Raw genomic sequence first — 57,531 nt, forward strand, 5'->3', positions numbered from 1 at the left:
CGACGCTAAGGAACTGCGGGGGCTAAGAGCGGCTTTGCAGACGTAGCAGAGCCAGCGCTCTCCAGCCATCGGCAAGGAACGGCATGGCTGAGAGCGCCAGCAGCTCTTCAGACGTACCGCCGTCGCTAAAGACGATGGCCTGCACCCGGCTAAGCGGCCAGCCCTCCGCCGGCCGATCGAGCAGCACAAAGCTGTCGCTGCAGCCGGCCTCGCCGGGGGTGAGTACCCGGTAAAACCAGCCGTTGCGCGACTGCTGGTGCATCAGCTCCGGGGCGTGAGGGTCCCGTAGCCGCTCGGCCATAGTCTGACAGGCCACGCGTCCCCAGGAGATCTGGATTTCAGCGTTGCCGAGGCGAAAAACATCCCCCGGACAGACGTTGGCTTCCGTCATCCCCCGGGTGGAAAAGTTCTCACCGAACAGTCCGATATGCAGCTGCTGCCCCGCCAACGCCGGATAGCGTTCGCGCCAGTAGTCGTAATGCTCCCGCGCGTAGTGCATCAGCGCGCAGTCGGGATCGGCAAAATGCTCCTCAATACCGTTTTCTGCCTGCAGACCGTGGGTGTTGAGAAAGACGCGTCCGCTTAACGCCGTTTTACGCAGGGAACCGTCCGCCTGGCGCTGGTTGCCGAGAATGCTGCGCAGCATTACCGGAAAATCTGCAATCATGATGTCCTCCTTTTCTCCGCCGCGGCGGAGAAGGTCTCAGAATTTATATTCCACGCCGGCCCAGAAGTTACGCCCTTCCTCAATAAATCCTTCGCCGTAGTAGTAGCGGGTATCGAAGAGGTTATTGACCGAGGCGTTGACGCTAAAACCGTGGCCGATGGCGTAATCGGTCCGCAGATGGGTGATGGCAAATCCCGGCGCTTTTTGCGATCCGTCGCTATTGCTATAGCTGGAGGTGCGCGCCTCTTCAGAGAGCGTGATTTGCAGCGGCTCGACGGGCTTGAGCGTCAGCCAGGCGGTCAGCGTCTGCACCGGCAGGTCGGTGACCTTGCCCGCCTCTTCGCGTTTGGCATCAGCATGAATCAGACCGTAGCTTAGCCCGACGTCGAGCAGGTCGAACGGCGAGCCTTTGATCCCCACATCCAGGCCGGTATAGTCAACCCGGCCGCTGTTTTGGTTCTGCACCGTATCGGCATCGATATTGATCGCCAGGATGGCGTCGCTGACCCGGTTATAGTAGGTGCTTATCTCGTAGGCCCAGCGGTCGTTGAGGTGTCCATTCCAGGTCAAATCGACGCCGCGGGCGCGCTCGGGCTTGAGCTGCGGATTGACCAGCGCAATCTGGTCTTTCGCCGGTTTCGAGGTGGTATAGCGCTCTTTGAGCGTCGGGAAGCGGGTGCGATCGGACCAGGAGAGCGACAGGGTATCTTCGTTGCGAAAGCGGTAGCGAGCCATCGTTTCCCAGTTAAACGCGCTCTGCCGGTTGTCGTCGTAATGGGTCACGCTGCCGTTCTTTTCGTGCTTCATTCCCTGAAGACTGTTGCGCCAGTCATAGCTCATCCCGGCGACGAGGTCGAGATTATCCGCCGCCGCCCACTGGTATTCGCTGGCGACGGACCAGGTGCGATCCTTATAGCGATCGTAAGGACCGTTGACGGCGCTCTTCTCCCGATGAACATCATCTTTCCAGTTAACGGCAAAAGAGAGCTGGTCGTTCTGGCGGACGTCGGCGGCGAGCTGCAGCCCCGCGCCGGTGCTGTAGTCGCTATAGTGGCTGTAGCTGCCGTTTTTATTGTGCAGGTCCGCCAGCGAGTTATACATCAGCAGGGTGTTTTTGAAGGTGTCGTGATAGAGGCGGCTTTTCAGGGTGAAGCTGTCGCCGAGGTGCGTCGTGCCCTGGTAGTAATAGCTCTCCTTATCGTACTCCGGCCACTGCCAGTAGCGGGATTTCTGGCTGCTGGTTCCGGCGTAAGGCGGGTTCTGCTTCTCGCCATCCTGCTTGATATAGGTCAGGGCGTACTCGTCGTTAGCGCGCGGCGTGAAGCCGAGCTTAATAATGCCGCGCTTATCATCGCTTGCTGAGTTGACCAGCTTGCCGTCTTCCCCGGCGACGGGGTTATTCGTTCCGTGAGGCAGGCCGAGGAAATCCTGCTTCAGGCGGCTGCCGCTGAGCTGGATGTAGCCCAGATCGCCGCTGGCCCCAAGGGAGGCATGGGTGTCATAGGCATTAGTTTCGCTGCGGCTCCAGCCCTGACGATAGCCGATGCTGGCTTCCAGCGGTTTACTGGGGCGCGGGGTGGTGATGTTGATCGCCCCGCCCATTTGGTTCGGGCCCTGCAGCAGGGAAGAGTAGCCTTTTGATACCTCCACCGAGGCGATATCGGAAGTGAGAAACCGGCCCAGGTCGAGGTTGCCGTCGTAGGGGACGTAGATCGGCACGCCGTCAAAAAAAACCGGGACCTGACGGCCATCGAAGCCGCGGACTTTTACCTGCAGCTCGTTGCGGCTGCCTGACTTTTGTAACACCACGCCGGGGACCACCGATAGCGCGTGCGCGACATCCTGCTTATCCAGACTCTTGATGGTCTCCTGTCCGAGGATATTGGTGGTCGCCGCCGGGACGGGGCTTGACCAGACGGTCATGGACTCCTCCGCCGGGTCTGCCCAGGCGGTCTGACCTAAGCTGAGGCTAATCAATGTGCAAAGATAGCGCTTCCTGATTCTCATTTTTATTGTTCCTGTTTTCGTTTTTTTATCTTGAACTGTCCGGCTCCAGGCGAACCTGAATATCCGCCGGCGGCGCATACCACGGCGCCGAAGTAATAAACAATTCAATCCCACAATCGAGGTAGTTGGTTAAGGTGGTTAAGGTAATTCCGCCCGTCAGCGCCAGCGTGCAGCGCGGGGCAATACGCTGCGCCAGGTCAGCAACCTGGCGCGCCTGCTGCGGGGTAAATTTATCCAGCTGCAGGATGTCGGGTTCCGCCTGCAGCGAGGCCAGCGCTTCTTCGAGCGTGTCGGCCTCAACGGCAACCTTTTTCTCCGGCGCTGACTGGCGCAGGAGCTGAACGGCGTGTCGCCAGTCGCCGTCGTCGGCGAGGAACCGGCGATGATTGGCGAACAGCAGCAGGGTTTCCGCGCAGCCGGCCCGGTGGATCAGCCCGCCGGCGGCGACGATGGCCTGGGTACCGAGCAGCCGGGTGCCGGGAATGGCTTTGCGGGTACAGGCGATGTGCGCTGCGGGATGGCGGGCGCGCAGCAGCGTCAGCATTTCCGCGACATAAGCCGATACGCCGCAGCTCCACTCCAGCACGTTCTGCGCCGCTTTCCAGCCCTGATGCAGCGCCTCAGCGCTGCCGGTCGCACGCAGCAGCGGCGCATCGGGCGGGACGCGCGCGCCCTCTTCCTGTAGCGCGGTTACGCTTAATCCCAGGCTTTTCAGCATCTGTCCAGCCGGAGAGATACCGCTGACGCAGCCGCCCTGACGGTGGCTGAAGGTCATGACGCCGGGGCGCGCGCCAATCGCCAGCGCACGGGTGGTCAGGTCGCCGCCCTGAATATCCTCCATCAGCCACGCGTCGGTCAGCGCCTGGGGGAAGTAGATCATACGTTTTCCCCACACTCCCAGGAGATAAGCGCCCAGTCGCGGTTGGTTGGCGCGATGGCCTGCGGGTCCTGCCGCTGATACCAGTGACGAAGCCGCGCGCGATCCTCTTCGTTGAGTACGCCAAGCGTCCATTTGACGTTCTCTTCAAAACGTTCAAAGGTGGCGTTATCCCGTTGGCAGCTGGGGCCACGGATAAAATCGACCCGCGCGTGAATGCCCATTTGATACAGGACGTTCAGCGCGTAGATATAGTTCGGTAGTTCGATCACTTCGCGTCCCAGCGCGCGCTGGATTGCCGGCGGCATAAACGTTGGCTGAACGAGGTGGGTAGTATAGACGCGCAGCCGCGCCTGGCGGTTGAGCTTATCCATCGCCTGGCGCATATTGCCGACCAGCGTTGAGCGTGAGGCCACGGCAATATCGCAGCGCGGAATATCGTGCCACGACTCCTCCCACGCCCGGAGATGCCAGCAGGCGTTGGCGATGCGCATCTGCGCCGCACGCTTTTCGGCTACCTCCAGCATTCCCTGGCTGTAATCGACGCCGTGTACCGCAGTGAGTTTATCCGCCAGCGCCAGGGCGACGGTTCCCGGCCCGCAGCCCATATCAAACAGGCTTTGTGCCCCGGTTAAGTCTATTTTTGCCAGTAGCTGCAGCAGGTAGCCGTCCGTAGGCTGCGCGCAGCTGTCGGCCATTTTCTCCGCCCGCGCGTCCCAGTGGGCGGGCGATTTCTCGGTGCGTCCGGCGAGCCTGAGCTGCTGTTGGTAAAGCCCGGCAAAATCAATATCGTCAATGAGCATAATTATTCCTGAAAGTGGGGGTGGCCAAGATGGTGGCGGATCTGGGCGGGCGTCACGCCGTACAGGGTGGCGAGGTTGCCCGGTGAGAGCTGCTGCTCCGCCGTTCCCTGAGTGACGAGGCCGTTTGGTTCGACCGCGATCACGCTATCGGCGATGGCGAGGGCGTGCAGCGGATGGTGGGTGGCCATAAACAGCGTCATCCCGGTTTGCCGCAGCTGGCGCAGGGTGTCGAGCAGGCGGATCTGGTGGCCGAAGTCGAGGCTTGAGGCCGGCTCATCCAGCAGCAGCAGACGCGGGCGCTGGACCAGCGCGCGGGCAATTAAGGTCAGTTGGCGCTCGCCGCCGCTCAGCGTGGCCCAGTTCCGCTCGGCGAGATGAGCGATACCCAGCGCCTCCAGCTGGGCGTAGGCGATACTGCGTTCGCTTCTGGCGGGCTGGGTGAAGGTACCGATATAGGGGCTAAGGCCCATCAGCACCATATCGAGGACGCTGAAGGCGAAGGCCCCGTCGTGCGCCTGCGGCACCCAGGCGATCGCGCGGGCGCGATCGCGGGAGCACAGCTGGGTTACCGGCAGACCGTCGATCAGGATCTGGCCGTCGCGCAGAGGAAGGAGGCCGAGTATGCTGCGCATCAGCGTGGTTTTCCCGCTGCCGTTGGCGCCGAGCAGGCAGCACAGCGTGCCAGGCTGCAGCGAAAACGACACGTCGCGCAAAACGGCGCGTTTGGGATAGCCAATTTCGGCATGGCGTACCGTCAGTAGCGTCATGGTCGGCTCCTGCGCAGCAGCAGCGCCAGAAAGAAGGGCGCGCCGATAAAAGAGGTCAGGATCCCGAGCGGGATTTCGCTGGCGCTCAGTCCGCGCGCCAGGGTGTCGGTGAGCAGCAGCAGCACGGCGCCAAGCCCCATCGCCACCGGCAGGAGGCGCTGATGATTGCTGCCGGTCAGCAGCCGCCCGATATGGGGGACGATCAGCCCGACCCAGCCGATAATGCCGGCAATAGCGACCGCGCTGGCGGTCGCGAGGGTCGCGCAGGCGACCACAATTAGCCGCAGGCGAGCGACGTTGATCCCCAGCGATCGCGCTTCGTCATCGGACAGGGTCAGCAGATTGATGCGCCAGCGCAGCAGCCACAGCGGCAGGCAGCCGACGAGCATCAGCGGAGCGGCGACGGTCAGATCGCCGGGGGTAATATCGGAGAGCCCGCCCATCAGCCAGAAGGTGATCGAGGGCAGCTGGGTGTAGGGGTTGGCGAGGATTTTGATCAGCGAAATCCCGGCCCCGCACAGCGTGCCGAGGCAGATCCCCACCAGCACCAGCGTCAGCGCCGGATCGTGGCGGACGATGGCGCGGGAGACGACGCCGACGCCGGCGACCACCAGCAGGCCGCCGCAGAAGGCGAATAGCTGGATATAGAGCGTCGACATTCCGCACACCAGCGCCAGGCAGGCGCCGAGACCGGCGCCGCCGGCGACGCCAAGGATATCCGGCGAGACCAGCGGATTGCGAAACATTCCCTGGTAGGCGGCTCCGGCGGCGGAGAGCGACGCGCCGATGGCCAGCGCGGCGCCGATGCGCGGCAGGCGTATCTGCCAGAATACGATGCCGGCCTGCGGAGGAAGCGAGGCGCTGTGCGGATCGAACAGCAGATCGAACAGCCGCCCGAGGGTCAGGTTCCACGGGCCGGTCAGCAGGGCTGCCGAGAGGACCAGCAGGGCGGCAAGCAGCAGCGCGGCGCTCAAAGTTGCAGGCTTCATGGACGATTCACCAGCCTCGTATAGCGCTCGGGCGTTAACGCCGCGTGCCAGAATAGCGTGCTGTAGCGGGTCAGATCCTGCTGCAGCGTGGCGCGGATTCGCGGATCGAGCCAGGCGTGCAGGCGGCGCATCCCGGCGAGGCGGTTGATCCCCGGCGGCGCGTCCAGCCAGCCAAAAGGCAGGCCGTCAAGCAGCAGAACCCGCCCCTGCGCCACGGCGGCGACGCCCTGCCAGGCGGGGTCGCGTAAAATCGCGTCCCGCGTCGTGGCCTGCTGGGTGAGGATGATATCCGGCTGCCATTCCAGCAGATTTTCCAGCGAGACCTGGGCCAGCCCGCTGCGTCCGCTCACCCGCGCGACGTTCTCTAATCCCAGCAGCTCCGCCGCCTCCGTGTGCAGTGAACCGGCGAGGCCCGTTTCCAGCCCTCGGGCGCCCCGGGCGGCGTAAAAACGCGTGCGCGCCCCGGCGCCGGAGGAGAAGGCGAGCGCCTCGGCGATAAACGTTTGCGCCAGCGCCGCCTGCCGCCGGGTGCGTTCGACGGTGCCGACGATATCGCCGATCGTCAGCAGCTGCTGCGCCGAGGAGGCCAGGGTGCCGGTAATCAGCACCCACGGAATATGGCTGCGGGCGTGAACCCGGCGCGCCTGCGAGATCCAGGTATCATCCGCACTCCCGCAGTCCACCACCAGATCGGGCTCAAGGGCCAGCAGCCCCTCCAGCGACAGGGTGCTGGCGCGTCCGGCAAGACGGCCCGTTTTCGGCAGCCGGGCGATGCTATCGGGCAGCGGAGCGTCCGGGAAGAGGGCAAAATCAAATGAGGAAAACCCCAGCAGCTTTTCCGGCGCGGCGGCCAGCAGCAGCATATCGGCGGGCCCGCCCGCGCTGACAATCCGCCGGATAGCCGCCGGCGCAGGGCGTTCGCCAATGCTCAGGGCCAAAGGCGTGGCGGCGCGACTCTTCTGGCCGGGAAAGCACAGCATGAGGCTTAAAGCCTGCAGGAACGTACGGCGCGAAAAAGGCATATGTTTCTATCCTGAAACAAAGTGATGAAAAAACCGCTATATATTTACATATATAACGTTGATGAAGTTGCCAGAGATCAAAAATCGACACATTAGTTTCCGCCTTACTCCATAAGGGTAAGGTGAAGTCGAAAGGCCATTCGGGAGGGGAAAACGCCCGGCATGGCTGAGCCGCCGGGCGTAAGTCGGGAGCGGTGAGGGGTTAATGCGCGGCGGCAGGCGCCGCCTTATCCGTTCCGCCGGCGCTATCGTTTGCCGCCGGACGCGCGGCAGGCGCCGCCTTATCCGTTCCACCGGCGCTATCGTTTGCCGCCGGACGTGCGGCCGGGAGCGAATCGCAGGGTTTCTCTTTCGGGCACACCAGGTCGAGCATTTTCAAGGTCACGCCGTTGGTCCAGCCGAAGCCGTCCTGCAGCGGATACTCACCGCCTCCGCCGCCGGTGCCGGTTGAGCTGACGTCATACTTTTCCACCAGCTTCTGCTGGCTGTCATAGGTATGCTGCACGTTGCTGAGGAAGCGCCAGCTGACCTCCATCGCGATTTTCTGCTGGCCGTAGTTTTGCAGCCCTTCGGCGGCCACCCACTGCAGCGGCGCCCAGCCGTTCGGCGCATCCCACTGCTGACCGCTGTTGACGGTAGTGGTGGTTAAACCGCCCGGTTTTAGCAGACGAGACTGCGTCGCGGCGGCAACTTTGGCCGCGCGTTCGCTGGAGGCGGCGTTGACGTACAGCGGGAACAGGGCCGCGGCGGTGAGCTGATTGCGCACCTTGTGGCTTTTGAGATCGTAATCGGCGTACCAGCCCTCTTTGTCATTCCACAGGTATTTCTCCAGCGCCTTCTGGCGGGCGTTAGCCAGCGAGTCGTACTGCGCCGCCTTCGCGCTATCGCCGGCAGCTTTGCTGGCGCGGGCGAGGGTTTTCTCCATGCGGAACATCAGCGAGTTAAGATCGACCGGAATGATGCTGGTGGTGCGAATGGTGCCCAGCTGCTGCGGGTTATCCATCCAGCGGGAGCTGAAGTCCCAGCCGGAGGCCGCGGCGGAGCGCAGATCGCGGTAGATCTCGGTCGCCGGACGGTTGGGGTTGTTTTTGGCGGTGGTCACATCATCGAGCCAGGACTCCGGGCGCGGCGTATCGTTGTCATCCCAGTAGCGGTTCAGCAGCGCGCCGTCCTCCATGCGCACCACGCGCTGATTCGCTTTACCCGGCTCCAGCGCATCGGCGCCCGCCATCCAGTAGCGGTACTCTTTCTCCATCTCAGGCAGCCAGGTTTTCAGCGCCTGGTCTCCGTCGTGGGTCGCCAGCAGCTCCACCATAAACGGGAAGAACGGCGGCTGCGAACGGCTCAGGTAGTAACTGCGGTTGCCGTTGGGGATATGTCCCCAGGTATCGATCTCGTGGCCGAAGTTGGCCACCATATCGGCCACTTTATCCCAGTGCCCGCTTTCGGCGAGGCCCAGCATGGTGAAGTAGCTATCCCAGTAGTAGACCTCGCGAAAGCGGCCGCCCGGGACGACGTAAGGCCTGGGCAGCGGCAGCAGCGAATCCCATTTCTCGACCTCAACGGTACTGCGGGTCAGCACCGGCCACAGACCGTCAATATGCTGGCGCAGGGTCTGGCCCTTGGGCGGTACGTACGTATCGTTATCTTTCGGTAGCGTAAAGTTGAGCCCGACGAAGTGGCGCAGGTCGAAGCTGGCCTGATTTTTCTGCATGCGATAATCGGCGAGGATCATCAGCGGATCGCCGTTCGGCACCGCATCGGCGAAGGTTTTCTGATCGGGGAAGAGTTTGGCGCTTTGCACATCGTTGAACAGCGGGCCTAGCAGAATATCCGGCGACTGCGGCGGGGCGGGCTTTGTCTCATCGGCCTGGGCTGCCAGCGCCGACAGCGCAAAGAGGGCGCCTCCCAGCGCCAGACGCAAAGCGTAGGGCAGCGTTGCCGGGCGACGTGAAACGGATCTCGTCATGGGTAGTTCTCCTTATCATTACAGACGATTTTGCCACTGCGATTGACCATCAGAAAACCTTAGACGAATATCCGCCGCTACGCGTGTCGCAGCTAACATTTTGCGTGAAAACAGATAATTTACCTGCATTTTGCGCCGCCGCCGGGCGGATAAGGGCGCCATGCGGGTGGCCGCTTTCTGCTAAAATCGCGCTACCGTAACAACGAGCTAAAAGCCCACCGGGAGCGAGCCGTGAACCGACGTCATTTTCTACTGTTTAGCGCCGCGGCGCTGCTGGCGGCCAACCGCGCCAGCGCCCGCGATCCTCAGCAGGAAACCCTGTGGCTGTGGCCCGGCGACGCGCCGGGCGGCGGCGGGCCGCAGGGCGCGAGCCGGCTGTCGGCCCGCGGCGCCCTCAGCCATATCGCGCGGCCGCAGCTGTCGGTGTGGCAGCCGGCGGCGCCTCGCGGACACGGCGTGCTGGTCGCCGCCGGCGGTGGCTACCGGCGGATTGAAATGGCGAAGGAGGCGTGGCCCGCCGCCCGCTGGCTAACGGCCCGCGGCTATACCGCCTATGTGCTGAGCTACCGTCTTCCCGGCGAAGGCTGGGCGGCGGGTGGCCTGGCGCCGCTGCAGGATGCCCAGCGCGCGCTGCGTCTGATTCGCCAGCGCGAGCAAAAGGTCAGCCTGCTGGGCTTTTCCGCCGGCGGCCACCTGCTGGGAATGACCGCCTGCCGGGCCGATTTTGCCTCTTATCCGCGGGTCGACGCGAGGGATGCGCTGTCCGCCCGCGCCGACGGAGCGGCGCTGATCTATCCGATTATTTCGCTGGAGCCGCCCTATAGCCATACCGCGACCCACCGGGTCCTCGCCGGACCTCACGCCTCACCGGCCGTTGACCGCGCCTGGTCGGTGCAGACCTACGTGAACCGGCGCACGCCGCCCTGCTTTTTAACCCAGGCGCAGGACGATCCGGTGTCCGATCCGCACAATACGCTGATTATGGCCGACGCCTGCCGCCAGCATCAGGTGGCGGTCAGCCTGTATCGCTACGCCAGCGGCGGTCACGGCTTTGGGATGGGACGCCCGGGCACGCCAACCGTCGCCTGGCCGGAGCGCTATGCGCGCTGGCTGGAGACGCTCTCGCCGTAATGGCGCAAAGCGGCTTTCCGTGCCTCATCGTGGTGCAGCCCGGGTGAAATATAAGAAAAATGACGGGTTGTTTTTTGCACAGTTAAGCGGCGCGAGGCTGCGGGCTTGCACAGCCAGGTTACCGGCCGTGACCTGGCATAATTAATGCTTATCTCTTCCCGGGGTTACCCCAAAGTGAGTACAACCGGAGGAGACGGCCATGATAAAAATAACGCTTCCTGACGGGCATTATTATGACGAGATGCTTACCGTCGAGGGACAGCAGCGCCAGCACTATAACGCCTGGTGGCAATGGTTTCACAACACCGATCAATTCTCTATCCGGCAAAAAAAAGAGCAGGCGGAGCTGCTTTTTCACCGTATTGGCATCACCTTTAACGTGTATGGCGAAGGCGAGGGGACCGAACGGCTGATCCCGTTTGATAGCGTACCGCGCATTATCCCCGCCGCCGAGTGGCGGCGCATCGATCGCGGCATCCGCCAGCGGGTGAAGGCGCTGAACGCCTTCCTTTACGATATCTACCACGAGCAGAATATCCTGCGCGCCGGGATTATTCCGGCGGAACAGGTGCTGGCGAACGATCAATACCAGCCCTGCATGCAGGGGATTAATCTACCCAATAATATCTACGCCCATATCACCGGGGTCGATATGGTGCGCAACAGCGACGGCCAGTACTACGTGCTGGAGGACAATCTGCGCACGCCTTCGGGCGTCTCCTATATGCTCGAAAACCGCAAAATGATGATGCGTCTCTATCCCGAGATGTTTGAACAGCATCATATTGCGCCGGTGGAGCGCTATCCGGGCTATTTGCTGCAAACCCTGCGTGAAAGCTCCCCCGTGGACGATCCCTGCGTGGTGGTGATGACGCCGGGCCGCTTTAACAGCGCCTATTTTGAACACAGCTTTCTTGCCCAGCAGATGGGGGTTGAGCTGGTGGAGAGCGCCGATCTGTTTATTAAAGCGGACGCGGTCTATATGCGCACCACCGAGGGGCCGCGGCGGGTCGACGTGATCTACCGCCGCGTCGACGACGCCTATCTTGACCCGCTGGCCTTCCGCGCCGATTCGATGCTTGGCGTGCCCGGCCTGCTGTCGGTGTACCGCGCGGGAGGCGTAGTGCTGGCGAACGCGATTGGCACCGGCGTGGCCGACGATAAATCGATCTACCCCTTTGTGCCGGAGATGATCCGCTTCTATCTCGGCGAACAGCCGATCCTCAACAATATCCCGACCTGGCAGTGCCGCAAGCCGGAAGACCTGCTGTACGTGCTTAACAACCTCGATCGGATGGTGGTTAAGGAAGTGCACGGCGCCGGAGGCTACGGCATGCTGGTCGGCCCGCGTTCGACGAAAGAAGAGCGTGAAGCGTTCCGCCAGCGCCTGCTGGCAAACCCGGCCAACTACATCGGCCAGGATACCCTGGCGCTCTCGACCTGCCCGACCTTCGTCGAAGACGGCCTGTCGCCCCGGCATATCGATCTCCGTCCTTTCGTGCTTTCCGGCCAGGAGATCCGCCTGGTGCCCGGCGGCCTGACGCGGGTGGCGCTGACGGAAGGCTCGCTGGTGGTGAACTCATCGCAGGGCGGCGGCACCAAAGATACCTGGGTGATGGAGGATGACGAATCATGCTAAGTCGTACAGCGAGTGAACTGTTCTGGATGGCGCGTTATCTGGAGCGCGCGGAAAGCTACGCCCGGGTGCTCGACGTAACCTGGAAACTCTCGATGATCCCCCGTCATAGCCAGCAGGCGCGGGATCTGGCCCTACCGCTGAACCTGTCGCAGACCCACGAGCTGTTTCAGGAGCGCCACGCGCGCTTCTCGATGGGCAATCTGTTTAACTTCTTTGCCCTCGACGGCAACAACCCCGGCAGCATCTACAGCTGCGTCGAGATGGCGTGGAATAACGCCCACGCGGTGCGCGGCAGCCTCTCCGCAGAGGTATGGGAGTGCATTAACGCGACGCGGATTGAGCTGCGCAGGCTACGCCAGCAGGGGATTAGCGAGCTCGGCAGCGACGGTTTCCTTGAGTGGGTAAAAGAGCGGGTGCACCTGTTTCGCGGCGCGGTGCTGGGCACGCTGCTGCGCAACGACGCCCTCAGCTTTATCGGCATCGGCACGCTGATTGAACGGGCCTACGCGACCACCCAGCTGCTGCTGATCAAGGACCAGCAGCTGAGCAGCGACCCGGATCCGGTGCGCGAGTACTACCGGCTGGACACGCTGCTGAACGCGGTCAGCGCGCGCGAAGCCTACAACAGTATTTATCGCCAGCCGGTGAGCCGGGAGACGGTTATGGAGCTGCTAATTTTGCGCAACGACGTCCCGCGCTCGCTCCGGGCCTCAATTTCCGATCTGATCGGCCAGCTGGAGCATATCGCCAACGATCGCTCCCATCTGCCGCTGCGCCTGGCGCATCAGCTGAACGTCGACCTGCGCTTCAGCACCCGGGAAGACCTGGCCAGCGCCGACCTGCAGAGTTACCTCAACGGACTGCTGGCGCGGATCAACGCCCTGTCCGACAGCATCAGACAAACCTATCTGGAGGCGCTATGAAACTGGTTATCGACCACCTGACCCGCTATGGCTACGATGAAGAAGTCAAGTTTTCGACTCAGTATCTGCGCCTGACGCCGCGCAGCTCCGGCCGGCAAAAAATCAGCTCCTGGACGCTGACGCTGCCGGACGGGGCGAGCATTACGACCACCGATGCGTGGGGCAACGTGCTGCACGTATTGACGCTGGATAACCCGCATAAAGAGATCTCGATTCGCGCCAGCGGGGTGGTCGATATCGCGCAGGAGGATGAGGAGTGCGGGGTAGACGAAGAGGAGCTGCTCTCGCCGCTGGTCTTTTTACGCTGTACGCCGCTGACCCGCCCCGACGAGCGGATCCGCGAGTTTGCCCGGAACCTGTACCACGCCGATGAGCCGGAGGCGAGCCTCAATCAGCTGATGGCGGAACTGCTGGTAAAAATGCCATACTCGCCGGGAGCCACCCAGGTGCAGGACTCCGCCGCCGACGCTTTCGCGCGATCTAAGGGCGTGTGCCAGGATCATACCCACGTTTTCCTCGCCTGCTGTCGGGCGATGGAGATCCCGGCGCGCTACGTTAGCGGCTATGTTTATAGCGATAACGCGCAGCACGTGGCGATGCACGCCTGGGCCGAGGTGTGGCTCAACGGGCGCTGGAAATCGTTTGATATTACCAATAATACCCGTAACCTGAATCAGCACCTGCGGCTGGCGACCGGGCTGGACTATCTTGACGCTTGTCCGGTGCGCGGTACCCGACTGGGCGGCGGCGGGGAAATTATGTTAACCAACGCTGAAGTGCGCGAGCATTCGCAACAGGCGCAGCAGCAATAAAGGCAGGAACGGAGAACGATGACCTACTGTGTGGCCATGTGTTTAGCGGATGGGCTGGTATTCGCCTCAGATTCGCGCACCAATGCGGGCGTGGATCATATTGCGACTTTCAAAAAGCTTCATGTTTTTCAGCAGGAGGCTGAACGGGTGCTGGTGCTGCAGTCCGCCGGCAATCTGGCTACGACCCAAAGCGTGATTAGCCTGCTGAGCGCGCGAATTCGCACCCAGCAGGAGCCTAACCTGATGCAGGTAAGCTCCATGTATGACGCGGCGATGCTGGTGGGTAAAACGCTGCAGGAGGTTATTCAGCGCGACAGCAGCAACCAGCAAAACTGCGGCAATACCAACTTTAACTGTAACCTGCTGCTGGGCGGCCAGCTGGCGGGGGAGACGCACCGCCTGTTCCATATCTACCCGGAAGGTAATTTTATTGAGGCCACTCGCGATACGCCCTATTTCCAGATTGGCGAAAGCAAGTACGGCAAACCGATTATCGACCGGGTGCTGACTATAGACACGCCGCTGGAGCAGGCGATGTGCTGCGCGCTGATCTCCATAGATTCGACGCTGCGCAGCAACCTCTCCGTCGGCCTGCCCCTTGATACGCTGCTCTACCGCAGCGGCAGCCTGAGCGGCGCGGAGCAGCATCGGATAACCGAAAGCGATCCTTACTTCAACACCATCCGCAGGGCGTGGTCCGAAGGGCTGCAGAATACGTTCCAGAAGCTGCCGCCGTTTGCGCCGGAGCGCGAGCGTTAAATCACGGTCGATGATGAAAGATAGCGCCCCGGCGTCATCCCCGTCATGGTGCGGAAAAAGTAGATAAAGGCGCTGTCGCTGGCGAAATCCAGCGCCTGCGCGGCATCGGTAATGCGTTTCCCCGTCGCCAGCAGCTCCACCGCCTTCATCAATCGCCACTGCTGCCGCCACTGCTGCCAGGACATCCCGGTGTCGCGGCGCAAAATACGGCTGATGGTCTTTTCACTGGCTCCGCACTCTGCGGCGAGCGCCCGTAGCGTCGGCGGCAGCGCGTGGCCGCCCAGCGCGGCGAGGCGCTTATCCTGCGGCAGGGCGAGCATCATCGGCTCATGGGCCGCCGCGCTAATCTCCGCCGCGCACAGGGCGGCAAGGTGCCAGCCGGTACCGCTCTCCCAGTCGCTTTCCCACGGGCTCGCCGCCACCCGCTCCAGCAGCTCGCGCAGCAGCGGGCCGACGTTGAGGATCGCCGGGCGTTGGGGGAGAGCAGGAAAGCAGGGGGGCTCAAACCACACCGAGCGATAGTCGACGATGCTTTTCATCTCCGCGCGATGGCGTATGCCCGCCGGGATCCACGCCGCCCGGGTGGGAGGGAGCAGGCACAGCAGCGCGCCGTCGTTAAGCGTCAGGCTCACGCAGCCCTGACGGGTAAAAAGGATCTGCGCCATGTCGTGCCGGTGGCTGCCGGAGTCATGGTTACCCAGCGCCGACCGGACGCCAACCACCGTTTTGTTCAGCGCATCCGGGTTGAATGCCGCCTGCGCATCGAGCCACGCCATAATGTCCGATTTCCGATATATATAGTCACTATGTTTATAATGTCCGATCCGCGGCCTGCCTACAATAGCGCCTCTTATTATCAGGAGGTGGATATGTTCGGGCGTTCGGCCATAGTGCTGGTTACCGCATTACTGATGTTTCCGCAGATTGTGGAAACCATTTACAGCCCGGCGCTGACCGATATCAGCGTCCGTTTTGCCGTCAGCGCGCAGCAGGCGGCGCAAACCCTGGCGGTTTACTTTATCGGCTTTGCTCTCGGGGTTCTTTTTTGGGGGCGGGCGAGCGATCTGTACGGTCGGCGTCCGGCGCTGCTGGCGGGGATCGCGACGTACGCCCTCGGCTGCGCGATGGCGCTGGCGGTAACGGATTTCACCCTGCTGCTGCTGGCGCGGATCGTAGCGGCATTTGGCGCGGCGAGCGGATCGGTTGTCAGCCAGACGATACTGCGGGACCGTTTTAGCGGCCGCCGGCTCGCCGGCCTGTTTTCGCTTATCGGCCTGGCGCTGGCGGTGAGTCCGGCGGCAGGCGTCTGGATCGGCGGTTTACTTGCCGCCGGCTGGGGAGTGCGCGGCGTTTTCTTCGCCCTGGCGCTGCTGGCCGGCGTCTTGCTGCTGCTGTGCCATTGGCTGCTGCCGGAGACGCGGCCGGCGCAGAGCGCGAAGACCGCGTTTGTGCCGGTGCTGCGCCGGATGGCGACGGACGGGCAGATTGGCCTGGCGGCCATCCTGATCGCGGCGTTCAACGTCAGCCTGTTCAGCTATTACAGCCTGGCGCCGTTTATCTTCGCGCAGCTGCGCCTGCCGGTCGCCGCGTTTGGCTACAGCGGTATTGCGCTGGCCAGCGGCTCCCTGGCCGGGGCGTTGCTGAATCGCCGACTGCTACGCAGGGGCGTGACTCAGGGACGGATGCTGCTGCTCGCCTGCTGGCTCCATCTTATCGGCGGCGCGGCGGTGTACCTCTGGCGCGACTCGCTTTGGTTCCTGCTGCCGATGGCCGGCATCGCGCTGGCTTTCGCTATGGCGATCCCGCTGGTGCTCGGTTCGGCGCTCGGCGCCTACAGCGATTGTCGCGGCACCGCCGGGGCCATTTTCGGTCTCGCCTACTATCTGCTGATTGGCCTCGGGCTGGCGCTGGTCGGCTGGGGGCAATCGCTGGGAATGTCGCTGATGATCTGCGCCGCGGCTGGCGTCATCGCCGGTATCCGCTATTTACCCTGTTTCGCCGAAAACAGCGCGGGCGCCGCCCAGGGCACCCGCGTCGGCTAGTCCTCCTCCGCCAGCCGCTCGCCGCTGGCGGCATCGAAGAGGTGGATTTTCTCGCGTCGGGCGGCGAGATTCAGCGGCTGCTGGAGCCGGGCGTCGATACGTCCGGCAACCTGCACGTGCACCGGGAACCCCTGCCAGTCGAGATGCAGCAGGGTGGATTCCCCGGTAACCTCCATAATATTAACCGTCCCGGGCAGGCCGTCAGCGGCCGGCTGGATATCCTGCGGACGCAGGCCGACGGTGACCGGCGCGCTTCCCTGCTGAGCCGACGCCCGCTGCCAGCGTTCCGGCAGCGCCAGCCACAGCTCGCCGCAGCGCACGCCGGGAACCCCGTCGCGGCTGACGATCTCTCCCGCCAGCAGGTTCATCGGCGGCGAGCCGATAAAGCGGGCCACAAAGGTGTTGCAGGGGCGATCGTAAATCTCCAGCGGCGGCCCCTGCTGGACGATAAGGCCCTCGCGCATGACCACGATTTGGTCGGCCAGAGTCATAGCTTCAACCTGATCGTGGGTGACGTAAATCATGGTGGTTTTAAAGCGCTGGTGCAGCGATTTGATCTCCGCCCGCAGCTCCATGCGCAGCTGGGCGTCAAGGTTGGAGAGCGGTTCATCAAACAGGAAAACCTGCGGGTTGCGTACCATCGCCCGGCCCATCGCCACGCGCTGGCGCTGGCCGCCGGAAAGCGCGCGCGGGTAGCGGGCCAGCAGCTTATCGATCCCCAGCAGGCTGGCGATATGCTGGACTTTGCTTTTCTGCGTCTCTTTATCGACCTTTTTGACCTGCATATGGAAGGCGAGGTTTTCGGCCACCGTCAGGTGCGGGTAGAGGGCGTAGCTCTGAAAGACCATCGCCACGTCGCGGTCGGCGGGATCGAGATCGCCGATCGGCTGGCGGTTCATCAAAATTTGACCGGCGGAGAGGGCCTCAAGTCCGGCCAGCAGCCGCAGCAGGGTCGATTTCCCGCAGCCGGACGGCCCGACCAGCACCGTGAAGCTGCCGTCAGGAATGGTCAAATCCAGCGGCTGAAGCACCGTCTGTTTGCCGTAATGTTTGGCGACTTTTATCAGCTCAACGCTGGCCATCGGCGGTCTCCTCAATATGGTGTTGCAGGGTTCGCCAGTCGGGATAGTGGCGGGGAGAGGTGCTAATGGCGTGCGCGGCGACGGCGTTGCCCCAGCGCAGCGCCTGTGATGCCGGCTGGCCGTTTAACAACCCGGCGAGAAAGCCGGCGTTAAAGCTGTCGCCCGCGCCGATGGTGTCAATCACCTCGACCGGCTTCACCGGCGCGCGGTCGCCGCGCTCCGCGGTCCACCACCAGGCTCCCTCCGCGCCGCATTTGACGATGCAGCCGCCCCGGCCGCTGAGGCGAGACGCCAGGCTGCGGGCCGCCTGCGGCAGCTCGCTCATCGCGGCGAGGCCGAGGGTTTCGACTTCATTGAGCAGCAGCCAGTCGCAATCGGCCAGCCACTGGTGCGCCGCCTCGCGCAGCGCCGGGTCCCAGCTTTGCGGCGGCCATCCGGTATCCACGGCGACCTGAAAACCGCGCTGACGCAGCGCCCGCAGCAGCGCCGGATAGTGCGGCAGCAGGGCGGTGCACAAAAATGTCCCGCAGAGCAGCACGATATCGCCGGCCGTCGCCTGGTCGGGAAGCTGGGCGAGAACGTCGTCGGCGGAGAGGCGGGTAATATGCCCGTAGTTGCTGAGGAAAGAGCGCTCTTTATCGGGATGTGTTACCGCCACCGTCAGCGAGGTTTCGCAGGCGTACTGCGGCCAGCGCTCGGCGCTGCCCGGAAACTGGGCCGCCAGCCAGGCGGTAAAGGCGTCATCGCCCTGGCAGCCGATGGTGCGATGCGGGATCTGCATGGCGGCCAGCGCCAGGGCGCAGTTGCCCGCCGAGCCGCCGGGGCGCAGGGCGCTATGCTCCAGCATCACCTCCGTCCCCGGCAGAGGCCACTGCGCGAGGGTGCCCATAATCAAATCAATATTGTAATTGCCCGCGATATAGAGCACGGGCGCGGCGAGCTTGTGCATAGTTATCCTTTACTTCCACCGTTAGTGAGGCCGCTGACCAGCGTTTTTTGTAACCAGATAGCGATAAACAGAGGCGGGACCGAGGCGAGAATACCGACGGCGGCCACCAGACCATCGTCGGTGGCGCGACCGGCGGTAAACCCGGCGATGGTGACCGGCAGCGTCTGGGCCGCGATATTGCTGGTAAACAGCAGCGAATAGAAAAACTCATCCCACGCCAGCAGCCAGCCAAACAGCGCCGAAGCGCCGAGCATCGGTTTCGCCAGCGGTATGGTGATGCGCAGCAGCACCTGCCACACCCGCAGCCCGTCGAGGCGCGCGGCCTGCTCAATATCCTGCGGCAGCGCGTCAAACTGGTTTTTCACCATCCAGGTGAGGAACGGCATAATCAGCGAGCAGTAGACCAGCACCAGCCCGCTGCGGGTATTGAGCAGGCCGAAATGTTCGAGAATAAAATACAGCGGCAGGACGAAGGCCACCGGCGGCACCATATAAATACCCAGACCGGCGTACAGCCAGCCGTCGCGGCCCGGATAGCGCGAGAAGCTAAAGGCGGCGGGCACCGCCAGCGCCAGCGAGACCAGCGTCGCCCCGGCGGTGACCAGCAGGCTGTTGCGCAGCGCGGGCAAAAATAGCGCCCCCGGCTCGCCGGGCTGCAGGGAGAGCAGGCGGCCGTAGCGGCTAAAGTCCCACTGCCGCGGTAGCCACTCCAGCGGGACGCGGGTCAGATCGGCGGGGGTGCTGACGCTCATCAAAAATAGCCACAGCATCGGCGCCAGAATCGACAGGGCGACCAGCGCCGCCGCCAGATAGCGCAGGAGAGTACGGACTTTACGCTTCATATTCAGTGCTCCGGCGGCGCTGGCGCAGCAGCATAAACAGATACAGGGCGATCAGCAGAGCGCACATCAGGGTCATCAGAATGGCGTAGGCCGCGCCGTTGCCCGCCCGCAGATAGCTGAAGGACTCCTGATAGACGAAAAAGCTGAGGGTTTTGGTGCTGTCGAGCGGGCCGCCGCGGGTCATCACGTAGATGATATCGAACACCTTGAAGGCGTCGATGGTCCGCAGCACCAGCGCCACGCCCAGCGGGGCGGCGATGGCCGGGAAGGTGATGGCGCGAAAGCGCCGCCACGATCCGGCTCCGTCGAGGCGCGCCGCCTCGTACAGATCCTCAGGAATGGACTGCAGCGCTGCCAGCACCAGCAGCGTGACCAGCGGATAGTTTTTCCAGATATCCGCCAGCATCACCGCATTCAGCGCCGAGTCCGGCGACCCCAGCCAGCTGCGATAGCCGTCGATAATCCCCAGCTGGCTGAGCAGCGCGTTAATGCTGCCGTAGTCCGGGTTAAAGTTAAGCCGCCACATCATCGCGTTGACGATGGTCGGCAGCGCCCAGGGCAGTATCACCAGCACCCGCAGGATATTGCGTCCGACAAAGCGCTGATTGAGCAACAGCGCGACCAGCACGCCGATAACGCCTTCAATGGCGACGGAGACCACGGTAAAATAGAGCGTACGGGCAAAGGCGGCGCGAAAATCCGGGTCGGTCAGGGCATAGAGATAGTTCTCCAGCCAGACGTAGTTCGTCGCCTCACCGTTTCCCACCAGCGCGGTATCGGTAAAACTTAGCCACAGGGTGCGCGCCAGCGGCCAGGCCGTCAGCAGGAACATCGCCACCAGCATGGGCGCCAGCAGCACCCATGCCTGACGACGCTCGCGTTGTTGCAAACTCAGCATCAAAAGTCCTTAACGCAGGCGGGCCGCGCTTTTATCCACGGTCTGCATGGCGACTTCCGGGGTTTCTTTACCCTGAAGCACCGCCTGAAGCTGCTGCTGCAGGTTGTTGGAGAGCCGCGAATAGTCGGCGGTTTCCGGGCGCGACAGCATGACGTTCAGCGATTTGTCCGCGGCGACGATCAGGCTCTCCTGGCCCTGGGCGACCGCCGGGTCGTGGTAGGAGGATTTCCACACCGGCAGGCTGAGTTTGGCGTATTTATCCTGCACCGGCTGCGAGGTCAGGTAGTGGATATACTGCCACGCCTGCTCCGGGTGCTGGCTGGCTTTAGCAATGCCTAAGCCCATCGAGCCGTTGACGGCGCCGGCTTTATCCGGGGTATCGCCGGGGGCGGGAATAATGCCGACGTCGCCGGCGACTTTACTCTGTTTCGGGTCGTTGGCCATGTTGTACATATAGGTCCAGTTCAGCGCGAACGCCGCATCGCCGTTGGAGAAGGCTTTACGGACATCCTCTTCGAGATATTCGCGCGAGGCGGGGTTGGTCAGGCCGTCGTCCAGCGATTTCTTCATCAGCGTAACCGCTTTCAGCGAAGCCGGCGTGGAGAAGTCGAGCTTGCCGTCCTGGTAGAACTTACCGCCGAAGCCGGAGACGAGGGTGGTGTAGTCGCAGACCAGCGCTTCCGCCTGGGACCAGCTCCACACCAGCGGGTATTTCACCACGCCTTTATCTTTAAGAATTTTGGCGTCGTCCAGCACCTGTTGCCAGGTGGTCGGCACCTGCTTGATGCCGGCTTTTTCGAGCATGGCTTTGTTGTAGTAGAGATACTTGGTGTCGAGGATCCACGGCATCCCGAGGGTTTTGCCTTTGTAGACCACGGTATTCATTGCGCCAGGGAACACCTTTTCCCGCTCGTCGGCGGGGATCCGCGCCGAGACGTCCTGCAGCAGATCGAAGCGGCTAAACTCCGCCGGCCAGATGGCATCGAAGAGCACCACGTCATAGCCGTTACCGCCGGCACCGCGCGCCGCGACGATCTTGTCATGCAGCGCTTCATAGGGGACGAACTCAAGGTTGATTTTAATATCCGGATTTTGCTTTTCGAAGTCGGCGGTCATCGCACGAATATCGTTTTCGCTGTACGCCGCCTGGGTCATAAACAGGGCGTTGACCTGGGTGGCGGCCGCGGCCGCGCTGCCGCTGATGACGAGCATAGCCAACAGACCGGCCTTCACCCGAAGTGTGCTGTGGTATTTCATGTTGCTCTCCGCTGTACTGAGAAAAAAGGGATATGATTTATTAAATCAATTTGATTGATTTAATCGGGGCGACAATACAGCCGCAAGGTCATTCGTGGCCCTTGGCATAAGCGTAGCAAAGCTTGTGCCAGGCGAAAGTCAGCCTGAGAATGTCGTTGCGGGATTTGTGACGAGGGCTAGAATTGCAGCATCAGGTGCCTGGGAAAGGCAAGGAAGGGAAATGATGAAAACATCGGGAACAAACCTTGAGCACGCGCGGGTGCACAACCGGCGGGTGGTGATTGAAGCCGTGCGTCTGCACGGCAAATTAACCCGCGCGGAGCTGGCGCGCTTGACCGCGTTGACCCCGCAAACGGTCTCTAACATTGTCGCCGAGCTGCAGCAGATGGAGATCCTCACCAGCCACGCGCCGCGGCGGGCGGCGGGGCGCGGCCAGCCCGCGGTGCCGGTGAGCCTCAACCCTTCCAGCGCGTGGTCAATCGGCATTCATCTCGATCATCAAACGCTGATCGTGGTGCTGGTGGATCTCACCGGCGAGATCCATTTTCGCCGGCTCATTTTGGTGCAAAAGCCCCAGCCTGGTGCCACCTTTGCCCGCATTGGCGAAGTTATACAGGAGCTGCGTATGCTGCCGGGGCTCGACTGGGGCCGGGTGCTGGGAATTGGCGTGGTGATGCCCGGGCCCTTTGGCGTAGAGGGGATCTCCTCCACCGGGCCGACGACTCTGAACGGCTGGGAAGGCGTGGACGTCGAATCTGAACTGGCGCGGCTTAGCGGCCTGCCGGTCACCCTCGAAAACGACGCGACGGTGGCGGCCATCGGCGAGCGTTTTCACGGCGTTGCCCGCCATCTGAACTCCTTTGTCTATCTCTATATCGGTACCGGGCTGGGCGCCGGTATTTTTACCGACGGACATATTTATACCGGACATGCGCACAACGCCGGGGAGGTCGGGCATATCGTCGTCCAGCCGGGCGGCCGGACGTGCTACTGCGGCAATCAGGGCTGCCTTGAGCGCTATGTTTCGCTGCAGGCGGCCTACGAGTTCTGCGGCCTTGACCCCTATCGGGCGCTGCCAGAAGACCTGCTGGCGGTGGATGAAGCGCTGTTCGACCGCTGGATTGACAGCGCGCTGCCGCCGCTGCGTCAGGCGATCAACCTGCTGGAGTGCGTCTTTGATGCCGAAACGGTGGTGGTGGGCGGGACGATGCCGGCGCCGCTGCTGGAAAAAGTGCTGGCGCGCCTGCCGCCGCTGTATCAGTCGGTGCGCGGGCGCTACCTGACGGGGATGCGGGTGAAAATGGGGATGACCGGCACCGATACCGCCGCGCTCGGCGCCGCCGCGTTGCCTATTTTCGATGAGTTTAACCCGCAGTTCCAGGCGCTGATGAAGTAGCCCGGCGGCCGCTATCGTGGCCGTCGGGACTAAAGCAGGGGATTGAGCAGGGCCTGCGCCGTCAGCTCGTCGGTGACTAGTGGAGCCCGGCTGCCCGCAGGCTCAGGGACTCGTCGCCGTCGGGAAGAGAGCTTAATTTCATCTTCTCAGGCTTTTGACAGCGGCAGACGATGGATCTGCAGTACCGCCTTCGCCGCTTCCTGGCCCTTTTTCACGAAGTGCTCGCGATAAAAATCGATAAATTCGGCGGCGGGCTGGAAGTTGTGCGGCGTCAGAGAGACCGAGAACATCGGCACTTCCGTCGCCAGCTGCGCCTGCATCAGACCGCTGACCACGGCCTGGGCCACGAAGTCATGGCGATAGATCCCGCCGTCAACCACCAGCGCGGCGCAGACGATGGCATCATAGTTGCCGCTTTTCGCCAGCCGCTGGGCCAGCAGCGGCATTTCAAACGCCCCGGGGACATCCCAGCTATCGACAGCGTATTCCGCCTGCTGACGATCCAGCTCCTGGCGGAAACCGGTCTCGGCCTGGCTGACGATTTCCGCGTGCCAGTTGGCTTTGATAAAGGCGACTCTTAACGATGGCATGACACACTCCTGTTAAACGGTCGGCATCAGGCGATGCGGACCCAATCATTTAGACCTGCAGATCCTCGACTCCGCTATCGATGTCGGGGCCGAAAAGGCCACGCTTTCAGCGATATCGGCGACAACCTGGCTATCGGTCGGTTCGCGTTCTTTAAAACTGAGCTCAAGGCAGATCTCGTTATCCTCGGCGCCGCCGCGTATGAGCGCGCCGGGCAGCGGTTCGGGTTGGATCCGTCCGTTAACATTATACTGTAATGTAAACGGTCGATGCCCGCCTTTATCCAACATGCTTTGTTTAATATGGATAATCGGCGAGTCGCGGGGGACGGTTTCGGCCCAGGCATAGGGGTCATAGTCGCGCGGGTCGGGGAGGTGACGTCTCCGCGGTCAATATCCGCCATCATCCGCATCGGCAGCGCCCTGCAAGCGCTTCGCCAAACTCGCGGTTCTGGCAAAGCTAAGTGATTTAAATACTTTGTTATTCTCCGTGTTATCTCACATCTTCGAAGGATAAAAGATAACGCGGAAACGGTATTTGCAGTAATGGCAAAAAAAACGTCTGTCTATTTGCACCCCCAGCAGCGCGACCTGATTCACCAGCTTTCACGCAGCCGCCTATGGCGCAGTGAACTTCCGACCTGGCTCCTGATTATCACCATCTACGGCGGCTGGTTCGCCACCCTCGCGTACTGGCAAACCCTGGGGCTGTTGCCGGCGACGCTGCTGCTGATCTGGTTTAGCGCCTGGTATATGTCTTTACAGCATGAGCTGATACACGGCCATCCGACGCGCTGGCCGCGTCTGAACCAGCTGCTGGGCATCCTGCCGCTGGCGGTGTGGTATCCCTACGGCCTGTACCGGGATTCGCATCTCGCGCACCACGATAATCACCATCTCACGATACCGGTCGATGATCCCGAATCCTACTATTTTACCGCCGAGCGCTGGCGGCGTTTCGCGCCCTGGCAGCGCAAGGTGATTCATCTGCGCAACACCTTTATCGGACGGCTGCTGCTGGCGCCGCTGCTGGATATTGCGCAAACGCTCGTCAGCGCATGGCGCGCTTTTCGCCTGCGTCAGAAGGCGGCGATGGCGATGTGGACTACGCACGGCCTGCTGCTGGCCGGCCTGTTTGCGCTGATGGCGCGCGTTGATTTTTCGCCACTCTATTTTGTCGCCGTCGTCAGCTATCCGGCGCTGGCGCTCACCAAGGTTCGTTCCTTCCTTGAGCATCGGGCCGCCGACGATCCGCTGGCGCGCTCGGTGATTAATGAAGCGGGGCTGCCGTGGCGCGTGCTGTTTCTTAACCTGAACTATCATTCAGTCCATCACGACCTGCCGGGGGTTCCCTGGTACGGATTGCGTAAACTTTATCTGCTCGAACGGGAGAACTACCGGCAGCGTAACCACGGATTTCTGGTGCGCGGCTATGGCGAATGGCTGCGGCGCTTTTTGTTCCGTGCGGTAGAGGTGAACGCCCATCCCGGCGTTAAAAAGCAGAGCGGCGCGGGGGAGAACCATGAGTAACGTTGTCGATTTTCCCATGTATGCGGTTAATCATGAAGAGACGCGGGCGCTGTGGCTGGCGTTGCGCGAGATCCTCGCGGCCCGCGGGGTGGCGGTGGAGGACCTGCCGACGCGATGGCCCCGGGATGAGCTGCTGAACCACTGGCGCGATCCGCAGCTGCTGCTGAGCCAGACCTGCGGCTATCCGCTGGTGACCCTGCTCCCGGAGGTGCAGATCGTCGGCTGTTTTCACTACGCGGCGGCGGGGTGTGAAGGCGTGAACTACCGCAGCCTGCTGGTGAGCCAGGCGGTGAATCAGCATCGGACGCTGGCGGATTTTCGCCAGCGGCGGGCGGTCTGCAATTCGCCAGATTCGCAGTCCGGCTACAATGCGCTGCGGAACATGGTGGCTCCGCTGGCCGAGAGCGGCCGGTTTTTTTCCGCCGTGCGCTGGAGCGGCAGCCACCGCCAGTCGCTGATTGAATTACAGCAGGGAGCCGCCGATATTGCGGCGATTGACTGCGTCAGCTGGGCGCTGCTGCAGCGCCACGAACCGGCGCTGCTTGCCGGTCTGTGCGTTATCGGACGCAGCCCGTCGGCGCCGGGGCTGCCGCTGATAAGCAGCAAGGATACGCCGCCGGCGACGATTGCGCTCTTACGCGAGGCGCTGCATCAGCTGGTTAGCGGGGCGCAGTATCGGGATATTTGCGAGGCGCAGCTGATCGACGATTTTAGCGTCGTGACCCGCCAGCCGTATGCGCAGCTGCTGGCGTGGCGCGCTGAGGCGGCGACAAGGGGCGTGACCCGGCTGTAAGTTTGTGAAGGAGGCCGGGCCTCCTTCGGCGCGGGCTAGCGCGGATCGGCCGCAGCAAAGCGGTTTTCCGCCGCCGGTAGCCCGAGCTTCTCCCGCAGCGTGCCCGGCGGGTAGCTGGTGCGCATCGCGCCGTTACGCTGCAGAATCGGCACCACCTGGTCGACGAAGCGATCGAAATCCCCCGGCAGCAGCGGGAACATCAGGTTAAATCCGTCCGCCGCGCCGGCGCGCCAGGTGGCGGTCAGCGCTTCGGCGACCTCCTCCGCGCTGCCGATCAGCAGCCAGCTGTCGGAGCTTTGCAGCAGCAGGCGACCCAGCTGCAGAATGGTCAGGCTGGGATCGTAGTGGCGGATAAGCCGCAGCGCGGTGCGGATGCCGTCAAACGTCTCCTCGTCCGGCAGCGGCGGCAGGGGCTGGTCCGGCGAATGGGCGCTTAAATCCATCCGCAGATAGGATGAGAGCAGATCTATCGCCATCTGGTCGCTCATCAAACGCTCGTTAAGCCGCTGCCGCTCCTCCTTCTCGGCGTCGGAATTGACCACCACGGGCAGAACGCCGGCGATGATTTTAAAGTGCGCCGGATCGCGCCCGTAGCCACGCAGCCGCTGATTCATCTCCTGACGATAGGCCAGGCCCTCGGCAATGGATTTAATGAACACGAAGTGCATATCTGACCACGCCGCGGCGAGGTTTTTCCCCGCCTCGGAAGATCCCGCCTGTACCAGCACCGGATGGCCCTGCGGCGGACGCGGGACGTTGAGCGGTCCGCGAACGTTAAAGAACTCACCTCGATGGTTGAGGTGGTGCACCTTATGCGAATCGGCAAACAGGCCGCTCGCTTTGTCATACAGCACGGCATCGTCCTCCCAGGAGTCCCAAAGCCGGGTGACGACATCGATAAACTCCCCGGCGCGCTGGTAGCGGTTGCCGTGCTGCGGAAGCTGGTCGAGGCCGAAGTTCGCCGCTTCCTCTTCCAGCCACGAGGTGACCACGTTCCAGCTCGCCCGGCCGTTGCTGAGGAAGTCCAGCGAGGCGAAATAGCGGGCAAGGTTGTAAGGCTCGTTGTAGGAGGTGGAGGCGGTGCCCATCAGGCCAATATGTTCGGTCACGGCGGCGAGGGCGGCGAGCAGGGTAATGGGCTCCAGGCGCGCGTTCGCGTAGTGGGTTAAGCCGCTGGGTACCGTATCCCAGATGGCGATGTGATCGGCGATGAAAATGGCGTCAAGGGTGGCGGCCTCGGCCTTCTTCGCCAGCTCCGCGTAGTAGCCGAGGGTGAAAATTTCTTTGCCCGGCGCCTGCGGATGGCGCCATGAGAACCGGTAATCCCCCTGCGGATTAAAGAAAAACAGGTTCAGAATCATATGATTTTCAGACATTTTGCGGCTCGTTTCCTGTCATTGCCGATCCCTGGCATGGAGAGATTAGTGGCTTGCCAGATGGGTATTGACCCACTGTTCGGCAACCGCTGCCGGGTCTTTATGCTGCAGATCGACCTGCTGATTGAGCTCAATCAGAGCGGCGTTATTCAGCTTGCCGGATACCTCGTTCAGCACCTTGCTCACCGTCGGCGTCAGGCTGGCTTTACGCACCAGCGGCACCACGTTCTGGCTCGGCTGCTCGTGCTTATCGTCGGCCAGCACCACCCAGTCCTCTTTCGCCAGGTTGCCCTGGGTGGAGATAACCGTCGCGACGTCGATTTTGCCGGAGTTGAGCGCCAGGCGGGTCAGCGGCCCGCCCATATCAAGAGACTTTACCGCCTTAAATTCGATTCCATAGACGCGCTTAAGGCCCGGCAGGCCGAGCGCGCGTACCGCCAGCTCCGGCGGCCCGCCGATCGTCAGCTCATGAGCGATGGGCTGCAGATCGGAAAGCTTACTCAAACCGTATTTTTTCGCCGTGTCGGCGCGAACGGCCCACGCGGTAATCGAGGTTGCCGGCGAAGGCGTCAGCAGCGCGAAGTCGGCGGGCAGGGCTTTAGCAAGCTCGGCGCTGACATCGCTCTGGCTGGTGGCCAGGGTTTTACCGTCGTAATAGTTAAGCAGGGCGCCAAGATATTCCGGCACAATATCAATTTCGCCGCTCTTTAATGCCGGAATAATAATCTCGCGGTTGCCGAGATTAAGCCGCGTGCTGACCTCAATATTATTTTTCTTCAGCGCGCTGGCATAAATATTAGCGAGAATAGAGCTCTCGGTGAAATTAGCGCCGCCAATCGTGACGCTTTCCGCTAATGAGCTAAAGCTTAAGCTGAGTAAACCTACGGCTAACAGGGACAGGCGAAAACGGCGATGATGAAAAGGGAAAGCTAATATATTCTGCATAGTGCCTCGCTAAGTGTATAAATATCCGTGATGCGTTAAGCCACGGGTACGCTGCGGCCCGGTTGAAATATTCGGGACGCCGCTACGGGTGATAAAAATTAATACTCCGGGGTGCTGACGGTATGGGTGAAGCGCCGGTCAATGAATGAAAAGAGCAGCTCGCTGCCGATGGCCAGCAGCGATACCACCAGCGAGCCGGCGATCACCTGGGGAATATCGCGCTGGCCGAGTCCGTCGATCAGAAACCGGCCGAGGCCGCCGAGCCCGGCATAGGCCGCGACGACGGCGGTGGCGATCAGCTGTACCAGCGCCGTGCGCATCCCGGCGAAAATAAGCGGCGCGGCCAGCGGGATCCGCAGCTGCCAAAGGCTTTGCAGCGGCGTCATGCCCAGCGCTTTCGCCGCATCGCATAGCTGGCGGTCGGCATGATAGATCCCGACCCAGGCGTTGGTGAGAATCGGCGGAACGGACATGGCGACCAGCGCGGCGAATAGCGGAATATCGTTAAAGCCAAATAAAAGAATGCACAGTAAAATTAATCCTAGCGCCGGAATAGCCCTGCCGATATTAAATAAGTTAATGATTATAAAGGCGCCTTTTCGCCAGTAGCCAAGAGCGATCCCCGTGGGCAGGGCAATGGCCGAGGCGATCAGCATGCTCAGCGTAACGTAATAAATATGCTCCCGCAGGCGCACCAGGATACCGCTGTCGGTGAGCCAGTGTTCGGGCTGTAAAAACCAGCCCAGCGTTGCCTGTATGATGTCCATCAGCGTGCCCAGGGCGTAATCCAATAGCCAACGCGGGCTATCAGAGAGTCAAATAACAGCGACAGCGCGAGGCTCAACGCCAGGCTGACAATGACAGGAGTGATAAAATCCTGGTTAAACCCCGCCAGCAGCAGCTGCCCCAGCCCGCCCTGGCCAATGAGCGCGGTCACCGTCACCAGACCAACGAGGGTAACTGAGGCAATGCGCAGACCGGCAAAAAGCGACGGCGCCAGCAGATGCAGCTCGATATCGAAAAAACGATAGCCGCGGGTGTAGCCCAGCGCGCGGGCCGACTCCAGCACCGCCGCCGGCAGCTTCTCGATGCCGGCAAGGGTGTTGCGCAGCAGGATCAGCAGGGAATAGAGCGTCAGGCCGATGACTGAGGTGGTCAGCGACAGGCCGGTAAACGGCAGCAGTAAAATGAACAGCGCCAGCGAGGGGATCGTAAACAGGACCCCGCAGAGATAGAGCAGTGGCTGTGCGGCCTTCGGCCAGCGCAGGGTCAGGATAATCAGTAATCCCGTCAGCAGGGTGCCAAAAAACAGCGAGATAACCACCAGCTGCGTATGCTGCCACAGCAGCGCACCAATCATCATCCGGTTGTCGACGATCCACTGCCAGTCAACCATAACGACGAATTTCCACCAGACCATCCAGCACGTGCTGGAGCAATGAGTGCGAAATGGCGCCCTGATATTTTCCGCTGCTGTCGACATGCACCAGCACGCCGCCCGGCGCATCCAGCAGGGCGCTGTAGGCAAAACGCAGGCTATGCAGCGCGGCCAGCGGCTGGGTGACCGGCAGCGAGATTCGCCTGTGCGGGTCGAACCACTGCAGCGGGCGCTGGTGCTTATCGAGGATCAGCTGCAGCGAGCTGCTGAGCGTCGGGTGGCTGCTGGCGATAGGCGTATATTGCTCATCGACCAGCGCCACGTCATGGCGCGGAAGCTGGCCTACCTGAATCATGCCCAGCCGCTTGAGGTTGGGCTCGGGGCCAATAAAGCGGCGGACAAACTCGCTGGCCGGGTGCGATAAAATATGGTCAGGGGAGGCAAACTGCGCCAGCACGCCGCCCTCCTCGAAAATGGCAATTCTGTCGCCCAGGCGGATGGCCTCGTTAATATCGTGCGTCACCAGCACGATCGTTTTATGCAGGCGCTGCTGGAGCAGCAGAAGCTCGTCCTGGAGGCGCTCGCGCACCAGCGGGTCGATAGCGGCAAAGGGCTCATCCATCAGCAGCACCGGCGGGTCGGCCGCCAGCGCCCGGGCGATGGCGACGCGTCCCTGCTGCCCGCCGGAAAGCTGGTGCGGATAGCGCTCAAGGAGCAGGCGGTCCAGCGACATTAAATCGACCAGCTCGGCAATGCGCGCGCGGATCTGCGTTTTGTTCCAGCCGAGCAGACGCGGCACCGTAGCGATATTTTGCGCCACCGTGCGGTGCGGAAATAACGCCGCGCTCTGCATCACAAAGCCAATTTTGCGGCGCAGCTGGATAATATCGCTATCGGCTATTTTTACTCCCTGAACGTAGACGTGACCGGAGTCCGGTTTATCGAGCTGATTAATCATCCGTAATAGGGTGGTTTTACCGCAGCCGCTGGGGCCAACAAAGGTGCACAGTTCGCCGCTATTAATCGTCAGGTTAAGATTGCTAATTGCCGCATGCGCGCTGCCGGGGTAGGTCTTATGGATATTTTCGAGTTTAATCATGTGCCGCCGTCGCGCCCTGAAGTTTATTTCATGGAAAGCATGAATAAACTACAAGCTACAGAGGCGGTGATTAACGAGCAAATATGATATTTGCATTTGCAATGCCGCTATTTGAATTTAACGCGTTGGGTAAAACTGATAATGAAAAGGCCACGCGGAGCGTGGCCGAGGAGCAGAATTAAAGCAGCAGGTAGCTCAGTGCGGAAAAAGCGACCATCCCCGCAATCACCGTGGCAAACAGACTACGGGTGAGTACACCGGCCACCGTCGCGGCGGCGGCGGCCAGCAGCGAAATACTGATGCCCGAACCGCTCAGCGCCGGCTTGCCGAGCAGCTCCGCGGCGATAATTGCCGCCATAATGGCTGACGGAATAAAGCTCAGCCACTGCTGGAGAACCGGCGCCAGGCGAAATCGCGAAAGCAGTAACACAGGTACCGTGCGCATCAGCGCGGTGACCAGCGCGGAGGCGAGAATGGCAAGGATGATATTTCGTTCCATCTTATTTTTCCCCTTTAGACGACAGGCGCAGCCCGACCGTCGCCAGCGTTGCCGCGACCGATGCCGCCACGATGACCACCACGCTCATATCGGTGTGCCCGGCGGTGAACAGCGTGATGACCACCGCCGTCGCAATGCTGAAGGCCTCCAGCACCTTGCGTCGGCTGGCAAACCAGATCATCAGCACCAGCCCGATAAACATCGACACCAGGCTGAAGCTCAGCCCCTCCATCAGCGACGGCGGAAGGGCGGAGGCTAATCCTGCGCCCACCACGCAGGCGAGGATCCAGTTCAGCCACGCGGCGACGTTAAGCCCGAGCATCCACGCGTAGGGCACTTTGTTGTGCGCGCTGCCGCGCTGGACCGCGACGCCGAAGGTTTCGTCGGTCAGCAGCAGCCCGCTGATAATTTTTTGCCCGGTGCTGTATTCCCGAAAAAATACGCTCATGGCGGAGCTCATCAGCAGATAACGGAGGTTCACCAGCAGCACGCTCAGCACCACCGAGGCGACTTCGGCGCCCGTGGCCCACAGCGAATAAAACAGGAACTGGGCGGAGCCCGCGTACAGCGCGCTCGCCAGTAAAGCCGTCTGCGCGGTGGTGAACCCGGATAATGTGCCGATCGCTCCGGCGGCAAACCCAATGCTCCAGTAGCCGGGAATTGTGGGCAGGCAGGCGATAATGCCCGCGCGAAACTCCGCCGCTGCCTCATCCCTGGGCGAGGTCTTCTTGTTCATCAACATCAAATAGTCCCGAATTGTGCATCACTGAATGATAATCTTAAGAAATCCCGAGGATCGCTATAGTAAAATCCTGCTCATTGATTGAAATAGCAATATTGCGCAATAAAAAGGGTACCGGCATGGTGAAAGAGATGCGGGATGATATCAAGCTCTGGCGGGACAGCGAGCTTCACGGCGGGATGGAGATCCTCCGCGCCTCCTGCTACGAGCACAGCTATCCGCCGCACTTTCATAATGAATATGTGATCGCCGCTTTCGCCCGCGGGGCGCAGCGCACGCGCATCTGCCGGGAGCGCGGTATCGCGGCGGCGGGGACGGTGATGGTGATCATGCCCGGCGAAGTGCACACCGGCGAAGCGGTACAGCGCGATGAAGGCTGGGATTACTGCGCATTTTATCCTTCGGCGCAGCTGATTGATGAGGTGGCCGCAACGGTACTCACCGGCACCGGCGAGGTCCATTTTGGCGGCGAAGGGATGCGGCACGATCCGCTGATGGCCCGCAGCATGCTGCAGGCCTCCGCCGTGCTTGGCGCCAGCCGCGACCCGCTGGAAAAAGAGTGCCTGATGTACCAGGTGCTGAATATGCTGGTGGGGCGCTATGCCGGACGCAGCGCCCGCGGCGGCCGACGGGACGCGATCCGCGCCGATATTCGGCGCGCCATCGAGTTTTTACACTGTGCTTATCAGCAGCCGCTGGCGGTTAAGGAGATTGCCGAGGTTGCCGGGCTGAGCGAGTTCCATTTTATGCGCACCTTCCAGGCGCAGACCGGGCTATCGGTCCACCAGTACCTGACGCAGCTGCGCCTGGTCAGAGCCAAAGGGCTGCTGGCGAAAGGCTTCGGCGCCGCGCAGGTGGCGACGGACGTCGGATTTTACGATCAAAGCCACCTGATTAAATACTTCCGCCTGCATTTCGGCATCACGCCCGGCGCCTTTGCGACCTCATCGATATAGGCCACCTGTCAGACTCTCCCCGGCAAAGCGAATGATTTTGCGTATGCAACTAACATATCCGCATTTGCGCGACGGCGCCGATCGGTTATTTATTGCGGCTGGCATTCCCTGCAGGAGGCATTGATGGAGATTAACTCTGTTTACCGGATCGCCGCCGGACTGGAGCAGGTCTGGCGCTCGCGGGTATTGGGAACGGTAGGCAATAGCGCAATAAAGGTCATAAAAATGGGCGGCGAGGGTATCGCCCCCGAAGCGCATGCTGATTTCGATGAACTGCTGCTGGTACTGGAAGGGGAGCTTCCGCTGGTTATTGACGGCAGGCGGTTCAACCTCGCTGCTGGCGATTACTGCTTTGTGCCGAAGGGCGCCGTGCACCACGTACCGACCGGGAGTTTCGGTACGCTGCTGCTGGTTGATATCTGGGACGCGCCCCTGTCTTAATCGCTGCCGACCGGGCAGGTTTCAGAACGGGCTGGCGCTGCTGGCGTTGATAAACTCTCCGCTGACCGGGTGAGTAAAGCGCAGCTCGCTGGCGTGCAGCATCAGGCGCGGCGTGCTCTCGGTGCCCGGCAGCAGCAGACCGCCGTAGAGATCGCAGCCTAGAATAGGGTGACCTGCAAGCTGACAGTGAATGCGCAGCTGATGGGTGCGCCCGGTTTCCGGGGTCAGCTGCACCCGGGTCAGCGGCAGCTGAGTCCCGTCTTCCTGCGGGCGATACAGGCGCTCAAGCACCCGATAGCGGGAGCGGGCCGGCTTGCCGCGGGTGGCGCAAATGGTCATCAGCGGAAACAGCGCCGGGTCTTTCGCGATGGGGGCGTCTATCACGCCTTCATCATCGGCCAGGTGCCCGCACAGCAGCGCGCTGTAGACCTTGCTCACCGCGCGCTGGCTAAACTGCTGGCAAAGGGCAGCGTTGATGGCCCTGCTGCGGGCAATCACCATCACTCCGGAAGTCCCGAAATCGAGACGATGAACCAGGGTACAGCCGGGAAAGGTCTGGACTAACCGATGGTGCACCGAGTCGAGATTGCGCGGGTTTTTGCCCGAGAGGCTGAGCAGGCCGGCGGGTTTAGCGATCAGCAGCAGATGATCGTCCTGATAGAGGATCTCAATCTCTGCATGGCACGGCGGGGCAATAAAGGTATCAACGATCGTGGACATCGGGCGGCACGCCTGGAAAAGGGATGCGGATGATAGCGAATTTTCAGTCAGCTGGCGAATTCGTTATTTAACCGGCAATTCGCGCAAATCGCCGATTCTGCACCTCAGGCGTGCGGGGCGTTTCGGGATTTAATATGCTGCCAGAAGCGCTCGGCCGATTGGTTCAGCCGCGAGCCGGAACGATACATATATGCCCCGATCGGCAGTGAGAGGGTGGCGTCCATAATAGCCAGGCGGCCCTCATCGAGCTCGCGCTGGATAGAGTATTGCGGCAGCCAGCCCACGCCGTCGCCGTTGAGGATCATGCGTTTAAGCAGTTCACTCATCGAAGAGACGAAGGTTAGCGAGAAGGTGATCCCCGGCGTGCGGTCGATAACCTGATTGACCTGGCGCCCCATATAGCTATCGTTGGCATACCTCATCAGCGGCAAGACGCCGCGGTGCAGATGAAAGAGCGGCCTGCCGCTATCATCGCAGGGCGAAACAAGATGTACCGAGGAGTCAAATATTTTGTGGTTAATAAACGGATAGTTCATTAACTCCTCATTATAAAACGACAGAATAAAGTCGCTTTTGCCTTCCTTGAGGTTAAATACGGCCTCGTTAACGTTAATCGATTCTACATGGAAGGTTTTATTTTTTATGTCGGTGTAGCCGGCAATTAATTCCGGAAGTACCAAAACTGAGAGCGACGGAGCGGCATCGATTCTTATTTTCTGGGTGGTATTATTTAGCCCCTTAATGCGGCTGATCTGAAAATCCATGTCGTCCAGCATATTTCGCGCATAGCCGACGAAGATCTTTCCGCGGGTGGTGAGCTGCAGCGGGTTAACGCCGCGGTCGAAAATGCTGAAGCCTAGCGACGCTTCAAGCGCCTGAATCCTGCGGCTGAAGGAGGACTGCGATATATTTCTGGTTTTAGCCGCCAGGGTAAAGCTTCTGGACTCCTCCAGAGCAATGACATCGTACAGCCACTTCACTTCAAGATTCGCCAGCACGGACCCGTTCCTTACGCTGTATTTAATGCTATGCAATTTTAGCATAACGCATAGAAACTATGCAATTAACATAACCAACCACAGGTGTTAACATTTTTCTCAGATTTAGCGTATTCCTTAGTTGTAAATACGAGTATTAGTAAAGTACAGGCGATACCCTACGAGCACCGTTATAAAATCGCTGCTCCAGGCGGCTCATCCTGTTATTTCATTTTGCTGTGGATTTTTTCCAGAAGGGAATTTACAGAAGAACGCAATAGCGGGCTGAAATAATGAATACATCTTACTAGCCAGTTGTTTGTCAGGAGTTCCATGCCACGTATTGAATCAGTAAAACAGGCTCTGCTGGAGCTTGGCATTAAGGATAGCAGCGAGTTATTTTATAACCCCGATTACGACCTGCTGATTGCCCATGAAACCAGCCCGGAACTCACCGGCGCAGCGCGCGGCGTGATGACCGCATCCGGCGCCGTAGCCGTTGATACCGGGATATTTACCGGACGTTCGCCGCGCGACAAATATATCGTCAGGGATGACCTGACCCGCGACACCGTCTGGTGGTCCGATGCCGGGCTTGGCCGCAACGACAATAAACCGTTAACGCCGGAGATTTGGACCAGCCTCAAAACGCGGGTTGCCGGACAGCTGAGCGGCAAAAAGCTGTATGTGGTTGATGCCTGGTGCGGGGCAAGCCCTGATACGCGCCTCGGCGTGCGCTTTGTCACCGAGGTGGCGTGGCAGGCTCATTTCGTCAAAAACATGTTTATCGTTCCCGACGCTGAGGAGCTGGAGCAGTTCACGCCGGACTTTGTCGTCCTCAACGGCGCGGGCTGCACCAACGACCAGTGGCAGGAGCAGGGCCTTAACTCTGAAAACTTTGTCGCATTTAACCTGAGTGAGAAAATTCAGCTCATTGGCGGCACCTGGTACGGCGGAGAGATGAAAAAAGGGCTCTTCTCGGTAATGAACTATCTGCTGCCGCAGCAGGGCATTGCCTCAATGCACTGCTCGGCTAACCGCGGTGAAGAGGGCGACGTGGCCCTGTTCTTTGGCCTTTCCGGTACCGGCAAAACGACCCTTTCCACCGATCCGCTGCGCCAGCTTATCGGCGACGATGAGCACGGCTGGGATGACGATGGCGTATTCAATTTTGAAGGCGGCTGCTACGCCAAAACCATCAATCTTGATCCGCAGGCGGAACCGGAAATTTATCAGGCGATTCGCCGCAATGCGCTGCTGGAAAATGTGGTAGTCAGAGCTGACGGCACGGTGGATTATGCCGACGGCAGCAAGACCGAAAATACCCGCGTTTCATATCCGCTGTCGCATATCGAAAATATCGTCAAACCGGTATCTCGTGCCGGCCATCCGGCGCGGGTGATTTTCCTCGCCGCCGACGCTTTCGGCGTGCTGCCGCCGGTGTCACGTCTGACGACCGAACAGATGCAGTACCACTTCCTGTCGGGCTTCACCTCGAAGCTGGCCGGGACCGAGCGCGGTATCACCCAGCCGACGCCAACTTTCTCCGCCTGCTACGGCGCGGCGTTCCTGCTGCTGCACCCAACGCAGTACGCCAGCGTGCTGGCCGCAAAAATGGCGGAAGCCGGCGCGGAAGCCTGGCTGGTTAATACCGGCTGGAACGGAGAAGGGAAACGCCTGTCGTTACGCGATACCCGCAGCATTATCAGCGCTATCTTAAATGATACCACCGGCCCTCTGCGCCCCGAGACGATCCCGGTCTTTGGCCTGGCAATTCCTGAGAATATCCCGGGCGTTGACGGCGCGCTGCTCGATCCGCGCAGCGGCTGGAGCTCTGCCGACGGCTGGCAGGAGAAAGCCGAAAGTCTGGCCCGGCTGTTTATCGATAACTTCAGCCAATATAGCGATACCGAGGCCGGCGCGCGCCTGGCCCTGGCGGGCCCAAAACTTGAACCGTCCGCCGCTACGGCGAACTAATTGGCGCTGTAAATAGCGTAGCCCGCTCTAAACCCGGATGGCAAAGCGATTGCCGTCCGGGTTTTTTCTTTTTTGAGAGCCGACTGACCGCGTTTTAGCGGTAAATGTCGGCCACCTCAGCTTTCGCTTGCCCGTCGACGCGATCCGTTAGCCTTAATGATCAGGGGCATCCTGCTGGCAGCTTGCCCGCCTTCAATCCAGCCGATTATTTTCATATATCAGCAGTAAATTAAACGATCTATGCCGCTTGTGATTTTTTAAATGTCCAGTATTGGACTTGAAAAATAATGTTTTATTATTTCAGTTATTAATCGAATTGCCATTATTGCTGATGTGAATGTTATTTGTTTTATGCTGCGTGGTTTTATTTCAAATAAACATTGACGGTCGGCGTCGTTCCAGGCCTGTTATGTCGGGCTTATGGCGCGGGTGAGTTTTAATTAGCGGTTGCTGTTAAGGGTTATTTTAATTATTGATGCTTTACGTGGCGATAAATTTAGAGTAAAAACAAAAAAGCCACATCCGCTATGGTAACAATATTTCAGATTAAGTGATTAATTTATTCAGGAGATAAGTATATATGTCTGAATCATTTCAGAACGAAATACCTCGTGCGCGTGTAAATATAAAACTGGATCTTTTGACCGGGGGAGTCCAGAAGAAAGTAGAGCTACCGTTAAAGCTCCTGAGCGTGGGTGACTTCAGTAACGGCAAGGCAGAGGGCATGCTTTCTGAGCGCGATAAGATCGACATCAACAAGAACAATTTTAACAGCGTCCTGGCTAATCTTAATCCCGAAGTAAATCTCACCGTTAAAAACACCCTCGCCAACGATGGTTCTGAAGAAGATGTGAAGCTGTATTTTCAGAATATGAAGGATTTTGAGCCGGAGGCGGTGGCACGTCAAATACCGCAGCTTCGGGCAATGCTCTCTATGCGCAATCTGCTGCGCGATTTGAAATCAAATCTTCTTGATAATATGACTTTCCGGAAAGAGCTGGAAACCATATTAAAAGATCCCGCGCTTTCCGAAGAGTTGCGCAATGAGCTGAATGCGCTTGCCCCGGCCCAGGATTAATTACTGGAAGTTCTTTTCACGGAATAATGACGAGTAAATGCTAATGTCAGTCAATAATGAATCCCAGAATCTGGCGGGTGACGCCACTGTCGAAAAATACCTGCCTCAGGGTGGAGTATATGCCTCCCTGTTTGACAAAATTAATTTAACGCCGGTGGCTGAACTCGGTGATTTAAACGGTTTTGATGATACTACCGTGATGGCGGAAACCTCCGTTGATGCCCGCGTGACCGCCGCGGTGAAAGTATTTATGCAGTGTCTGCAAAAATCCGGGCACAAAGTGGAGAAGCTGGATAAGACGATCCTCGACCATCATATTGCGGAGCTGGATTTTCAGATCGGCCGTCAGCTTGATGAAGTCATGCATCACCCGGATTTTCAGCGCACTGAGGGCGTCTGGCGCGGGCTTAAATCGCTGGTTGATAAAACCGATTTTCGCCAGAACGTAAAGCTGGAATTACTCGATTTGTCTAAAGAGGAGCTGCGCCAGGACTTCGAGGACTTTCCGGAAATTATTCAGAGCGGGCTGTATAAGCAGACGTATATCGCGGAATACGACACCCCGGGCGGTGAACCTGTTGCCGCTGTTATCTCCGCGTATGAGTTCGATGCATCCGCTCAGGATGTGGCGCTGATGCGTAATATATCAAAAGTCGCCGCCGCCGCGCACATGCCGTTTATTGGCTCGGCGGGACCGAAGTTCTTTTTAAAGGACAGCATGGAGCAGGTTGCGGCCATCAAAGATATCGGCAACTACTTCGATCGCGCCGAGTATATCAAATGGAAAAACTTCCGCGACACCGACGACTCTCGCTACATCGGTCTGGTGATGCCGCGCGTGCTGGGCCGCCTGCCGTATGGTCCGGATACCGTGCCGGTGCGCAGCTTCAACTACGTCGAAGAGGTGAAGGGGCCGCAACACGATAAATACCTGTGGACCAACGCCTCCTTCGCCTTTGCCGCAAATATGGTGAAAAGCTTCATCAACAACGGCTGGTGCGTGCAGATCCGAGGGCCGCAGGCCGGTGGTGCTGTGCAGGATCTGCCCATTCATCTGTATGACCTCGGCACCGGCAATCAGGTGAAAATTCCGTCAGAGGTGATGCTGCCGGAAACCCGCGAATTTGAGTTCGCCAGTCTCGGCTTTATTCCGCTTTCCTATTACAAGAACCGCGATTACGCCTGCTTCTTCTCGGCCAACTCGGCCCAGAAACCGGCGCTGTACGACACTGCGGAAGCTACCGCAAACAGCCGGATTAACTCGCGCCTGCCCTACATCTTCCTGCTGTCGCGTATCGCGCACTACCTGAAGCTCATTCAGCGTGAAAACATCGGCACCACCAAGGATCGTCGCCTGCTTGAGCTGGAGCTCAACACCTGGGTGCGTAGCCTGGTGACCGAAATGACCGATCCGGGCGATGAACTGCAGGCTTCACACCCGCTGCGCGATGCAAAAGTGGTAGTTGAGGATATAGAGGACAATCCGGGCTTCTTCCGCGTGAAGCTGTTTGCCGTGCCGCACTTCCAGGTCGAAGGCATGGACGTCAATCTGTCGCTGGTTTCCCAGATGCCGAAAGCGAAAGCGTAACGTAAGGCAGGAAGCCGATGAAAACGGAACAACCGTTGTGGGGCAGGGGCATCATGGTCTCTCCCCAGCACTTCCAGCAACAGGCTGCGTATGCGGCCTGGTCTGTGGAATGCATTGCCCGACTGGGACTCAATCATCCTTGGGGGGTGATTGAGTCGACCTTTGAACCGGACATACTGAAACTCGGTCGTCTTCAGGCCCGTAAGCTGCATGTCCGTTTTCAGGACGGTACGCTTATTGATACGGATAATGCCGATGCGCTGCCGCCGGTTCTGTCACTGGACGGCGAATCACATGACATCGTGGTGGTGCTGGCTCTGCCCTTGCTACGGGCTAATGGCGGTAACTGCCTTAAATCCGATGAAGTGGCCGAACGTCCGGTACGTTACCGCCAGTGCTGGCGGGACGTACGCAACCAGTATGATGTGGACACCCGCCAGATTGCGGTGCTGCAGCCCGAACTGACGCTACGCTTTGCTCATCAGAACAACAGTGATTATCTGACCTGCCCGGTGGCCCGTCTGCAACAGGATTCGCAGGGTATCTGGGAGCTTGATGGCTGTTTCCTCCCGCCGCTGCTATCCGTACAGAGCAGCCGCTGGCTGATGACCCAGCTCGAACAGCTGATGATCCAGCTGCGAGCCCGCCTGAGCCGTCTGATGGCCATGCGCCGGGAAAGCAATGCGCGGATGGCAGATTTTGCGGTGGCCGACGTGTCTCTTTTCTGGCTGCTAAATGCCCTGAACAGTGCAGAACCGGTACTCGGCCAGTTTCTGCGTTATCCGCAGAGCCCGGCTGAGCGTCTGTATCCAGAACTGGCGAGGCTTGCCGGCAGCCTGCTTACATTCTCCCTTGAGCATCAGGTCAGCGCTATTCCGCTCTGGCAGCACGAACGGCTGAGCGCCGTTTTTCCGCCGTTGTTTGACTTATTGAGCGACCTGCTGGAAGCAAGCCTGCCGTCACGGGTGGTGTCCGTTGAACTTGAGTACGATAAGCGCCTGCATTTCTGGCAGGCGCGTCTGCACGATCCCCGTCTGCGCGAAAGTGCCGACTACTACTTATCTGTACGTTCCCGCATCCCGGTGGCGCAGTTGCAGGAACAGTTCCCGCGCCAGTGCAAGGTGGGCAGCCCGGATCACGTCCGGGGTATCGTCAATTCCTCGCGGGTAGGGGTGCCGTTGACACCGCTACGTCATGTACCGGCCGCTATTCCGTTGCGTCTGGAGAATCAGTATTTCAGCCTTGATGTATCCCATCCCCTGGCAATCGACATGCTCGAAGGCGGCTGCTGCATGTTTTATGTCCCGGGAATGCTCGGCGAGCCTGAACTTGAGCTCTTTGCGGTACTGAGAACATGAGTGAGCGTAAACGCGGCGTTGCCGCGTCCATCGATATTGATGCGCTGTTGCAGGATACCTGGCTGCAGGTTATCAGCCTGCGTTATGGCCCACAGTTTCAGGAAGGGGAAGGACGATTACTCTGGGAGCGCTGTGTCGCTGACGTGGAGCGCGTACAGCGCGCGCTGAAGGAGAGCAAACTGGATGACGCCAGCTGCCAGCATATTCTCACAGCACAATGTGCCCTGCTTGATGAGGCGGTTAAAGGGCGCGGCATAGAGGATGACGCCTGCGTACAGTGGTATGACATTCCTCTGCAGGGGCACTTCCTCGGCACTATGGATGCCGGCGATACACTGTGTGACCGTATGCGCGACGTGCTGCGTGAGCCTGCACCTGACGATGCGGTGCTCACCTGCTTTCAGCGCGTCATGATGCTGGGGTTCCTCGGTGATTTTCGTTCGTTGAACGATCCCGAACGACAGAAACTGATACTGGCACTGAATGACCATACCTCCCCCTTCGGCTATCCACAGACCCATATGGTAATGGCTGAAAGCCGGGCAGGGCGGTTTATGGGCGGCTGGCTGTCCTCATGGTCCGTACGCATCGGCATCAGCATTCTGGCGCTCGCTGGCCTGTGGTGGGTACTGAGCTACTGGCTCGATCAGATGCTGGCAGCCCTGTTGCCTGGGACCGTGAAATGAGTCCGGCGCAGCGGCGTGGACTTGCGCTGTGGGCGGCTCTGCTGACCGCCGTCGTGTGTCTGGGGTTTCTGCCGGCATCCCGACTGGTTTCCATTCTCATGCTGCTGGCTGGGCTGGGGCTAATTGCTGCAACTGGATATACCACAAGGCGGCGCTGTGAGCAGGAAGTGCCCCTACGGCTGGATAATCTTCCTGAGGCCACGTATCGCCAGCCGGTAGTGCTGGTCTGCGGCGATCTGCCGCAGGTTTGGCCTGAGCAGTCTCAGGTGCTTACCGTCACACAGGGATGCTGGATCAGGGTCGACGAGAGTCAGAATCTGGAGCAGGTGGCCCGGCAGCTGTTATGGCTGCGTCCGAACTGGGGGCGTCAGCTTTCGGTGATGGTTAGCATCTGTCCGCAGAAGCATGCGGACAGCGAAGCCCTGACCAGCCGTCTGCTGGCCCTGCGCTGGTTTATCAGCCAGCTGCGTCGTGATACCGGACATACCGTACCGCTGGTTTTGTGCGTCCGGGCCGGCAGCTCGATGATGAATGACATGCTCTGGCAGGCTGCTATTCCAGGGGAAGGGAGCCGCGTCTGGCGGGAGTCCTCAGCACCCGGTCCTGTTTCTGCATGGGTCACGACCGGTGGCACGGTGGTCATGCAGCAGCAGGTGCTGATGAACAGCCTGATGACCTGGTCCCAAAGCCACGTCAACGCGGTGTTTACGGATAAGAGTCCGGATATCCCGCAAATTGCGCCCGCCGCAATGTTATGGGGGATTGGGCAGACCCTCTCTGGCAGTCTCAGTTCTTCCCTGTGGAGCGCCTGGCTGACACGACACACCGCCATGCGGCTCGTCGCGGGCTGGCTACCCGTGGAGGATGGCCCCAGGGGCGCGTCTCCGTTCCCGGACTTTGTCCTTCCGCACTTACCGGAAAGCCAGGGCCTCACGCCCCGCGGCCGCGCCTGGCGCTGTGCGCTCGGACTTTTCACCCTGGCGTCCGCTGCGGCTCTGCTCAGCAGCGGCTGGAACAATCGTGAGCTGTTGCACCGTCTGAGTTTTGATATAGCCCATTATTACCGACTCTCCATGGACGACTACGGGCCGAAAGCCGATGCGGTCAAGATCTTACGCCAGGATGCCGCTCAGCTGGACGGCTGGGCGCGTAACGGCGAACCGCTACGGATGAGGCTTGGCCTGTATCAGGGAGAAAGATTACGCGTGCCGGTGCTGAATGCGATCCGCTCTTATGTGCCGCCGCCATCGCCGCCAAAACCGAAGGCAAAGTCGGCGCCAATACCGAAAATTATCCGTCTCGACAGCATGTCGCTGTTCGATTCCGGCAGTTTCGCACTGAAAGCCGGCTCCACCAAAATGCTGGTCAATTCGCTGGTTGGCGTCAAGGCCAAGCCGGGCTGGCTGATCGTGGTCGCAGGGCACACCGATAACACCGGCAATCCACAACTCAATCAGACGCTGTCCCTGAAACGTGCCGAAGCGGTGCGGAACTGGATGCGTGATACCGGCGACGTGTCGGAAAGCTGTTTTGCGGTGCAGGGCTATGGCGCAAGTCGCCCGATCGCGACCAACGACACGCCGGAAGGCCGTGCGCTGAACCGCCGTGTCGAAATCAGTCTGGTACCGCAGGCGAACGCCTGCCAGATACCGGGCACCCCCCAGGCGCCATCGCCGGATGATGGCGCATCACAACACAATGGAGAGTAATTCATGGCAATTCCTGTTTATCTTTGGCTGAAAGACGACGGCGGTGCGGATATTAAAGGTTCCGTCGACGTGAAAGATCGTGAAGGCAGCATCGAGGTGGTGGCGCAGGAGCACAGCCTGTACATCCCGACTGACAATAATACCGGCAAGCTGACCGGCACCCGCATTCACACGCCGTTCCTGTTCACCAAGGAGATCGACTCCTCCAGCCCGTATCTGTACAAGGCGGTGACTACCGGCCAGACCCTGAAGTCCGCCGAATTCAGGTGGTACAAAATCAACGATGCGGGTCAGGAGGTGGAGTATTTCAACACCAAACTGGAAAACGTCAAGCTGGTGAAGGTCGCGCCGAAAATGCACGACATCAAGGATCCTGCCTACGAAAAGCATAACCACCTCGAGCAGATTGAGCTGCGTTACGAAAAAATCACCTGGACCTACAAAGACGGCAACATCATTCATTCCGACTCCTGGAACGAACGCGCCACCGCGTAAGCCTGATGCGGACGGGGCAACCTGTCCGCAGTTTTCCTGAGTATCTTCCCGACGGGTACTGAGTAAAACATCCCGTAAACGAGAAATCTGACCTGATGCGCTTTAGGTTCCTTACGACAAGGAAAAGCGATGGGCGGTAGCGTGCCCGAAGGTCCCCAGACAGCGAGTTCAAGAACATGGAAAATCCGGCAATCCTCCTGCGACGTCTCAACCCCTACTGCGCCCGTGCGCTGGAAGGGGCCGCCTCCCTGTGCCTCACGCGAGCGCATGCTGAAATTCTGCCGGAGCACTGGCTGCTGAAGCTGCTGGAGCAGGGCGAGGGTGACCTCATCGTACTGGCGCGTCGCTATGAATGGGATATGGACGCTCTGTGGCAGGATTTGCTCGGCTGGCTGGATGCGCAGCCGCGCTCGGTACGCAGCCGCCCACAGCTGGCAGAGAGCACCCAGACCCTGATGCGCGAAGCCTGGATGCGGGCCTCGCTGGCCGGTGAAGAACGCATTCGCGGCGTGCATCTGCTGATGGCGCTGGTCGATAAGCCTAAGATGGCACGCTGCGACGGCCTGTGGCCGCTGCTGACGCTGGGGCAGAGCCAGCTGCAGCGCCTGCGCCCGCTGCTCGATACGCAGTCCGACGAACGCCCGGAAGCCCAGCAGGACGCGGAGCTGGCGCAGAACGGCAGGGAGGTGCAGTTTGTTGGTCGCCCGGTCGGTGCCGGGATAAAAGAAGGTGAGCTTAATCCGGCGCTACAAAATGCGTTGGATAAATATACCCTCGACGTCACCGCCAAAGCGCGCGAAGGCGGCATCGATCCGGTATTTGGTCGCGATACGGAAATCCGCCAGATGGTGGATATTCTCTCCAGACGCCGCAAGAATAACCCGATCCTGGTCGGCGAACCGGGCGTCGGCAAAACGGCCCTGGTGGAAGGCCTGGGGCTGCGCATCGCCGAAGGTAATGTACCGGAGTCGCTGAAAGCCGTCAGCCTGCACACTCTCGACCTCGGCCTGCTGCAGGCGGGGGCGGGCGTCAAAGGTGAATTCGAACAGCGGCTGAAAAACGTTATCGATGCGGTGCAGCAGTCACCGGTACCGATTCTGCTGTTTATCGACGAAGCGCACACTATTATCGGCGCCGGCAATCAGGCAGGCGGCGCCGATGCGGCCAATCTGCTCAAGCCCGCGCTGGCGAGGGGGGAGCTGCGCACCATCGCCGCCACGACATGGAGCGAATACAAACAGTATTTTGAGCGCGATGCAGCGCTTGAGCGCCGTTTCCAGATGGTGAAAGTCGATGAACCGGATGACGATACCGCCTGCCTGATGCTGCGCGGCCTGAAATCCCGCTATGCCGAACATCACAACGTCCACATTACCGATGACGCGGTACGCGCTGCGGTCACCCTGTCGCGGCGCTATCTGACTGGCCGCCAGCTGCCGGACAAAGCGGTCGATCTGCTGGATACCGCGAGCGCCCGCGTGCGTATGAGCCTCGATATCCTACCGGAGCAATTTACCCGTATCCGCATGAAGCTCACCGCGCTGGAGATGGAAAAACAGGCGCTGCTGGAGGATATCGCCGTCGGGAATCGCGCTGATGGTGAACGCCTGATCATGATTGAGCAGGAAGAGGTGCGCCTGATTGTCGAACTTGATGAGCGGGAAACCCAGTACGGCCAGGAGCTCACGCTTACGGAGCAACTGCTGGAGAGCCGTCAGGATATCTCCCGTCAGGGTGAGACACGCGAACTGCAGCAGCGGCTGCAGGACATTCAGCAAAGCAGTCCGCTGCTTTCGGTTGATGTGGATGTTCGCACCGTCGCTAACGTCATTGCCGACTGGACCGGCGTCCCGCTCTCCTCGCTGATGAAGGACGAGCAGACCGAACTGCTGAATCTTGAAGGCGAAATCGGTAAACGCGTGGTGGGGCAGAGTGCGGCCCTCAACGCCATCGCCCGACGCCTGCGGGCCGTCAAAACTGGGCTGACGTCTGAAAACGGTCCACAGGGCGTATACCTGCTGGTGGGCCCCAGCGGCGTTGGCAAAACCGAGACCGCGCTAGCGCTGGCGGACGCGCTGTACGGCGGCGAAAAATCCCTTATCACTCTCAATTTGTCCGAATACCAGGAGCCGCACACCGTTTCCCAACTGAAGGGGTCGCCCCCGGGATACGTGGGCTACGGCCAGGGCGGCATTCTGACCGAAGCGGTACGCAAGCGCCCGTACAGCGTGGTGCTGCTCGATGAGGTGGAGAAAGCCCACCGCGACGTGATGAATCTGTTCTATCAGGTGTTCGACCGCGGCTTTATGCGCGACGGCGAAGGGCGCGAAATCGACTTTCGCAACACCGTGATTCTGATGACATCTAACCTCGGCGGCGACCCTATCATGCAGCTGCTGGACGAACGGCCGGAAGCTACCGAAGTCGATTTACATGAACTGCTGCGCCCCATTTTGCGCGACCATTTCCAGCCAGCGTTGCTGGCCCGCTTTCAGACGGTGATTTATCGCCCTCTGAGCGAGCCTGCAATGCGCACCATTGTGGAATTGAAGCTTAAGCAGGTAAGCCAGCGGTTGCAGCGCCACTACGGCCTGGAAACTCATATCGGCGAGAGCCTGTATGACGCGCTTACCGCGGCCTGCCTGCTGCCGGATACCGGTGCGCGCAACATTGACAGCCTGCTCAATCAGCAGATTTTGCCGGTGCTGAGCCAGCAACTGCTGGCTCATATGGCGGCGAAGCAGCAGCCAACATCGCTGACGTTAGGCTGGAGTGGGGATGGCGGTATTGCACTGGAGTTCAGCGGAGCCAGAGGAGAGGCATCATGAGTACAAATCCAAAAATCAGATTCAGCCATAACCACCACCAGCTGGCGATTAAAGGATGTAAGCCCGCGCTGGACGTGCTGGCCTTTGAAGGCGAGGAAGCCCTGAGCAGACCGTTCAGCTATCGCATTGAGTTCACCAGCGCCGAGCATGCCATCAGCAAAGAGATGATGCTGATGAAGGCCGGTTCTCTGACGCTGCAGGCCCCGGTGGATCAGGGTTTTGGTATTAAGCTGCAGCAGCCGGTGCGGGTGATTCAGGGCGTGGTCAGCGGACTCGAGCGGCTCGGTACCTCGGCGGATGAAACCCACTATGCGCTGACGCTCCAGCCGCGTCTGGCGCTGCTCTCTCGTTCACGCCAGAACGCCATCTACCAGGACATGTCGGTCCCACAGATCGTGGAGAAAATCCTGCGTGAACGGCATAACTTCAAAGGGCAGGATTTTCTGTTTTCACTGAGTAAAGAGTACCCGCGCCGGGAGCAGGTGATGCAGTACGGCGAAGATGACCTGCACTTTATCACCCGCCTGCTGGGGGAGGTGGGGATCTGGTTTCGCTTTACCGCCGACACGCGCCTGAACATCGACGTGGTGGCGTTTTACGACAGCCAGCAGGGCTACGAGAAAGGCCTGACGTTGCCATCGGTACCGCTGTCGGGCCAGCATTCGAAAGGGGTGGACTCGGTCTGGGGGATGGAATGTCATCACAACGTGGTGCAGCAGCAGGTCAGCACCCGCGACTACAACTACCGTCAGGCTAATGAGGATATGAATGCGCAGGTGGATGTCACCAGCGGGGATACGACCACCTACGGCGATGCGTATCACTATGCTGATAACTACCTGACGCAAGGTAGTACGTTCGACCGCAGCCCGGACCCGGAGTCCGGGGCGTTTTACGCCCGTATCCGCCATGAACGCTATCTGAACGGCCAGACGCAGGCCCGGGCTATTACCAGCTGCCCGACGCTCTCTCTGGGCCAGGTGCTGAAGGTCACGGGCGGCTATGAAGTGGCGGAGACGTTCAGCCAGGGCGTGGTGATAACCGCGATCGCCAGCTTCGCCCGTCGCGATCGGGATTTTGAGCTGCACTTCAGCGGTATCCCGGACAGCAGTGATTTTGGTTTTCGCCCGGAGCCCGGCACGCGGCCGGTGATGGCGGGCACGCTGCCCGCACGCCTAACCAGCACCAGTGAAAATGATATCTACGGCCATATCGATAAAGATGGCCGCTATCGGGTGAATATGCTGTTCGACCGCGATAGCTGGGAGACCGGGTTTGAAAGCCTGTGGGTGCGTCAGTCCCGCCCGTACGCAGGCGACACTTACGGCCTGCACCTGCCGCTGCTGGCGGGCACCGAAGTGGCAATTGGATTTGAGGACGGCAACCCGGACCGGCCGTATATCTCCGGCGTGCTGCACGACTCGACCCACGGCGACCACGTCACCATTCGCAACTACAAACGCAACGTCCTGCGGACGCCTGCGAATAATAAAATCCGCCTCGACGATGAGCGCGGAAAAGAACATATCAAGGTCTCGACGGAGTACGGCGGCAAGAGCCAGCTGAATCTCGGCCATCTCGTCGACAGCGAAAAGCAACAGCGCGGGGAAGGCTTTGAGCTACGCACGGATTCATGGGGCGCCATCCGGGCGCAGAAAGGGATATTTATCAGCGCCGACGGGCAGGCGAAGGCGCAAGGGCAGGTGCTGGAGATGGGGGCGGCGCTGGCAAGGCTTTCCGTCGCCTTAGTGGAAATGCAGTCTCTGGCGGCCAGCGCGCAGCAGGCTCATGCGCTGGCGGCGGATGTCGGTCGTCAGCAAAAACTCCTGAAGCAGAAAATAGAACAACTGCATGAAGAGGTTATCTTAGGCAGTGCGCCAGAAGGAATGGCACTGGTGAGCGGCGAAGATATGCAGCTATCAGCCAGCGATAATCTGACGCTGACAGCAGGTAAGCAACTGGATGTAGGGGCGCAAAAAGACTTCACTCTGGCCGCGGGTAAGCAACTCAGCCTGTACAGCCGTGAAGGGGCAAAACTGTTCAGCTCTCAAAATGATATTGATATTCAGGCTCAGGGCGGAGATATCACCACCTGGTCCACACAGGACACACATATTTCGAGTGGCAAGAATCTGGTCGTTACAGCCCAGGATGAACTGACGCTGATATGCGGCGGTGGTTATATCAAAATCAAAGGCGGGAATGTTGAGATTGGTGGGCCTGGCAAACTGCTTATAAAGAATGCGGGAATAAAGAAGGCCGGCTCCGGCAGTATGCAGGGTGTGATGAAGTCGTTTGAGCCATCAACGTTTGATGAGAAATTTGTTATTACTCATCCCGTATCAGGAAAGCCTCTCGCAAATCAGAACTATGACATTTATATGCCTGATGGGAGCATGTTGTCCGGAATAACAGACAGTTTAGGGCATTCATCACTCATATCATCAAAAGCCGTTGATGGGCTAAAAATAGTTTTAAAAAAATAAAGAAAGGAACAGGGTTATGATAAATCTGATTATGCGGTTCTGCTTTATATATGTTGTTTTTGTTCTGAGTGGTTGTGTAGCTGGCCCTTATGGCGGGGGTGTTGCCTTGGTTAATCCTTTTTCTGCGATGAATGATACGCAGAAAGAGCCGGAAAAGAAAAAACAGCAGCCTGAGGTTTATGGTCCGCCGCAGATAATTTATCGCATTGATAAAGAACGTTACTTTACGCTGGAAGAGTATACCCGCTGCGAAAACGGGAAAACGTTTTATAACAACAAGGCTAAAGGAATTCATACACAGATAGCACCCTCATCAGGTTATTTATTTAAAGGACGGCTGTTCTGGCTATCAAACCGGGATGACTATTTAGCCTTTCCAATCACAGCCAATGATAATAAGGCAGCATGTAAGGGATCGGATAAAGGGTGCCTGAATGTTGTTTCGGTGACAACCGATGGTGGGAAAACCGTGCACTCAGTGACTTACGGATCAAATACACAGGATCCTAATGGTGACACAAAAGACTACGATATGCTGGTGACTAATGACAGTTTTTATCTGATTTATTATCGGGGAAAGGGAAGAGTATACCCTGTTGTAGATAGATGGGATCTTGATAAAGAAAACTGGCTGGGTGTGGTTAAATCTGAGGATGAATATAGTTTACTCAGGCCTGGAGAAGAAAAACCTGTTGGGGGCTTTTTTAAAATAGATATGTCAAAGTTTTACCCAAAAAAAGGAGAGGGTGAAATGCAGTGTGATCGGCAGTTGGAACCAGTACAACCCACAGGAAGGATTTCAGATGAATAATCAAACATCTCCCACACGGAAAGTCGATGTTCAGATGACAGATAACGGGACGCCGTTTGCTCATTCAATAACCTCGCATAAAAATATTCATGTGAATGCTGAAGTTCAGCCGCCATTACAATTGCCTGGATTAGTTATCTTTGTACATGGAGTTAACTCGGAAGGTGAGTGGTATAATGACGCTGAAAAATCATTATGTGAGGGATTAAATCAGCGGTTGGGTCTTAATGATGAGCATGTTCTTGTAGAAAATCAATATGCCGAAGGCTACTGGGAACCCTGTGATAAAAATAGTCCTGAATGGAGAGGATGTTATAGTGATATGTATGATGAGAAGAAACAGAAATGGGTTCCTCCGCCCAGGGAAATAAAAGAAGAAGGCCGTTCTCCCGTCATTCGGTTTTACTGGGGCTATCGTGCCGCTGATAATGAAACCGATAAATATGCCATTCCGCTTAAAAATAAGCAGGGAGATAATTATTACGACCTGACGCCTGAACAACGAAAAAGCAAAGGCCCTTTTTACTGGGGAGGTGGCCCTTTCCAGAACGGTTGTAATCAGTTAGTCAGTCTTTGGAGCGAAAAAGGGTTTGATAACTGGCCGTCAGCGCTGGGCATTCCGGTGCCATTCAGCACTCAGCTATTGAACGGAGAACGTGACAGGCTTCTGACAGCCGCACCTCCACGTCATTATTATGCTCATGCAGCAGGCCGTCTGGCAAAGCTCATTAAAACCATTCGTGATAAACATCCCGAGGATACAGTGACGGTGCTGTCCCACAGTCAGGGAACGATGGTTGCCCTGGCCGCTGCTGCAATCGAAGCGCCGGATGCACTGTTTGTGATGAATTCGCCCTATGCGCTGGATAATGAAATGACAACCTATATTTCGTATCCCATGAATGAAATCATCAGCAAAGAGGCCAGAGAAGCGACATTTGCCGATATTGTAAAAAAAGTGGCTGAAAATAAAACACGTTTACAAAAGCAAGGGTGTGAAAGATTACTTGCAGGAGCCAGCAGTGATGGTGAAAGTTGGTCACCGGCCGGGAAAACGCACGGTGGTGTGCCAGAGCGTGATAACCATGGAACAACCTGGATTTACTGCAACCCTCACGACCGGGTAATGGGCTCTGCCCCTTTACGCAGTATTGGATGGCAGGGACTGCCCAATACGGAAACCAGCCGTTTTACAGAACCCCATCCCCTGTTTAAGGCAGCGGGAGACACGCTGTACGTGCGTATGCTCGGGCGGAACACGCCATGCGGCGTTGAACCCAGCACGCAGACCCACTTTAGCGATCTTGATGATGGGAAACCATTCTGGGACAGCACCACAACCCTAATGCAGAAGATGACCTGGCCCGCGCCGGTAAAAGAGCAAAAGCTGACGATTAATGCGCCTCTTGTGCCTGACCCCTTGTCTGCTGAAGAATTAAAGGATTTTGACCAGGATTATCGCAGCAGGGATAAGCAATCCGGTTCGACAGGCTTTGGCTACGGACAAACTGATGCCGACAGGAATGCCCCCATTGATGTCGATTATCGCTATTACATATCGCTCTACGGCTATTTTGATCAGAAAATGAAACTTAAAGAACCTTCAGGAATTCAATTACCGGGGCCCGGTTCAAAAGAGGATCGTAACAGATATGAAAAACAATCGAGAGCTGAAATGCTGGAAGATATTCGTACTTATGTTCAGCGACCGACAGATCACAGTACGTTACCGATGGATGAACGTTTCATGAGTAGGGTCGTTGCTTATGACGTGCCAGTTGGCTATTGCTGGCATTCCTGGGACAGAGAAAGTCTTGCTGAATTACGCTACCAGGCTGACTGGCTGGAAAGTGATGACTATTACTGGTCAGGCAAATTAGATATTCCGGCAATGCCAAACGTTATCAGAAGAAATATTGCCAGTGACGCGGTTGAAAAAAGGGCCAGTGAGCTATCGCGACTCGATATCAGATAATAATATCAATGTGCTTATACATTCTGATTTAGGAGAAGGGATTAACAAGGGATGAATTAAAGATGGAATTACATCAGAGTTTGATTGTGCACCAGGAGAGAAGGCATGAGCAACAACCCTCCGATAAGATTCAGCCATAACCACCACCTGCTGGCGGTGAAAGGGTGTGAAGCAGAGCTGGATGTACTGGCGTTTGAAGGTGCTGACTGGCTATTCTTACAATGCTCGCAATAATCGGAACAGATATTGCAAAATATGTAATTGATAGAAAGTCTGATGAAATGACCAGTATCAATGCCAAAAAATGATGCAGGGAATGTCTATGCAATCATTAACCTACAAGTTTAATTGTTGAAGAGTGATTTTTGATTCTGAGTGGTTTACAAGGTTTTTTCTGATATTTATGTCTGGTGGCGTTAGTTAATGGGTTTTGGCCATTATTCGTAATGGATATTGAATTTTATTTATATGGAGATACTGATGTTTGCACCAATCAATATTGGGATGCTTTATTTTGTTATAGCTATAATGTTAGTGTTAGGGCTCGTCTGCATTGGTTGTGCTGTGTATGGGCTTGTTAATTATAAAACTAATAAAGGTCAGTTTTGTATTGTTGTTTCTCTTGCGATAGTGGGCGGGTATTTTATTATGACTAGCCTGCCATAAAGCCTTTTTGGGGTAAGTTATTTCTATTGATTTTATTTAAAGTAACACTTCAACATAAAGAGATAACAAATGGGTAAATATGTCGTCGTTTTAGGAGATGCCACTACGCATGGCGGTAAAGTCACATCAGCCTCATCCAGTTTCGATATCTCAGGGAAGTATGCTGCGCTTTTAAATGACACAGTGTCCTGCCCCGAGCATGGCACAAGTAAAATCATTGAGTGCGATGTTTCTGCGTATGAAGAAAATAGCCGAGGTATTGTATTACATGGCTGCAAGACGCAGTGCGGTGCGAGCATTATCGCAAGCATGCAGGATATGGAGGTTGGTTGATGGGTTGGTCTCTTCCGGAGGTGCCTGAAAAAGAGCAGGCACCATCCTGGTCATCGTGGGTTTGCCTGTTGATTATTTTTCTCGGGCTTTTCATTGGGTTACTTGTTGCTGTACTGAAATCACCGACGACAGGGTTACCTTCATTGAGCAGTGGGGCCTGGCTACCACTGACGGCCTGGACATTTGCGGGCATTTCGGCAACCATCGCGGTTTACAGCTTCTGGTGGGAAACGCTGGCAATCCGTGTCTGGAACTGGAATGAGTGGTGCCGGAGCATGCGTCTGATGTGGCGCAGGCGCGCGCATCAACATCTTGTCATTCTCAGCCATGCTTTCATTGCTGCAGATCCGGGATTGCTGTCTCGTCTTGCACATACACAGGAAGGGGATAGTGCGGATACACTGCCTTTAACGCTGTTGCCGGACGACCCCTTTACGCCCGGAATTTCACGTTTTGAGCAGCTACTTCGCCATCTCACTGCTCAGATAATGCCTTCGATTCGGCGGCGATATCCTTCCGGCCCACTCCAGATTATTGTTCAGACCAACGGTAGCGACAAAGACCGTGAATCTCAGTCATTCCATCGTATCTGGACAGCAGGATCTCCCCCCTGGAAAGTCGAGATTCATTTTCAGGACGGTGACTCATCCTTTGATGACTGGAATCAGTTTTTCGGGTCCACAAAGAGAGCCGTACTGGTGCTGGCGATGCACTATCGGCTACCCGATGATGTTCTGCCTGAATTTGCCAGCGCATTATTTTTGATGCCTCCGTCGATGTTAAATCCGGGCGAACAAAAAAATGCGTTACGCCTTTTCCGGGCGATGCCGCTCGACACCCGTGTGCTTGTAACTGAACTCAGTGAATTACGGGATATGGCCCTCACACCTGCCAGCAAGAAGCACCTTGTTTGGCACAGCGGACTGTCAGATGCGCCACGGCAGTCAGTCGGCAGGGCACTGAATGACCTGTCGGTTGCTCTGTACGATGGCATTGGTACTGGCGGTGTCATTGATTATGACAGTGCATGCGTTCGGTATGGCGGTCTTGCTGGCTGGGCAATGATTGGGGCTGCGGCTGAGATGGCTGCTTACGGCCCTGCCTGCCAGTGGCTTTTTCTTGAAGGTGAGACTGATGCCTGGGCAGTGACGCTCGGAAACGCCGCCCCCGCAGTCGGGCACGATCATTTCGTTATTCAGCCACCCTTTCCCGGGGGCTCTGTTCTGATGGCATTGCTGCTGAATGTCGGGCTGTACAGCCTGATGATCCATTACTTCCCATCAACTGCATTCTCCTGGTTGGGGGTAACTCTTCTTCTGCTGTCACTGATAGTGACATTGCCTGGGCTGGCCATTTTGCTGAAACGAATTACAGCCCGTCTTCAGCGCCCAGGATTTATCAGGGTTGCACGACACTCCGGAAAGGAATAACCGGTATGAAAAAGGTTTCAAAGCCCCTGGGAGCTGGATTACTCATTGTGGCAGTTCTGCTGATGGTGCTCTTTGTTCTTGCACAGACAACGCAGTTGCCCTCTGACAATAGTGACGATAATTTCTGGTATGTGCTGTCTGGTTTTATCACTCTCACTGCCGCGCTGTGCACCATGGTCTTTTTTACGTTGTTCAGGCAGCAAAATCCTTCTCCCGTTACGCCTGATGGCGAAAATAATCACGCTCAAGAAAAATCGCCGGATCATTATGATTTTACTGCACTAAGCAAATATCTCAGAAGACGTTACTCGTCGTTCTGGCGGCGCAAGGTTCGTCTGCTGCTGGTCACCGGCGATGAGGCGGCAATCGAACTGCTGGTTCCAGGCCTGCAGGAAAACCAGTGGCTTGAAGGCAACCGTACCGTTCTTATTTACGGTGGCAGTCTGACTGCTGAGCCCGATAAGGAAAAATACACCGCGCTGCGTAAACTGCGCCGGGGTCGTCCTCTGGACGGGATTGTCCGGGTCATGCCTCAGTTGCTTAACCTGACCCCGCAAATCAGTGACAGCGACCTTCGCGGGCTGGAAAAAATCAGTGAATTGCTGCATTACTCAGCACCTGTCTGGCTGTGGCAGTTGTGTGACAGCAAATGGGCGCAGACAACGCGCACTGAGCAGGCGGTCGGGGCAATGTTCCCGCTGCGTGCAAAAGCTGATGATATTGCCCGTCAGCTCAAGCTGATGCTGTCGTCCCTGCGAACGCAGGGAGTGAGCCAGATCGCGGAAAACAACAGTCACGACTTCCTGCTGCGCCTGGGCCAGTACCTTAAAGATGGTGGCATCGCTCGCTGGGCTCAGCAACTGCTGCCATGGCTGGCCGCCTCCCAGCAACGCGTTCCGCTGCATGGCCTGATGTTCAGTCTGCCAGGGTATAAACCTGTCGATACGTCAGAGGAAACAGCCGGTGCTGAGACATTTATCCCTGAGTCACAGCGCCATGCGCTGACCCTGCCGTTAACCTGGCAGGGCATTGTGGATGACTGTACCCGCGTGCGTGGCCGTCGTGTCGGTATGGCATGGGAGCGGACGCTGGCCTGGGCCGTCATGGCTGTCATTGGCGTGTGGGGAATCGGGCTGCTGCTCTCCTTTGCGCTTAACTGGCAACAGATTTCTTCTGTGGCCGATAAAGCGCACGCCCTGGTGGAACACCCCTCCATATCGGATTATCAGCTGACGGCTCTGCATACCTTGCGTAATGACACCGGTCGCCTGCTGCACCATGTCCGGGAGGGAGCGCCCTGGTATCAGCGCTTTGGTCTGGACCATAACCAGCCGCTTCTCGACGCGATGCTGCCGTGGTATGGCGTGGTAAATAATCGCCTGATACGCGATCCGGCTAATGCTGCCCTGACGCAGAAACTCAGCGCGTTGGTGAACTCGTCGCCTGGCAGCGACCAGCGTGCCCAGCTGGCGAAACCGGGCTATAACCAGCTTAAAGCCTGGCTGATGATGGCCCGCCCGGATAAAGCCGATGGCGCGTTCTATGCGCAGACCATGAAAGCCGTGCAGCCGACCCGGACAGGCATCTCCACCGGCCTGTGGCAGAGCCTGTCCCCGGATCTGTGGGCATTCTACATAACTGAACTGCCACAGCAGCCACAGTGGAAAATCACGCCGAATGCGCAGCTGATCGGCCAGAGCCGTCAGGTGCTGTTGCAGCGGATTGGACGGCGCAACGCCGAAAGCACGCTGTATGAAAACATGCTCAAATCGGTGCGTCGTAATTTTGCCGATGTTTCTCTGGAAGACATGACCAGCGGTACCGATGCCCGTCGCCTGTTTACCACTGATGAAGTGGTGCCGGGGATGTTCACCCGTCAGGCATGGGAAGGGGGCATTCAGCAGGCCATCGAGAGGGCGGCCAGTTCCCGTCGCGATGAAATCGACTGGGTGCTGAGCGATTCCCGCAAGACAGTCTCGGCCGACCTGTCGCCGGAAGCGCTGAAAGCGCGTCTGACCCGGCGCTATTTCACCGACTTTGCCAGCAGCTGGCTGAACTTCTTCAACAGTCTCCACTGGAATCCTGCCAACAGCATTGCCGACGTCACCGACCAGCTGACGCTGATGAGTGATGTGCGCCAGTCACCGCTGATTGCCCTGATGAACACAATCGCCTGGCAGGGGCAAACCGGAGAACGGAGCGAAGGCCTTTCGGACTCTATCATCAAATCCGCGAAAGACCTGATGAGCGGGAAAGACAAGCCCATAATTGACCAGTCAGCGTCAGGTCCACAGGGACCACTGGATGAAACCTTTGGCCCGCTGCTGACGCTGATGGGCAAAAGCAAGGGCGGCAATGTGATGTCTGCCGACAGCACCCTGAGCCTGCAAACTTATCTCACGCGAATTACCCGAGTGCGTTTACGCCTGCAACAGGTGGCGAGCGCTACCGATCCGCAGGAGATGATGCAGACCCTGGCGCAGACGGTTTTCCAGGGCAAAAGCGTGGACCTGACTGACACCCAGCAGTACGGCAGCCTGATGTCCGCAAGCCTCGGCGAGGAGTGGAGCGGATTTGGCAGCACGATGTTTGTACAACCGCTGACCCAGGCATGGGAAACGGTCCTGCAGCCCTCAGCCGCCAGCCTTAACGACCGCTGGAGTCGCTCTGTTGTGGCGAACTGGCATACGGCCTTTGATGGTCGCTTCCCGTTTGCGGTCAGCAAAAGCGATGCCTCGCTGCCGATGCTGGCTGAATTTATCCGCAAGGACAGCGGACGTATTGACCGGTTCCTGACCACTGAACTTAACGGGGTGCTGCATAAAGAGGGCAGCCAGTGGGTGCCGGATACGGTAAACGGCCAGGGGCTGACGTTCAATCCGGCGTTTCTGCGGGCGGTCAACCAGCTTAGCCAGCTGTCAGACATTCTGTTTACCGACGGTAGTCAGGGAATAAGTTTTGAAATGCAGGCACGACCCGCATCTCAGGTGGTGGAAACCCGGCTGACCATTGACGGGCAGAAATTGCACTACTTCAACCAGATGGCCGACTGGCACTCTTTCCGCTGGCCAGGGGACACCTTCAAACCCGGAACCATGCTGACGTGGACCTCTACCAGCGCCGGAGCGCGTCTGTTCGGTGATTATAGCGGCAGCTGGGGCTTTATTCGCTGGCTGGATCAGGGCAAACGTCAGCGGCTCGACGGCAGTCAGTGGATGATGAGTTTTACCACCCCGG

Annotated in this window: 49 protein-coding genes and 2 pseudogenes (1 of these 51 only partly in view); 26 read left to right on the forward strand and 25 right to left on the reverse strand. The window is 58.8% G+C overall.

Annotation, left to right across the window (positions count from 1 at the left end; genetic code table 11):
* Positions 1-22: 22 nt before the first annotated feature.
* The 8 genes from NWP14_RS01745 to NWP14_RS01780 all read right to left on the reverse strand — a co-directional run bounded on the left by NWP14_RS01745 (position 23) and on the right by NWP14_RS01780 (position 9,101).
* Positions 23-667: an MOSC domain-containing protein gene (locus NWP14_RS01745; protein WP_346431264.1), complete on the reverse strand. Its 645-nt coding sequence runs from the start codon at positions 665-667 to the stop codon at positions 23-25.
* A gap of 36 nt (positions 668-703) precedes the next feature.
* Positions 704-2,674, reverse strand: a complete 1,971-nt coding sequence (locus NWP14_RS01750; RefSeq protein ID WP_331834400.1) for a TonB-dependent receptor — start codon at positions 2,672-2,674, stop codon at positions 704-706.
* Between the two features lie 25 nt (positions 2,675-2,699).
* The gene (modD, locus tag NWP14_RS01755) at positions 2,700-3,554 is read right to left on the reverse strand and encodes a ModD protein (protein ID WP_375214666.1); all 855 of its coding nucleotides are present in this window, start codon (positions 3,552-3,554) and stop codon (positions 2,700-2,702) included.
* Positions 3,551-4,354, reverse strand: a complete 804-nt coding sequence (locus tag NWP14_RS01760) for a class I SAM-dependent methyltransferase (RefSeq protein ID WP_375214667.1) — start codon at positions 4,352-4,354, stop codon at positions 3,551-3,553. Before NWP14_RS01760 ends, modD begins: the two co-directional genes overlap by 4 nt.
* 2 nt (positions 4,355-4,356) lie before the next feature.
* Entirely contained in the window at positions 4,357-5,121 is a 765-nt protein-coding gene (locus NWP14_RS01765; protein WP_095101871.1) for an ABC transporter ATP-binding protein, read from the reverse strand.
* Entirely contained in the window at positions 5,118-6,110 is a 993-nt protein-coding gene (locus NWP14_RS01770) for a FecCD family ABC transporter permease (protein ID WP_375214668.1), read from the reverse strand. The genes NWP14_RS01765 and NWP14_RS01770 overlap by 4 nt, the downstream gene beginning before the upstream one ends.
* Positions 6,107-7,132, reverse strand: a complete 1,026-nt coding sequence (locus NWP14_RS01775; RefSeq protein ID WP_375214669.1) for an ABC transporter substrate-binding protein — start codon at positions 7,130-7,132, stop codon at positions 6,107-6,109. The genes NWP14_RS01770 and NWP14_RS01775 overlap by 4 nt, the downstream gene beginning before the upstream one ends.
* Before the next feature lie 202 nt (positions 7,133-7,334).
* Positions 7,335-9,101, reverse strand: coding sequence for an alpha,alpha-trehalase (locus tag NWP14_RS01780; RefSeq protein WP_375214670.1), 1,767 nt, complete (start codon positions 9,099-9,101; stop codon positions 7,335-7,337).
* A gap of 231 nt (positions 9,102-9,332) precedes the next feature.
* Between NWP14_RS01780 and NWP14_RS01785 the strand changes: the two genes are divergently transcribed.
* From NWP14_RS01785 to NWP14_RS01805, 5 genes are all read left to right on the forward strand, one after another.
* A complete protein-coding gene (locus NWP14_RS01785) occupies positions 9,333-10,232 on the forward strand; it encodes an alpha/beta hydrolase (RefSeq protein WP_375214671.1) in 900 nt (299 codons plus the stop codon).
* Between the two features lie 199 nt (positions 10,233-10,431).
* The gene (locus tag NWP14_RS01790) at positions 10,432-11,871 is read left to right on the forward strand and encodes a circularly permuted type 2 ATP-grasp protein (RefSeq protein WP_095101881.1); all 1,440 of its coding nucleotides are present in this window, start codon (positions 10,432-10,434) and stop codon (positions 11,869-11,871) included.
* Positions 11,865-12,794, forward strand: a complete 930-nt coding sequence (locus NWP14_RS01795) for an alpha-E domain-containing protein (RefSeq protein ID WP_095101883.1) — start codon at positions 11,865-11,867, stop codon at positions 12,792-12,794. Before NWP14_RS01790 ends, NWP14_RS01795 begins: the two co-directional genes overlap by 7 nt.
* Positions 12,791-13,606: a transglutaminase domain-containing protein gene (locus tag NWP14_RS01800; protein WP_375214672.1), complete on the forward strand. Its 816-nt coding sequence runs from the start codon at positions 12,791-12,793 to the stop codon at positions 13,604-13,606. The genes NWP14_RS01795 and NWP14_RS01800 overlap by 4 nt, the downstream gene beginning before the upstream one ends.
* An 18-nt stretch (positions 13,607-13,624) precedes the next feature.
* Positions 13,625-14,365 carry a proteasome-type protease gene (locus NWP14_RS01805; RefSeq protein ID WP_095101887.1) on the forward strand — a complete coding sequence of 247 codons (741 nt, stop codon included), beginning with the start codon at positions 13,625-13,627 and terminating at the stop codon, positions 14,363-14,365.
* Here NWP14_RS01805 and NWP14_RS01810 read toward each other — a convergent pair.
* Entirely contained in the window at positions 14,362-15,141 is a 780-nt protein-coding gene (locus NWP14_RS01810) for a helix-turn-helix domain-containing protein (protein WP_375214673.1), read from the reverse strand. The two genes, NWP14_RS01805 and NWP14_RS01810, sit on opposite strands and share 4 nt — an antisense overlap.
* A 93-nt stretch (positions 15,142-15,234) precedes the next feature.
* On the opposite strand from NWP14_RS01810, the gene NWP14_RS01815 reads away from it, so the two are divergent.
* Positions 15,235-16,407 (forward strand): MFS transporter, encoded by a 1,173-nt coding sequence (locus NWP14_RS01815; protein ID WP_375214674.1) that lies wholly within the window; start codon positions 15,235-15,237, stop codon positions 16,405-16,407.
* Here the strand turns inward: NWP14_RS01815 and NWP14_RS01820 are convergent.
* Genes NWP14_RS01820 through NWP14_RS01840 form a run of 5 tightly spaced genes read right to left on the reverse strand, consistent with a single transcriptional unit; the run spans position 16,404 to position 21,435 of the window.
* Positions 16,404-17,489: an ABC transporter ATP-binding protein gene (locus NWP14_RS01820; RefSeq protein ID WP_375214675.1), complete on the reverse strand. Its 1,086-nt coding sequence runs from the start codon at positions 17,487-17,489 to the stop codon at positions 16,404-16,406. The two genes, NWP14_RS01815 and NWP14_RS01820, sit on opposite strands and share 4 nt — an antisense overlap.
* Positions 17,476-18,438 carry a carbohydrate kinase family protein gene (locus NWP14_RS01825; protein ID WP_346431272.1) on the reverse strand — a complete coding sequence of 321 codons (963 nt, stop codon included), beginning with the start codon at positions 18,436-18,438 and terminating at the stop codon, positions 17,476-17,478. Before NWP14_RS01825 ends, NWP14_RS01820 begins: the two co-directional genes overlap by 14 nt.
* Before the next feature lie 2 nt (positions 18,439-18,440).
* Complete coding sequence (locus NWP14_RS01830) at positions 18,441-19,280, reverse strand: carbohydrate ABC transporter permease (protein ID WP_375214676.1); 840 nt, start codon at positions 19,278-19,280, stop codon at positions 18,441-18,443.
* Positions 19,270-20,178, reverse strand: a complete 909-nt coding sequence (locus NWP14_RS01835; protein WP_375214677.1) for a carbohydrate ABC transporter permease — start codon at positions 20,176-20,178, stop codon at positions 19,270-19,272. The genes NWP14_RS01830 and NWP14_RS01835 overlap by 11 nt, the downstream gene beginning before the upstream one ends.
* Positions 20,179-20,187: 9 nt before the next feature.
* Positions 20,188-21,435 (reverse strand): extracellular solute-binding protein, encoded by a 1,248-nt coding sequence (locus NWP14_RS01840; RefSeq protein WP_375214678.1) that lies wholly within the window; start codon positions 21,433-21,435, stop codon positions 20,188-20,190.
* Between the two features lie 223 nt (positions 21,436-21,658).
* Between NWP14_RS01840 and NWP14_RS01845 the strand changes: the two genes are divergently transcribed.
* Positions 21,659-22,831, forward strand: a complete 1,173-nt coding sequence (locus NWP14_RS01845; RefSeq protein ID WP_095101906.1) for an ROK family transcriptional regulator — start codon at positions 21,659-21,661, stop codon at positions 22,829-22,831.
* Positions 22,832-22,977: 146 nt separating this feature from the next.
* Here the strand turns inward: NWP14_RS01845 and NWP14_RS01850 are convergent, their stop codons facing one another.
* Together NWP14_RS01850 and NWP14_RS01855 are read right to left on the reverse strand one after the other, a co-directional pair.
* Positions 22,978-23,421, reverse strand: a complete 444-nt coding sequence (locus tag NWP14_RS01850) for a 6,7-dimethyl-8-ribityllumazine synthase (RefSeq protein WP_346431274.1) — start codon at positions 23,419-23,421, stop codon at positions 22,978-22,980.
* Positions 23,422-23,470: 49 nt separating this feature from the next.
* Positions 23,471-23,840: pseudogene (locus NWP14_RS01855) on the reverse strand (aminotransferase); the annotation flags it as partial.
* 124 nt (positions 23,841-23,964) lie between these two features.
* Between NWP14_RS01855 and NWP14_RS01860 the strand changes: the two are divergent.
* Positions 23,965-24,948 (forward strand): fatty acid desaturase, encoded by a 984-nt coding sequence (locus NWP14_RS01860; protein WP_375214679.1) that lies wholly within the window; start codon positions 23,965-23,967, stop codon positions 24,946-24,948.
* Positions 24,941-25,741: a phosphate/phosphite/phosphonate ABC transporter substrate-binding protein gene (locus tag NWP14_RS01865; protein WP_375214680.1), complete on the forward strand. Its 801-nt coding sequence runs from the start codon at positions 24,941-24,943 to the stop codon at positions 25,739-25,741. The genes NWP14_RS01860 and NWP14_RS01865 overlap by 8 nt, the downstream gene beginning before the upstream one ends.
* Before the next feature lie 35 nt (positions 25,742-25,776).
* Here the strand turns inward: NWP14_RS01865 and NWP14_RS01870 are convergent, their stop codons facing one another.
* The 7 genes from NWP14_RS01870 to NWP14_RS01900 form a co-directional block, all read right to left on the reverse strand.
* Positions 25,777-27,117, reverse strand: coding sequence for an NtaA/DmoA family FMN-dependent monooxygenase (locus NWP14_RS01870; protein ID WP_375214681.1), 1,341 nt, complete (start codon positions 27,115-27,117; stop codon positions 25,777-25,779).
* Between the two features lie 45 nt (positions 27,118-27,162).
* Positions 27,163-28,062 carry an ABC transporter substrate-binding protein gene (locus tag NWP14_RS01875; RefSeq protein ID WP_095101915.1) on the reverse strand — a complete coding sequence of 300 codons (900 nt, stop codon included), beginning with the start codon at positions 28,060-28,062 and terminating at the stop codon, positions 27,163-27,165.
* A 98-nt stretch (positions 28,063-28,160) separates the two neighbouring features.
* Positions 28,161-28,829 carry an ABC transporter permease gene (locus tag NWP14_RS01880; protein WP_095101917.1) on the reverse strand — a complete coding sequence of 223 codons (669 nt, stop codon included), beginning with the start codon at positions 28,827-28,829 and terminating at the stop codon, positions 28,161-28,163.
* Positions 28,829-29,458, reverse strand: a complete 630-nt coding sequence (locus tag NWP14_RS01885) for an ABC transporter permease (protein WP_095101919.1) — start codon at positions 29,456-29,458, stop codon at positions 28,829-28,831. The genes NWP14_RS01880 and NWP14_RS01885 overlap by 1 nt, the downstream gene beginning before the upstream one ends.
* On the reverse strand, positions 29,451-30,539 hold the full coding sequence (locus NWP14_RS01890) for an ABC transporter ATP-binding protein (RefSeq protein ID WP_331834384.1): 1,089 nt from the start codon (positions 30,537-30,539) through the stop codon (positions 29,451-29,453). The genes NWP14_RS01885 and NWP14_RS01890 overlap by 8 nt, the downstream gene beginning before the upstream one ends.
* 178 nt (positions 30,540-30,717) lie before the next feature.
* Entirely contained in the window at positions 30,718-31,038 is a 321-nt protein-coding gene (locus tag NWP14_RS01895) for an AzlD domain-containing protein (RefSeq protein ID WP_095101923.1), read from the reverse strand.
* A 1-nt stretch (position 31,039) separates the two neighbouring features.
* Positions 31,040-31,780: an AzlC family ABC transporter permease gene (locus NWP14_RS01900; RefSeq protein WP_331834383.1), complete on the reverse strand. Its 741-nt coding sequence runs from the start codon at positions 31,778-31,780 to the stop codon at positions 31,040-31,042.
* A gap of 131 nt (positions 31,781-31,911) precedes the next feature.
* Between NWP14_RS01900 and NWP14_RS01905 the strand changes: the two genes are divergently transcribed.
* Both NWP14_RS01905 and NWP14_RS01910 read left to right on the forward strand, forming a co-directional pair.
* Positions 31,912-32,736 carry an AraC family transcriptional regulator gene (locus NWP14_RS01905; protein ID WP_095102282.1) on the forward strand — a complete coding sequence of 275 codons (825 nt, stop codon included), beginning with the start codon at positions 31,912-31,914 and terminating at the stop codon, positions 32,734-32,736.
* 123 nt (positions 32,737-32,859) lie between these two features.
* Entirely contained in the window at positions 32,860-33,177 is a 318-nt protein-coding gene (locus tag NWP14_RS01910; RefSeq protein ID WP_346431276.1) for a cupin domain-containing protein, read from the forward strand.
* Positions 33,178-33,198: 21 nt separating this feature from the next.
* On the opposite strand, the gene NWP14_RS01915 is transcribed toward NWP14_RS01910, so the two are convergent.
* Both NWP14_RS01915 and NWP14_RS01920 read right to left on the reverse strand, forming a co-directional pair.
* Entirely contained in the window at positions 33,199-33,897 is a 699-nt protein-coding gene (locus NWP14_RS01915; protein ID WP_346431277.1) for an RluA family pseudouridine synthase, read from the reverse strand.
* 104 nt (positions 33,898-34,001) lie between these two features.
* Positions 34,002-34,895 (reverse strand): LysR substrate-binding domain-containing protein, encoded by an 894-nt coding sequence (locus NWP14_RS01920; protein ID WP_095101931.1) that lies wholly within the window; start codon positions 34,893-34,895, stop codon positions 34,002-34,004.
* Between the two features lie 312 nt (positions 34,896-35,207).
* Here NWP14_RS01920 and pckA point away from each other — a divergent pair, with 312 nt between their 5' ends.
* From pckA to NWP14_RS01995, 15 genes and pseudogenes are all read left to right on the forward strand, one after another.
* The gene (gene pckA, locus NWP14_RS01925) at positions 35,208-36,851 is read left to right on the forward strand and encodes a phosphoenolpyruvate carboxykinase (ATP) (protein ID WP_375214682.1); all 1,644 of its coding nucleotides are present in this window, start codon (positions 35,208-35,210) and stop codon (positions 36,849-36,851) included.
* 580 nt (positions 36,852-37,431) lie between these two features.
* A complete protein-coding gene (tssB, locus tag NWP14_RS01930) occupies positions 37,432-37,929 on the forward strand; it encodes a type VI secretion system contractile sheath small subunit (protein WP_095101935.1) in 498 nt (165 codons plus the stop codon).
* A 37-nt stretch (positions 37,930-37,966) separates the two neighbouring features.
* Positions 37,967-39,517 (forward strand): type VI secretion system contractile sheath large subunit, encoded by a 1,551-nt coding sequence (gene tssC, locus NWP14_RS01935; protein ID WP_375214683.1) that lies wholly within the window; start codon positions 37,967-37,969, stop codon positions 39,515-39,517.
* 17 nt (positions 39,518-39,534) lie between these two features.
* Positions 39,535-40,875: a type VI secretion system baseplate subunit TssK gene (gene tssK / locus NWP14_RS01940; RefSeq protein ID WP_375214684.1), complete on the forward strand. Its 1,341-nt coding sequence runs from the start codon at positions 39,535-39,537 to the stop codon at positions 40,873-40,875.
* On the forward strand, positions 40,872-41,561 hold the full coding sequence (gene tssL, locus NWP14_RS01945) for a type VI secretion system protein TssL, short form (RefSeq protein WP_375214685.1): 690 nt from the start codon (positions 40,872-40,874) through the stop codon (positions 41,559-41,561). The genes tssK and tssL overlap by 4 nt, the downstream gene beginning before the upstream one ends.
* A complete protein-coding gene (locus NWP14_RS01950) occupies positions 41,558-43,270 on the forward strand; it encodes an OmpA family protein (RefSeq protein WP_331834378.1) in 1,713 nt (570 codons plus the stop codon). Before tssL ends, NWP14_RS01950 begins: the two co-directional genes overlap by 4 nt.
* 3 nt (positions 43,271-43,273) lie before the next feature.
* Positions 43,274-43,765: a type VI secretion system effector Hcp gene (gene hcp, locus NWP14_RS01955; protein ID WP_331834377.1), complete on the forward strand. Its 492-nt coding sequence runs from the start codon at positions 43,274-43,276 to the stop codon at positions 43,763-43,765.
* Positions 43,766-43,941: 176 nt separating this feature from the next.
* On the forward strand, positions 43,942-46,593 hold the full coding sequence (tssH, locus tag NWP14_RS01960; RefSeq protein ID WP_375214686.1) for a type VI secretion system ATPase TssH: 2,652 nt from the start codon (positions 43,942-43,944) through the stop codon (positions 46,591-46,593).
* Positions 46,590-49,079 carry a type VI secretion system Vgr family protein gene (locus NWP14_RS01965; RefSeq protein ID WP_375214687.1) on the forward strand — a complete coding sequence of 830 codons (2,490 nt, stop codon included), beginning with the start codon at positions 46,590-46,592 and terminating at the stop codon, positions 49,077-49,079. Before tssH ends, NWP14_RS01965 begins: the two co-directional genes overlap by 4 nt.
* Positions 49,080-49,095: 16 nt before the next feature.
* Complete coding sequence (locus NWP14_RS01970) at positions 49,096-49,890, forward strand: hypothetical protein (protein WP_375214688.1); 795 nt, start codon at positions 49,096-49,098, stop codon at positions 49,888-49,890.
* On the forward strand, positions 49,883-51,865 hold the full coding sequence (locus NWP14_RS01975) for a hypothetical protein (RefSeq protein WP_375214689.1): 1,983 nt from the start codon (positions 49,883-49,885) through the stop codon (positions 51,863-51,865). Before NWP14_RS01970 ends, NWP14_RS01975 begins: the two co-directional genes overlap by 8 nt.
* Positions 51,866-51,970: 105 nt before the next feature.
* Positions 51,971-52,078 (forward strand): annotated as a pseudogene (locus NWP14_RS01980) (Rhs element Vgr protein); the annotation flags it as partial.
* 522 nt (positions 52,079-52,600) lie between these two features.
* Complete coding sequence (locus tag NWP14_RS01985; protein WP_346431287.1) at positions 52,601-52,864, forward strand: PAAR domain-containing protein; 264 nt, start codon at positions 52,601-52,603, stop codon at positions 52,862-52,864.
* Positions 52,864-54,294, forward strand: a complete 1,431-nt coding sequence (locus tag NWP14_RS01990) for a hypothetical protein (RefSeq protein ID WP_375215089.1) — start codon at positions 52,864-52,866, stop codon at positions 54,292-54,294. Before NWP14_RS01985 ends, NWP14_RS01990 begins: the two co-directional genes overlap by 1 nt.
* Before the next feature lie 5 nt (positions 54,295-54,299).
* Positions 54,300-57,531, forward strand: the 5' portion of a protein-coding gene (locus NWP14_RS01995) for an ImcF-related family protein (protein ID WP_375214690.1). 170 nt of this gene lie beyond the right edge of the window; only the first 3,232 of its 3,402 coding nucleotides appear in the window; the start codon lies at positions 54,300-54,302; its stop codon lies beyond the right edge, outside the window.

The organism is Klebsiella sp. C349492 (genome assembly GCF_042055345.1).
GTDB classification, from domain to species: domain Bacteria; phylum Pseudomonadota; class Gammaproteobacteria; order Enterobacterales; family Enterobacteriaceae; genus Klebsiella; species Klebsiella scottii.

Excerpts from the sequence above, each read along its gene's own strand:
- NWP14_RS01970 (WP_375214688.1), top strand. The coding sequence starts at position 49,096 with ATGATAAATCTGATTATGCGGTTCTGCTTTATATATGTTGTTTTTGTT.
- NWP14_RS01875 (WP_095101915.1), bottom strand. The coding sequence starts at position 28,062 with ATGCAGAATATATTAGCTTTCCCTTTTCATCATCGCCGTTTTCGCCTG.
- pckA (WP_375214682.1), top strand. The coding sequence starts at position 35,208 with ATGCCACGTATTGAATCAGTAAAACAGGCTCTGCTGGAGCTTGGCATT.
- NWP14_RS01800 (WP_375214672.1), top strand. The coding sequence starts at position 12,791 with ATGAAACTGGTTATCGACCACCTGACCCGCTATGGCTACGATGAAGAA.
- NWP14_RS01775 (WP_375214669.1), bottom strand. The coding sequence starts at position 7,132 with ATGCCTTTTTCGCGCCGTACGTTCCTGCAGGCTTTAAGCCTCATGCTG.
- NWP14_RS01765 (WP_095101871.1), bottom strand. The coding sequence starts at position 5,121 with ATGACGCTACTGACGGTACGCCATGCCGAAATTGGCTATCCCAAACGC.
- NWP14_RS01890 (WP_331834384.1), bottom strand. The coding sequence starts at position 30,539 with ATGATTAAACTCGAAAATATCCATAAGACCTACCCCGGCAGCGCGCAT.
- NWP14_RS01825 (WP_346431272.1), bottom strand. The coding sequence starts at position 18,438 with ATGCACAAGCTCGCCGCGCCCGTGCTCTATATCGCGGGCAATTACAAT.
- NWP14_RS01750 (WP_331834400.1), bottom strand. The coding sequence starts at position 2,674 with ATGAGAATCAGGAAGCGCTATCTTTGCACATTGATTAGCCTCAGCTTA.
- NWP14_RS01810 (WP_375214673.1), bottom strand. The coding sequence starts at position 15,141 with ATGGCGTGGCTCGATGCGCAGGCGGCATTCAACCCGGATGCGCTGAAC.
- NWP14_RS01770 (WP_375214668.1), bottom strand. The coding sequence starts at position 6,110 with ATGAAGCCTGCAACTTTGAGCGCCGCGCTGCTGCTTGCCGCCCTGCTG.
- NWP14_RS01815 (WP_375214674.1), top strand. The coding sequence starts at position 15,235 with ATGTTCGGGCGTTCGGCCATAGTGCTGGTTACCGCATTACTGATGTTT.
- hcp (WP_331834377.1), top strand. The coding sequence starts at position 43,274 with ATGGCAATTCCTGTTTATCTTTGGCTGAAAGACGACGGCGGTGCGGAT.
- NWP14_RS01910 (WP_346431276.1), top strand. The coding sequence starts at position 32,860 with ATGGAGATTAACTCTGTTTACCGGATCGCCGCCGGACTGGAGCAGGTC.
- NWP14_RS01965 (WP_375214687.1), top strand. The coding sequence starts at position 46,590 with ATGAGTACAAATCCAAAAATCAGATTCAGCCATAACCACCACCAGCTG.
- NWP14_RS01845 (WP_095101906.1), top strand. The coding sequence starts at position 21,659 with ATGAAAACATCGGGAACAAACCTTGAGCACGCGCGGGTGCACAACCGG.
- NWP14_RS01780 (WP_375214670.1), bottom strand. The coding sequence starts at position 9,101 with ATGACGAGATCCGTTTCACGTCGCCCGGCAACGCTGCCCTACGCTTTG.
- NWP14_RS01985 (WP_346431287.1), top strand. The coding sequence starts at position 52,601 with ATGGGTAAATATGTCGTCGTTTTAGGAGATGCCACTACGCATGGCGGT.
- NWP14_RS01870 (WP_375214681.1), bottom strand. The coding sequence starts at position 27,117 with ATGTCTGAAAATCATATGATTCTGAACCTGTTTTTCTTTAATCCGCAG.
- NWP14_RS01975 (WP_375214689.1), top strand. The coding sequence starts at position 49,883 with ATGAATAATCAAACATCTCCCACACGGAAAGTCGATGTTCAGATGACA.
- modD (WP_375214666.1), bottom strand. The coding sequence starts at position 3,554 with ATGATCTACTTCCCCCAGGCGCTGACCGACGCGTGGCTGATGGAGGAT.
- NWP14_RS01895 (WP_095101923.1), bottom strand. The coding sequence starts at position 31,038 with ATGGAACGAAATATCATCCTTGCCATTCTCGCCTCCGCGCTGGTCACC.
- NWP14_RS01745 (WP_346431264.1), bottom strand. The coding sequence starts at position 667 with ATGATTGCAGATTTTCCGGTAATGCTGCGCAGCATTCTCGGCAACCAG.
- NWP14_RS01830 (WP_375214676.1), bottom strand. The coding sequence starts at position 19,280 with ATGAAGCGTAAAGTCCGTACTCTCCTGCGCTATCTGGCGGCGGCGCTG.
- NWP14_RS01865 (WP_375214680.1), top strand. The coding sequence starts at position 24,941 with ATGAGTAACGTTGTCGATTTTCCCATGTATGCGGTTAATCATGAAGAG.
- NWP14_RS01915 (WP_346431277.1), bottom strand. The coding sequence starts at position 33,897 with ATGTCCACGATCGTTGATACCTTTATTGCCCCGCCGTGCCATGCAGAG.
- NWP14_RS01790 (WP_095101881.1), top strand. The coding sequence starts at position 10,432 with ATGATAAAAATAACGCTTCCTGACGGGCATTATTATGACGAGATGCTT.
- NWP14_RS01860 (WP_375214679.1), top strand. The coding sequence starts at position 23,965 with ATGGCAAAAAAAACGTCTGTCTATTTGCACCCCCAGCAGCGCGACCTG.
- NWP14_RS01805 (WP_095101887.1), top strand. The coding sequence starts at position 13,625 with ATGACCTACTGTGTGGCCATGTGTTTAGCGGATGGGCTGGTATTCGCC.
- NWP14_RS01820 (WP_375214675.1), bottom strand. The coding sequence starts at position 17,489 with ATGGCCAGCGTTGAGCTGATAAAAGTCGCCAAACATTACGGCAAACAG.
- NWP14_RS01840 (WP_375214678.1), bottom strand. The coding sequence starts at position 21,435 with ATGAAATACCACAGCACACTTCGGGTGAAGGCCGGTCTGTTGGCTATG.
- NWP14_RS01905 (WP_095102282.1), top strand. The coding sequence starts at position 31,912 with ATGCGGGATGATATCAAGCTCTGGCGGGACAGCGAGCTTCACGGCGGG.
- tssK (WP_375214684.1), top strand. The coding sequence starts at position 39,535 with ATGAAAACGGAACAACCGTTGTGGGGCAGGGGCATCATGGTCTCTCCC.
- NWP14_RS01795 (WP_095101883.1), top strand. The coding sequence starts at position 11,865 with ATGCTAAGTCGTACAGCGAGTGAACTGTTCTGGATGGCGCGTTATCTG.
- tssB (WP_095101935.1), top strand. The coding sequence starts at position 37,432 with ATGTCTGAATCATTTCAGAACGAAATACCTCGTGCGCGTGTAAATATA.
- NWP14_RS01850 (WP_346431274.1), bottom strand. The coding sequence starts at position 23,421 with ATGCCATCGTTAAGAGTCGCCTTTATCAAAGCCAACTGGCACGCGGAA.
- NWP14_RS01900 (WP_331834383.1), bottom strand. The coding sequence starts at position 31,780 with ATGTTGATGAACAAGAAGACCTCGCCCAGGGATGAGGCAGCGGCGGAG.
- NWP14_RS01880 (WP_095101917.1), bottom strand. The coding sequence starts at position 28,829 with ATGGACATCATACAGGCAACGCTGGGCTGGTTTTTACAGCCCGAACAC.
- tssL (WP_375214685.1), top strand. The coding sequence starts at position 40,872 with ATGAGTGAGCGTAAACGCGGCGTTGCCGCGTCCATCGATATTGATGCG.
- NWP14_RS01885 (WP_095101919.1), bottom strand. The coding sequence starts at position 29,458 with ATGGTTGACTGGCAGTGGATCGTCGACAACCGGATGATGATTGGTGCG.
- NWP14_RS01950 (WP_331834378.1), top strand. The coding sequence starts at position 41,558 with ATGAGTCCGGCGCAGCGGCGTGGACTTGCGCTGTGGGCGGCTCTGCTG.
- tssC (WP_375214683.1), top strand. The coding sequence starts at position 37,967 with ATGCTAATGTCAGTCAATAATGAATCCCAGAATCTGGCGGGTGACGCC.
- NWP14_RS01990 (WP_375215089.1), top strand. The coding sequence starts at position 52,864 with ATGGGTTGGTCTCTTCCGGAGGTGCCTGAAAAAGAGCAGGCACCATCC.
- NWP14_RS01760 (WP_375214667.1), bottom strand. The coding sequence starts at position 4,354 with ATGCTCATTGACGATATTGATTTTGCCGGGCTTTACCAACAGCAGCTC.
- tssH (WP_375214686.1), top strand. The coding sequence starts at position 43,942 with ATGGAAAATCCGGCAATCCTCCTGCGACGTCTCAACCCCTACTGCGCC.
- NWP14_RS01835 (WP_375214677.1), bottom strand. The coding sequence starts at position 20,178 with ATGCTGAGTTTGCAACAACGCGAGCGTCGTCAGGCATGGGTGCTGCTG.